This window comes from Corallococcus sp. CA049B (genome assembly GCF_003611685.1).
In the GTDB taxonomy this organism is placed as follows: Bacteria; Myxococcota; Myxococcia; order Myxococcales; family Myxococcaceae; genus Corallococcus; species Corallococcus coralloides.
The window spans coordinates 1-52,306 of the sequence record NZ_RAWC01000045.1; the positions used below are offsets into that span (position 1 = coordinate 1).

Sequence of the window (52,306 nt, forward strand, 5' to 3'; positions counted from 1 at the left end):
CCCCCGCCCCTGCCGCTGTCGTCGTCAGCGACGCGGACGCGCGCCGCCCCACCACCCAGGTGCCGCCGCCGGTCCCGCCGGACGACCTGATGGTGCCGCAGGAGGAGACGTCGTCCCTGCGCCGCTTCGCGCCCATCGCCGTGGGCGCGGCCGTGCTGTTCGCCGCCGTGGGCGTGGTCATCGCCACGCGCGGAGGTGGAGAGACGCCTCCGCCGGTCGTCGCCGTCGCCACTCCGCCGCCGCCCGCCCCGAAGGTGGAACCCACGCCGCCCGCGCCCGAGGTCGTCGCCGCGCCCGAGCCGGAGCCCACTCCCGCGCCTGTCGTCGAGGAGCCCCCTGCCGCGAAACCGGAGCCGGCCACCGTCAAGGCCGTGGCCGTGAAGACCGTCCGCGACGTCCCGGCGCCCAGGCGCGCGGAGTCCGCGAGCGAGTCCGCCGTGCGGGATCAGATCATGGCCGCCGTGAGTCAGGTCGAGAGCAGCCCCCTGTACGCCGACAACAAGGTCCACAAGGGACTCACCCGCCAGGCCGCGCGCAACTACCTGGACCGGCAGCTGAAGCGGCTGGAGAACGCCGACGACGCGGCGGGCCGCACGGAGATCCTCAGCGAGCTCCGCGGCTGGAAGCAGCAGTACCTCAAGTAGGCGCCACGCCATGACCGCGCCCCCAGGTCCTGCGCTGCTCGCGGTGGACCTGGGCCTGCGCTGCGGGCTCGCGGCAGTCCGGCGCTGACCGCCCGCTACTTCACCGACAGGCACGCCACCGGCTGCGCGATGGCGTTGCGCGCGCGCTCCTCGCTCACCAGCGCGTAGCCCGCTAGGTCCTGCAGCAGCAGGTCGCGGTTCTGGCGGATGAGGCTCCCGTTCTTGCAGGCCTTGATGTCGCCGTAATAGCCATACGGCGGCAGCGCCAACTGGAGCTCCGCCAGCTCCGACAGCTGGAGCTCCCCCAGCTCGCGGTGGAAGAGCTTGCGGGCCGCGTCCTCCACGCCGATGACGCCGCGCTCGAAGCGGATGATGGACAGGTCGTAGGCGACGAGCTGATCCTTCTGGAAGAAGGCATGCAGCCGGTGAGCGGCCACGGACAGCTGCAGGTCCCCTTCGATGCCCATCTCCCGCGCGATGCGCATGGCCAGGCGCCGCTCGCAGGCGCCGTCCCCGGGGGGCGCCTTGCCCAGCGTCACGCCGGCGAACAGGCGCCACGCCCACGCGCGGCCGTCCTCGCGCGGCGTCTGGAAGTAGGTGGGGCACTCCATCTGGCGGATGTAGAGCGCCACCAGGTCCTTGGGCATCCGCGAGAAGTCCGGCCGCGTGAACGTCACCGACGAGCGATCCCGGATGCCCTGGTCCATCCGGCCCGCCAGGACGCTCATCCGGTCGCCCTCGATGCGATGGCGCAGCTGGCTCTCGACGTCGAACTCGCTCTCCAGACGCGGCAGCTTGCTGGCCGTGTAGAGGTAGGTGATCGGAATCACCACGCCAGCCAGGCCGACGAGGAACATGAACAGCCAGAACACGGTCTTCACGGGCAGGACTCTAGCAGGGCAGGCACGCGCCAGGAGGACGGGTTAGAAAGTCCCCATGAGCGACTGGCACAACGCCACCGTCACCGCCCGCACCCCTTCGGCGGATGGCCTCACGGATTGGGTGCTCGACATCGGCGGGACGCCGCTCGTGGGCTCGCACGCCCACCCGGGGCAGTACGTCCAGCTGCGCCTTCCGGGTGGGCAGCCGGGCATGTTCGCCATCGCCTCGCCGCCCGCCCCCAACGGCACGCGGTGGGAGTTCCTCCTCAAGGAGGAAGGCACGCTGCCCTCCGCGCTCCTGCACCTGCCCCTGGGCGCGCACGTGGAGGTGACGCGGCCGGCGGGCCCCGGCTTCCCCATGGAGAAGGCGCGCGGCCGTGACCTGCTGCTGTTCGCCAGCGGCTCCGGCATCTCCGCCATCCGCCCCGTCATCGCCGCCGTGCGCCAGGAGCGCGGCGCGTATGGCCAGGTGACGCTGTACTTCGGCGCGCGCACGGCGAGCGGCTTCGCGTACCAGCGCGAATTGCAGCAGTGGATGTCGGACGGCGTGCGCGTGCTGTGCACCGTGAGCCGCCCCGGCGCCAGCGGCTGGCAGGGCCTCACCGGCTACGTGCAGGCCCACCTGGGCGAGGAGCGGCTGGAGCACGCCATCGCCTTCGTGTGCGGCCCCTCGGACATGGTGCAGGACGTGATGGCGCAGCTGGCCCAGCGCGGCGTTCCGCGCAGCGCCGTGTTCCTCAACTACTGAGCCGCGCGCGACTCGACGGTGGGGGACGCGTAGCGCACGCCCACCACCACCGCTGAAGGGTCGCTCTCCTGGTTGCCGGTGACCTTCGGCGGCGTCCAGGCGGCCACGCCCACCTGATGCCCCTCCGGGGAGAAGCGCACGCGCCGCACGCTCCAGCCGAACTCCAGCTCGCCCTTCGCCTCCGGCGCGCCCTCGGCGAAGAGATACACGCGCCGGTCCCATCCGCCCGACACCAGCGAGCGCCCATCCGGCGAGATGGACGCGGTGGACACCACGCCGTGGTGCAGCTCCCACTTGTGCAGCACCTGCCCGGAGGCCGCGTCCACCAGCGCGCCCGCGTTCCACGGCCCCTGGGGCTCCTGGATGCCCTTGCGCTCGCGCTCGTACACCGTGCGGTTGCGCTCCGCCTTCTGCTGGCTGAAGGCCACGCCCAGCCGCTGTCCCCGCGCGTCCACGGTGACGTCGTTGACGTGCGCCGGGAAGGTGAAGTCCCGCCGCGGCGTGAGCGCCCGCGCCGTCGTCGCGGTCGCCCCTTCCGGAGCGCCACCCTTGAGCGTGAGCACGGCCTCCGCCGTCGTCTCGTCGAAGACCGTGTCCACGCGCTCGGCGAAGGGCGCGCCCAGCACGCCCTGGCTGCCCTGCGGCACGCACGCGTCACACACCGCCACGTCCACGCCCGGCAGCGTCAGCTGCTTGAAGCGCAGCGTGCGCCCGCGCGCCAGCCGCGCCACGGTGTTGCCCAGCGCGCCCGGCACGGTGACGGTGTCCTTCAGGGACGTCGCGTCGATGCCGGACGCCGTGGCCGCCGCCGAGGTGAGCACCACCACCGGCGTGCGCGAGTCCAGCGCCAGCACCACCGGCGGCCCGCTGTCCACGCGGCCCTGCACCGCCGCGAACCCGCCGCGCCGCTCGAAGTGCGTGCGCGCCACGTCCGGCTTCAGCGCCTGCTCCGGCGTGTCCGACGCGCGCACGTGCTTGTCCCAGCCGCCCGAGTACAGCGTCCCGTCCGCCGCGAACGCCAGCGCGCTCACCGGCCCCAGGTGCAGCCGCGCCTCCGCGCCGAACGAAAGCTCCGGCACGGACAGCAGGGACACCAGGCCCTGCGCGCTGCCCACCGCCAGCCACTTGCCGTCCGGATGGAAGGCCACCGACACCAGCGGCTCCTCCGTGGCGAGCGCCCCCACCTGCGCGCCCGTCGCCGCGTCGAAGAGCTGCACCGCGCCGCCGCGGCTCACCGTGGCCACGCGCGCGCCATCCGGCGAGAAGGCCACCCCCTCCACGTCGTACTGCTGCACGTTGACCGATGGATCCGCGCGCAGCACCGGCGCGCTGGCGTCCCCGGACTTCGCCGCGGCGGGCGCCAGGTCCCAGATGGAGACGTGGTACGCATCGTCCCCCAGGCGCGTGTACGCCACGCGCTGGCCGCGCGGCGCGAAGTCCAGCGCGTAGATGAAGAACTTGCGGTCGAGCACGGTGGGCTCCCCGTCGAAGCCCTCCACCGCGCCGGAGAGGAAGCCTCCGGGCGTGGACTCCAACCGGCCCAGCGTGTCCGGCGCCAGGCCCGCGGCCGTGTGCGCGCAGCCCGTGAGCGTCAGCACGCCCGCGAGCACGAAGCCCCCGGCGCGCAAGCTCATGAACCCGACCCGCGGACGGCGGCCTTCTCCTTGTCCACGTTGATCTCGTTCACGCCCTTGTTGTCCACGGACAAGAGGAACAGCTGCTTGTCCGCTTCACGCTTGTCGTTGAACGAGGTGCGGCCGGTGGCGCCGTCGAAGTCCTTCAGCCCCGCCAGGGCCTCGCGCATCGCCGCGCGCGTGTTGGGCCGCTGCTTGTCCAGCACCTGCCGCACCATGCGCGCCGAGTCGTAGCCGATGGCCTCCAGCAGGCCCGGGTCGCGGCCCGTCTCCCTGTACGCGTCGCGGTAGCTCTTCACGAACTTCTGCGTCGCCGGCCGCTGCGAGTCCACGAAGAAGCCGTCCACGTACACCGAGCAGGTGACGAACTTGCCGCCGCGCTCCAGGAGCTCCGGCAGGCCCGAGCGGCCCTTGGGGCTGGACCACTGGTTGGTGCCGAAGAGCGTGACGGTCTTCAGGTCCTTCTTGCCCGTCGTCTTGCGGATGCGCTCCAGGTCGCGCGGGTCACACGCGTTGGTGACGATGTCCTCCACCGCGAGCGCGGGCGTCACCAGGCTCACCCGGCGCCAGTCGTCCGGGATGAAGAGGCCCTCGAAGTCGATGATGGGCTCCACGCCGCTGCGGGCCTTCTCCATGGCCTTGCGGCGGCGGTACGCGTCCGTGATCTTCTCGCCCTGCACGTCGCGCACGGCCTCCGCGTAGTCGCCGCGGTCCTCCAGGTAGTAGCGGCCCACCAGGCGCTTGGCCTCGCTGGTGAACGTCGTCTGGTCGTAGGAGTACGACTCCGCGCCGCGCACCACGCCGCCGCGCGACACCACGTCGTCCCAGAACTCGTTCGCCAGCTCCACGCCGTAGGGGATGTTCGGGTAGAGCACCGCGAAGCGCTTGTAGCCCTTCACGTTCATCGCGTAGTCCGCGATGGCGCGCGCCTGCGCGGAGTTCGTCAGCATGTTGCGGAAGACGTACGGGCCAATGTCCGTGATGCCCTCCTGACGGCTCAGCGTCAGCAGCGGCACCTGGAGTTCTTCCGCGAGCAGCGCCGCGCGCTTGGTGTCGTCCACCAGCAGCGGGCCCAGGGCCGCGATGGCGCCGTCGTCGAAGGCGAGCTGCTCCATCGCCGTGCCCGTCTTGTTGACGTCGCCCTGCGTGTCCTTCACCACCAGCTCGATGTCGCTGCCCTGCAGGCCCAGCTTCACGCCGCGCAGCACCGCCTCGCCGATGGGCTGGTAGCGGCCCGTCATGGGCAAGAGCACCGCCACGGTGCGCGGACGCACCTCCACGCGGCGGGTGGCGCGCGCGAGCAGCTCCTTGGCCTGCGGCGCGAAGGTGCTGTTGGGCGCGTCCCGCAGGAACGTCTGGAGCGTCTCCTCCAGGCGGGTCCAGTCGCGCAGGTGGTAGTAGATGCGCGCCAGCTTGAACTGGAGCACCGGCCACGCGGGGTTGGACGGGGACAGCCCCTCCTGCACGCGGGCGATGTCGAGGAAGCTGGCGCGGCCCTCCACCAGCTGCTCCACCTTCTTCACCGCGGCGGCCTTCTCCTCCTCCGTCCGGGCGTCGCCCGCCTCTTTGACAGCGGAGGACAGTGCCTGCGTGTACAGGCCCGCGCCCTCCGCGGCGCGCGCGGCCTCCCTCAGCAGCTGCTCCCTCTCCGCGCCCTCCGCGCGCTCGGCCAAGCTGGTGAGCGTCTGGTACGCGTCGCGGTAGGCGCCCACCTCCATGGCGGAGACGGCCAGCTTGTGCTTGGCGTCCTCGGCCTGGGCGTAGAGGGGGTTCTCGAAGAGCAGCTCGTTGAAGGTCTTGCGCGCGTTCGCGTAGTCCTTCGCCTCGAAGTAGAGGACGCCCGCGTTGTAGAGCGCGTCCTGGCCGGCGGTGGTGGCGGGGTACGCCTTGCGCACGGACAGGTAGGCCTCCGCGGCCTGCTTCTTGTCCGGGTTTCCTTGCGCCTGGGTGCGGGCCTGCGCGAGCGCGGCGTTCGCGGTGGCGTCCTGCTTCACCTCCACGCGCGGCCGGTTGGGCTGGGTGGAGTCGCCCCCGGAGGTGTCGTCCCGGCTGTCGGTGCGGGAAGGCGTCTTGGGGCAGGCGGTCAACGTCAGGGCCAGCGCGGCGACGAGCGCGCGGCGCGATGCGGAGAGGACTTCCATGGCGAAGTGCATAGCAGCGCGGGTGCGGCTCCGTCGACACTTGAGCGGGGGGAAGATTCCCCTGGAACGTCCGCTTCAGTGCACCGCGCATGCCCGCGTGCGTCACCGAGGGGAGCCCCTGCCCTCCCCCCGCTTCGTGCGGCCCCGGAGCCACGCCTTCACGCGGCCCCGGACGCACGCCCGGCCACCTAGCCGAAGAGCTCCTTCACCTTGTCGAAGAAGGACTTCGACTGGGGATGGGTCTCCTCGCCGGACACCTCCGCGAAGCGCTCCAGCAGCTCGCGCTGCTTGGAGGACAGCTCCGTGGGCGTTTCGATGATGACGCGCACGTGCTGATCCCCCCGCTGCTGGCTGTGCAGGTGCGGGATGCCCTTGCCGCGCAGGCGGAACACCTTGCCGGACTGGGTCCCCGCCGGGATGGTCATCTTCACCTTGCCGTCCAGCGTGGGCACGTCGATCTTCGCGCCCAGCGCCGCCTGCGTGAAGGACACCGGCACCTCGCAGAAGACCTCGTACTCCTCGCGCTGGAACAGCGGGTGCTCGCGCACGATGACCGTCACGTACAGGTCACCCGCGGGCGCGCCCCGGTCTCCCGGCTCACCCATGCCGCCCAGCCGCACGCGCGTGCCGTTGTCCACGCCGCCCGGGATGGCGACCTCGATGACCTCTTCCGACGGCGTCTTCCCGGAGCCCCGGCACTTCGCGCACGGATCCGGGATGGTGGCGCCCGAACCGCCGCAGTCACCGCACGGACGGGACACCGCGAAGAAGCCCTGCGAGTAGCGCAGCTCTCCGCTGCCGCCGCACGCCGCGCACTGCCGGGGCGCCGCGCCGCTCTTGCTGCCAGAGCCGGAGCAGGTTTCGCACTTCTTCGGACGGGGGATGGTCACCTTCGGGCGGCAGCCGAACGCCGCCTCCTCGAAGCTGATCTCCAGGTTGTAGCGCAGGTCCGCGCCCCGGCTCTGCCGCTGCCGGCCACGCCCGCCGCCACCCCCGAAGATGTCGCCGAAGATCTCCCCGAAGATGTCGTTGATGTTGACGCCCTGGAAGCCGCCGCCCGCGTCCCCGAAGGGGTTGCCCGCGTGTCCGAAGCGGTCGTACTTCGTGCGCCGGTCCGGATCGCTCAGGACCTCATAGGCCTCCGAGGCCTCCTTGAACTTCTCCTCGGCCTCGTGGTTCCCGGGGTTGCGGTCCGGGTGGTACTGCAACGCGACCTTCCGGAACGCGCTCTTCAGGTCCTGCGCCGTAACGTTCTTCTGGACGCCCAGGACCTCGTAGTAGTCGCGCTTCTGCCCTGCGGCCCCTGCCATTGAATCGAACCCCTGGAAATTACTGGCGTTTTCAAGCTGCGTAGAGAATCGGAGTCACTATAACGCAGCGAAACACGCCAGCAATCCAGGCCGGGGTCCAACCCTGTGTGAAGCAGGGGCTTCGCGCTACACGGTCCAGACGCGGTTGACCGTCAGCTCCATGCGAGCGAGCCGGCGCTTGAGGGCCGGGTCCACGGGGCCGTTCATGGACCACTTGGGGACCACGAAGTGCAGCTCCGCGTTGTAGAGCTTCGCGGCGCTCGCCAGCAGGCTCCAGCGGTTCTCCGCGGTCGGATCATCCACCATGCCCGGGGTGACGATCTCCAGGATGATGGGCGTGCGGGCGGAGTCGGACTGGCGACAGGTGAAGTCCGGCCGGTGGTCCTCGATGGTGCCGGAGAGCACGGGCGGCGGCATGAAGCCAGGGAGCCGGGCCTTGATGTCCGAGTAACCGATGGTGCGGAAGTACTCGGCCATCAGCCAGAGCAGACGGCGGCGCTCTTCGTCATCCACGACCGACTCGCAGCCGGGATTGAACAGGACTTCTTTCTCGGAGTTGGTTTCCATGGCGCATCTCAAGCTGTCCGCGTGTGTGGGATGCGGCAACGCAGGCGGGCGCGAGCGCTCCCTGACCGGCCGTGGGGCGGGCGGGCATGCACGCGCGCTTCCCACGTCCCTTTGGCTTGGACGGCACCGTCGCCTCGGTGACAGAGTGCGCCCCCTCCGTGGCCCCCCGTCCCTCCGCGCACGTCTATCGCCGGCTCCTGGGCTACCTGAGCCCGTACCGCCGGTTGCTGCTCGCGGGCACGCTGGCCTCGCTCACCGCCGCGGCCGCCACCGCCGCGTATGCCTGGATCGTCGGCCCCCTGCTGCGCGCCGTCCTCACCGGTGCCCCCGTCACCGTCGCGGGGATGACCCTGGCCCCGGAGGCCCTGCTGTCCCGGCTGCCCCTGCTGGTCGTCGCGGTCGCACTCGTGAAGGCCACGGCCCAGTTCCTCCAGGGCGGCCTGATGCAGCGGTTGGGCCAGCGTGTGATGGCCGACCTGAGGGGCTTTCTCTACGGCCGGCTGCTCGCCCAGCCGCCGGCGTTCTTCGAGCAGCGCCACTCGGGAGAACTTGTCTCCCGGTTCACCTCGGACGTGCCCCTGGTGGAGTTCTCTGTCAACCAGGCGCTGTCATCGTACGTAAGGGATGGGCTGCAGGTTTGCGCACTGCTGGCGACCTGCTTCCTCATCGACGCGAAACTCTTTCTCTTCACCTTCGTCGTCGTGCCCGTGACGGTGGTGCCGGTGAGCCGCTTCGCGCGGTCGCTCAAGAAGGTGGCCACCCGCTCGCAGGCCAACCTGGGCGCGCTCAGCGCCATCACCGCCGAGCAGTTGCAGAACCTCCCCGTGGTGCAGGCCTACGGCACGGTCCCCCGCGCGCTGGAGTCCTTCGACGCGGAGGCCGAGGCGTACCTCACGGAGATGCGCCGCTCGCTCTTCATCCGCGGCGCCTTCAGCCCCACGGTGGAGCTGTTGGGCATCGTCGGCGTGGCGGTGGCGGTGGCGTGGGGCGCCCGCGCGGTGTCCATGGATCCGACGCTGGCCGGGCGGCTGTTGTCCTTCATGGCGGCGGCGCTCCTGCTCTACCAGCCGGTGAAGTCGCTGAGCGGCACGCTGTCCCAGGTGCTCACGGGGCTGGCGGCGGCGGAGCGCCTGTTCGCGCTCGCGGACTCGCCGGTGCCGCCGGACGTGGGCGCGGAGGCCCCTCCCCTGTCGCGCGCCCTGGAGCTGTCCGGCGTGCGCGCCACCTACTCGGACGGACGCGAGGCCCTGAAGGGCGTGGACCTGACCATTCCCGCGGGCGCGCGCGTGGCGCTGGTGGGCCCGTCCGGCGCGGGCAAGACGACGTTGTTCTCCGTGCTGCTGGGCTTCCTGCCGCCGAGCGGTGGCGAGGTGAAGTGGGACGGCGTGCCGCTGTCCTCGCTCAAGGCGTCCAGCGTGCGCGCGCAGCTGGCGTGGGTGCCGCAGGAGCCGGTGCTCTTCTCCGGCACCGTGCGCCACAACCTGCGCCTGGGCCAGCCGGACGCGACGGACGACGCGCTGTGGGAAGCGCTGCGGCTGGCGCACGCGGAGGACTTCGTGCGGGCGCTGCCCGGCGGCCTGGATGAACCCGTGGGCGAGCGGGGCAGCCGCCTGTCCGGGGGACAACGCCAGCGGCTGGCCCTGGCGCGCGCCTTCCTGCGCCGCCCGTCCCTGCTGCTGTTGGATGAGCCCACGAGCGCCCTGGACGCCACCAGCGAGGCCGCGGTGGGCGCGGGGCTCCAGGCGCTGATGAAGGGCCGCACGGTGCTGGTCATCGCGCACCGGCTCAGCACCGTGCGCGACGCGGACCTCATCGCCGTGGTGGAGGGCGGCCAGGTGGTGGAGGCGGGCACGCACGAGCAGTTGCTCGCGCTGCGGGGCCGCTACGCACGCCTGTTGGGTGAAGGCGCCGTCGCCGCCTGAACGCCGCCCCGCGGGGCCATGGCCTTCGCTCGCGAAGGGGTGTTCATGGGGCCCCGTGCCCATCCACTCCACGCCATTGCCGGCCTTGCGCGACCGGGCACGCCCTGCGAGCCTTCCGCCCTGGCCCATGCCTCAGACGCCGCCCCGCGAACGAGAGCCGCTGTCGCTCAACGCGCTCCTGCTGGTGCCCGCCCTGCTGCTGGCCGCGGGCGCGTGCGTCGCGGTGGCCGCCCGGCACTTCGCGCTGGCCGCCGCGTTCACCGGCACGCTGGTGTTCGTCCCGCTCGTCTTCCGGCTGTGGACGCGGCCCTGGTACCGGGGGCTCGTGCTGCGCGGCCTGGGCCTGTTCATCGCCGGCATGCACCTGCCCATGCTCGCGGGCGGCGTGCTCGCCTACGGGCGCATCGGCTGCGAGGGCGCGGACTGCGGACAGACGCTGCTCTGGAGCATCGTGCTGGCGCCCGTGGCCGGCGCCGTCTGCTCTGTCGTGTACTGGCTCGTGGGCCGTCCCCCCGTCTGAATTACAAGGAATCACGGACCCCCTATCCTCACTGGAAATGCTTGTTCCAGTCAGACCTCACGTCGCGCCCGGGCCGTTCATCGTGGCGTTGGCCGTCCCCACCATGGTGTGCGTGCTGGGGGGCACGCTGCCGGTGCTCCTGGGCAGTCCCGCCGGACTGGTGAGCGTGGTGAGCTCCGCGGGGCCCTTCGCGGCGTTGCTGGTGCTGACGCTGGTGGTGGAGGTGCCCCTGCTCATGCTGGCGACGGGCTCCACGCTGCTGGGCCGCACGGTGCCGCTGGCGGTGATGGTAGGCATGGCGACGGTGCCGTGGACGCTGGGGCTGCTGGGCACGGAGGTGGCGCTGGAGCGGATGCAGGCGGCGCTGCCCATGGTGTCCGCCACGGACGCGGGCATCGTGTTGACGGCGGGGCTGGGCAAGGCGATGGCCCCGCGGCTGCTGGGGGCCTGGACGAGCGCGGTGCTGCTGGGCGCGCTGTCGGTGGCGCTGGGCATGGCGCGCTACAACACCGCGCGGGCGGTGCGGGACCACACGCGCCGCAGCCTGCTCCTGGGCAGCCTGGTGTCCGCGGCGCTGGCGGGCATGGCGGTGGTGGGCACGCTGGAGGCGCACCAGCTCTTCACGCTGCTGTCCAAGCTGTCGCGGGCCCCCGGCGAGCTCCGTCCGGACCTGATGGCGGAGGGCATGGCGCAGGCGGCGCGGCTGCGCACGGTGCGCTGGAGCTGCTTCTCCTGCCTGCTGGCGCTGGGCTTCGCCTGGCTGATGACGTACCGCGCGGCGGAGGCCCGGCGGACGCGCGCGCTGGAGTGGGTGGGCGGCCTGGTGCTCACCGCCGCGGTGGCCGTGCTGCTGGTGCTGGACGCGCACCCGCTGCACACCACGCTGGGCCCGGAGCGCGTCACCACCGGCCGCAGGACGTCCGGCCCCGTTCCCACCGACGCGGATGTGACACACCTGATGGGCGAGCGCTCGCCCGTGCGGCTCAGCTTCCCCGAGACAGCACGAACAGCATGATGAGCCCCACCACGACGGCGAAGCCGAAGACGGCCACCATCACCAGCCCCTCCGACTTGCGCACCACCGGGGGCAGGACCTCGTTGGGCAGCGGCTGACCGTGCCGCAGCAGCACGGGCTCCGGCTCCGGGGCCACGTGCGGCTCGGGCGCTGAGGCGGCGGCCGCGGCTTCGGGCGGAGGCGGCGCCACCGGCGTGAAGGTCACGGTCCGGGTGGCGACGGTGTCCCGCGTACCGGGGTTGCGGCCCGGCGGCTCCGACAGGGGATCTGGCGACGTGACGCTGGACATCTCCAGCCCCTCGCGCGCCAGCGCCAGCACGCGCTGCATGTGCAGGATGTAACGGTCCTGGCCTTCGTAGGTGGCGAGCGCCTGCGCGGCGCGCACCAGCCGCTGCGGCACCAGCTCCGGGTCCGCGCGAACCTCCGTGGACACGGGCCGCGCCTCGCCCGCCTCCACCCGGCCGGTGCGCACGCCCTGGCCGCTGGCCCAGATGCAGTGTTCATCCAGGAGCGTGAGTTCCTGGCGGCGCACCCGGCCGTCCCCGTCCACCAGCGACATCAACTCCGCGCCCTGGGGAGACAGGTGCCAGACGGTGCGCAGGCCGTTCTCCCCCAGCGGGCCTTCCACCGCGCGAGCGCGGTAGAGCTCCTGCATCGCGGACTTCAAGGGGTCGGACGAAGTTTCCACGGCCATGACTGCCGCACAGTAGGGGCGCCGCGCCCGAAACGGAAGCGACGGCCGCCTCCGCGTGATTGCCCCGTGCGCGGATGCCCGCCTTGTGCCTACCGTCCATTCCACGATGAGCCGCTCCAAGAACCGAGCCCCCGACTTCGTCCGCCAGTTCGAGGGTGCACAGACGCTCGACGGACTGCTGGAGCTGTCTGGCAGTCCCTGCGACACCGCCGACGTGCTCGAGCGCATGCGCGAGGCGCGCGCGGAAGGCGCCGATGCCAGCCAGGTGATTCCCACCCTCTTCGACGGGGAGCCCCGCTTCCAGGACCCGGAGCTGGCGCGCCGCCTGTACCAGAACCTGCTGGGCCTCTGGGACCTGGTGCTGGAGGGGAAGGCGGTGCGGCTGGAGGACGGCCCCCGCCCACCGCGTCCGAAGAAGGAGCGGCTGCAGCCGCCAGCGCCCTTCCATCCAGACGAGCCCACCGGCGAATTCGTGGAGGCCGCCTGGCGTTACCTGGAGGACGACGACAAGGCGCGCACGCGGCTGATGCATGCCTTCGAGAACCGGCAGGACGGCCTGCTGGGTGCGCTTGACGCCGCTGGCCTCACGGACGAAGGTTATGGAGTCGCCCGCCACCTGCTCTTCGAGCTGCACGCCATGCTGGAGCTGGGCTGGGCGCCGGGGCTCTCGGCCGTGGATGCCAGGGCCCTGGACAGGGAACCGGATGCGCCGCCCGCGCCGGATGCCCTCCAGGAATACGTGACGGAAGCGCTGTTCGAGGCGGAGCAGGACGAGGAGCACCCCCTCGCCCCCGAGGAGCTGGCGCAGGTGCGCACCCTCGTCCGGCGGGGACTGGCCGCGCTGTGGCGCGCCCGCAAGGGGAGATGAAGATGGCCCGAGACGACAACGACGGTGGTGGCTTCACCGGCAAGCGCAACAAGTCCTACCGCGAGCTGGACGCGCAGCGCGGCAAGAGCAAGTACCACTCGCGCCAGGACGACCCGGCGCAGCAGAAGCTGGAGCGCAGCGCCAGCTACCAGAAATACAAGACGGCCGCGGACGCCCTCTTCACCGGCGGCGAGCTGCCGGAGGGGCTCGCGAAGACGTTCGACCCCGAAGGCAAGCGCAAGGCCCAGAAGGACGCCCTGCGCAAGGTGCAGGAGTCGGAGACGCGCGCGGACTGGGTGAAGGGCGTGGTGGACTACCTGGAGAAGTATCCGGACCTGCCCGAGGACGCGTACTTCCTCGACAGCCTCCTGGACCACCCGCGCGAGCGCATCGTGGACAAGGCGCTGGCGAAGCTGGAGTCGCTCCAGGAGGCGGGCACGCTCCAGAAGAAGCTGCCCAAGAGCCTGGACCAGCGGCTGAAGTCCATCGAGCTCACCGGCCTGGACCCCGACATGCAGGGCCGCGCCAAGGCGCTGCGAGAGAAGCTGCGCGCCTGATCAGCGCGCGCGCTGTTGCCCGCGCGTGTCAGCGCGCACGCTGCTGATGGATGAGCACCACGCCGCGCTGGCCATCCTTGTCGGGTTGGTGCGTGAGCCGCAGCTCCGCGCCGGGCCGCGAGTACAGGCCGGGCTCGTCGCCGCGCTTCCACCCGGCCTTCGCCAGGGCGTCTTCGTAGAAGGCGTCCACCTGCGGCCCCGTGAGCGGGACCTGGAAGGTGAGCGTGCGCGAGCCCTCCGCGTTGACGCGCAGCACGCCGTTCGCCCGCGGCGGCAGCGGCGCGAAGTCCCCGGCCGCGTCCTGCGGGCGCGCCAGCGCGTGGTTGGCTTCCCCCAGGTACAGCGTGGTGGTGCCATCCGCCTGCGGCATCATCACCACGGTGTAGGTGATGCGCCGCTTCGGATCCAACGCGGTGAGCATGGCCGCGTTGTTCGCGTACTGCGCCTGCTCCTTGCCGGGCGGCACGTAGAGGCCGCCGTCACGGAACGCGTCCGCGAAGCGCTGCACCAGGTCCCGGATGTTCTCCTTCACGTGCACCGCGCGCAGCGCCACCGGGATGCCGCCCGCCTCCACGATGTCGCTGGACTCCACGTGCGCGATGACCTGGAGCCGGGGCCACGCGAAGCGCGGCGCGGCCTGCTGCACGCCCGCGTCCGGCACGCCCGCGTCGGGGGCCGCCTGTGCGGACAGGCCCGATAGCAGCGAGAGCACCGCGCCCGCCACGCGCCCTGCCCGCGTCAATGCGGCACGCCTCCCAGCCATTTGTTGCGCCGGCCGTCGTTCCGGTAGGTGGGGGAGAGGTTGTCCGCCACGAAGGGGGTCGTCTCCCAGACGGTCTGGTTGCCCGCGTGCGAGCCGCCGATGCTCTGCTCGTAGTTGCTCTCCGCGCCGCGGAAGCTCATGAAGAACTGGTCTTCATTCACGCCGCCCGTCGCGCCCACGCCCGCCATCAGCGCGCTGCCCGCGCCGCCGCCGCCGCCGTTCTCCTGGTACACGCTCTGGGCCCACCCGTAGTAGTCCACGTTCGCGCAGGTGCCCCCGCTGTCAATCATGAGCGGGCACTCCCGGCCCTCCGCCACGGAGGACAGGCCCCAGTCGTCCAGCAGCATGAAGAAGCGCCCGTTGCAGCGTCCGCCAGACGCGCGCCCGGCGGCGCACACGCGGAACGGGTCGGTGGCCCGCCGGTGCGACACCTTGAAGAACTCCGGCTCCATGAAGTTGCCCAGCCGCTCCGCGCGCAGGGTGGTGAACGCCGTGCAGGACATGCCCTCGGACTGGATGTCCATGGCCTGCGCCAGCGCCCCCGTTTCAGCGGTCGACGCGTCCTGCGGACGGGTGCCCAGGATGTTGACGGGGCTGCCCGCGGGCCGCGTCGGCTCGCAGTCCACCTGGATGCGCGTGGCGCGGGCGAGCGCCTGCTGGAAGGTCATCGCGCCGCTGTTCTGACCGGAGCGTCCGTCGAAGTCCTGGTAGCGCCCGGCGGCCTCCGACGCCCCCAGGGCCTCCGCGTTGGAGCGCTGGAAGACGCCGCTCTGCGGGTTGTGCATCACGTGCCCGGTGGCCTCCCACAGCGCGAAGTTGGCGGCCTCCTGCACCTTGAGCGACAGCGCGCCCACCTCCGCGAAGTAGATGCCGAAGAGGAGGATGGTGACGAACACCATGGAGCCCAGGGCCGTCTCGACGAGCGCCTGCCCCCGGCGCGACGTGAAAGCGCGCGCGCGCATCAGTACTTCCCTCCCGTGCTGCTGCCGCCCCGGTAGCCGGCGTTGTCCAGCCGGCGCAGCGCGTCCGCGTGCTCGGAGAAGCCCGCCTGCTCCAGGCTGCGCGCGGGCTTGTCGTCGCGGGCGCCCTCGGTGCTCACCAGCGTGGCGCGCCAGAAGGGGTTGAGGAAGTTGGGCGGTTCCTCCCAGCCGCCGCCCACCGCCGCCGGCCGGGGCCGGTGGTAGTAGGCGAGCCCCGCGGCCAATGCCACCTGGTTGCGCTGCACGTCCTCGCGGCCGGTGGGCTGGATGCGGCCCAGCGGCGCGGCGTTGTCGAACTCCGTCTCCTGGTTGGCGAACTTGAAGGTGAACACCAGGTTCCACGGGTCCGGCCGGGCGCGGCGCGAGTCGCTGGCGTAGTCGCGCCGGAGCATGGCGTACAGCTTGGGCTGGCCGTAGTCGTTCTCGTCGGCGTTGCCGTGCAGGAGCCCCGCGTTGAAGCCCACGGAATAGGGCCAGATGCCGGGGCACACCACGCAGGCGCCCAGCGTGTGGCGTTCATCCACGGTGGTGTTGTTCTCCGCGCCCTGGCCGGGCGGCGCCTTCGCGCCGTAGACGTGCTGGTCCTCGTGGGACTGGCGCTCGTCGGACATCACCCACGCGTCCGTCGCCGCGGCGGTGTAGGGGGTGCCGTCCGGGCAGGTGCCCGTCACCGCGCGGCCGTGGTCGTGCGCCCACGAGTTGCGGCCGGAGATGGTCTGGTAGGTGGAGGAGTCCATCGCCCCCGCGCTGGCGTAGAACCGGAAGCCGGGGTTGTGCGCGGCGGCGCCCGAACCGAAGCCCGCGCTGCCGGTCTCCCGGTTGTGCACCCACGTCCACCCCAGGCTGCCCATGGTGGCGTTGCGCATGGCATCCCCCTGGCCTCCACCGGTGGTCATCACCGCGCCCGCGGTGTCCGGCACGGTGCCGGTCTTCACCTGCTGCATCAGGTCGTCGTAGCTGGTGCCGGAGGACGCGCCGCCGGACACCTCCGCCAGGGACTTGGCGTCGCCCTCGTCCGGGGCGGTGAGCTCCGGGTTGACCTCCCTGGCGATGAGCCTGGTGAGGCCCTGTTGCGCCAGGTGCGTGCCGATGAGCCGGTTGTACATGGCCAGCTCCGCGCGGAACATGCTGCCCGCGCGCCCCTGGAGCGTGATCACCTGCTGGCCCGCCGCTTCGTCCAGGGCGGACCAGTCATTGCCGGGCATGGCACACGGGGACAGCTGCCGCGCGGCGTACTGCTGGCTGCCGTAGCTGATCATCGACTGCGTGCCCGCCATGGCCACCATGTGGGCAATCTGGGCGCGGTTCATCACCGCGATGGCGTTGAACGTGCGCGCCGTGGACACCGCCTGGCTGTAGGCCGCCGCGTCCGCCGCCATCTGGATTTCGACGCGCTCCTTGGCGCGCATGCCGAAGCCCAGCGTGCCCAGCACCATCAACGTCAACAGGAGGAACGTCAGCGAGAACAGCACCAGCGCCTGGCCGCGCGGGCCGGACTTCAGAAGCCGTGCAGGCTGCATCCGGCACCTCCATTGAAGTTCGCCGCCCTCACCGGGGTCATCATCTTCATGGCCGCGTGCACCTGGATGGGGAACAGGTAGTGCCCCTGCGCGTTCCAGCGCACCATCCGGTCCCCCAGGTCCCCGCCGGGCCAGTCATCCGGCCCCAGCTCCACGTCCGTATCCGCCCACCAGTCGGTCTTCTTCTGCGCCGGGCTGAGCGGGTTCGCGTCCGTGTAGTTCTTGAGGTGGAACTGGGCCAGGAACATGCGGCTCATCACCCAGTCCGCGAACGGGATGCGCATGTAGTACCAGGCCACCATGCGGATCTCGAGCGTGCGCTGGCGCATCAGCGCCGGGTCGTCCGTGGGCACATCGAAGAGCAGGTCCTCGTCCCCATGGCCGCGCACCCACGCGACGCTCGGAGACTCGCGGACGATCTCCACCATGGGCCCTTCGGTGAAGAGCGTCCCCTTGGAGCCGCGCACGCGCAGGTAGTTGCGCTTGCGCGCGTCGAAGGCGTTGGCCAGCTGCGCGGGCGTGCGCGTGTGCTCCACCGTGGGCAGCATCGTCACCAGCGCCGCGTGCGTCATCGCCTCGCAGCTGCCGTGGTTCAAGCTGCCCGCGCGCACCGCGCGGTACACCGCCACCTGCGCCAGGATGCGGCCCTGCAGCAGCATGAAGAGCTGCAGCGTGCCCAGCACCATGAACACCACGAGCGGCATGCACAGCGCCGCTTCCACGGCGGCCTGACCGGACTCGTGCTTCCGACGCTGGGATTGGGGGAAGGCCATATCGGGGGAGGCTGCCTTCCTCCTAGATTCTCGATGATTGGGGAATCGGTCAAATGGCCGGAACGCCGCCAGGAGCGATTCCATTGTGACACAACTGTTTACTCAACGATTGAGGGTGAAGCCGCAGGCGGCGTCCAGGACCACCTTCGCCCCCGAGAGCGCCTGGAGCAGGCGCTCGTAGTGATAGCGCTCCGCGTCAACCTGGGCCTCCACCGCCTCCGGGGCCAGGCCCTGGTGGGAGAGGGAGAGGCGCAGGCGGGCGGCGGCGGCGTCGCGTTCGGCCTCGATGGCGGCCCGGGCCTTCTTCGCGGACCGGCCGAGCTCCGCCTCGGCGGCGGCCTGGGCCACGGGCAGCGCGGCGTCCACGAAGGCGCCGAAGCCGGGGAAGGCCTGGTGGACCTCATCCCCCTTCAGGGCCTTGCCGTCGGCTTCCAGTGCGGCCAGTACGGAAGTGTCGGCCACGGGGCCCTGGGGGCCCTCCACCACGGCCACGGGCAGGAGGGTGCGCGTGAGGAAGCGGGCCAGCTGACGGCTGGGCACGCGGGCGCCGGGGGTCGTGTCCTGGGGCTCTGGCAGCTGGACGTGGAAGAGCAGCTCCAGGCCGCGCGCGGGCTTCTTCACGGAGCGCTTCTCGATGTGGCGGAAGCCGCTGCGGCCGTAGGGGCCGTCCTTGAGGAAGCCGAACAGCGCCTCCACCAGCGGGTGGCCGGTGGCGAAGTACTCCAGCTCCTCCGCCTCCACGGCGGTGTCGCGCCAGAAGGTGCCCAGCACGGTGCGGTCCTGCATCACGTCGATGCCGGGCAGGCCTTCGACGTTGAGCGCGTGGCCGAACTGGAAGGCCACCTGGAAGGCCTCCACCTGTTCGTCGGTGTCCACGCCAATGCCCACGCGGCGCGCCAGCTCCGTGACGGTCTCCTCCAGGCGCTCGTCCAGGTCGCGCGCAACGCTCCACAGCCCGTCCTCCAGCGGCGGGGCCTCGTCCTCGGAGTCCTCGTCTCCCGGCTCCGGGGCCTCTTCACCCATGCGCTCCTGCGCGCGCGCCACCAGCCGGGCCACGGCGGGCTTGTCGAAGCTGCGCACGTCCAAGAGCGGGTCGTACGCGCGCTTCACCTGCTCACGCGCCGCCTCCACGCGGGCCTTCAGCTCCGCGGCGTACTCCACGCGCGCCTCGCGGGGCAGCAGGGCCAGGTCCGCGATGCGGTCCTCCACCTCCTCCAGCACCGCGTCCAGGCCGCCCACCGTCTCACCGAAGACGCCCACGGCATCCGCCAGCAGCATCAGCACGTCCGACGCGAGCGTGCCCGCGGGGTCGAAGACGTGGATCTCCACCGGGTGCGCCTGCCCGATGCGGTCCAGGCGGCCGATCCGCTGCTCCACCGTGGAGGGGCTCCAGGGCAGGTCGTAGTGCACCAGGTGGTGCGCGAACTGGAAGTTGCGGCCCTCGCCGCCCACCTCCGTGCACAGGAGCACCTGGGGCCCTTCCGGGTCGCGGAAGCGCGCCACCTGCCGGTCGCGCTCCACGAGCGGCAGGTCGCCGTGGTAGCCCAGCGCCTCCACGCCCTCGCGCGACAGCTCCGACTGGAGCGAGTCCAGCGTGTCGCGGCTCTCCGTGAACACGAGCACCTTCGCGCGCGGCTCCGCCTTCCAGATGCCGCGCAGCACGCCCACGAACGCGATGAGCTTCGCGTCCCGGCCGGTCAGCTTGAGGTCCGCGCCCTTGAGCGCCGGGTTGGACCTCACCGCGCCCGCGAACGCCGCGGGGCTGGACTCCAGCCGGCGCAGGACGTTGGCCAGCGGCGCGCCGCGCAGCGTGCCCTTCGCCAGCGTGGCCAGGGCCGTGTCGCGCGCCGTCAGTTCTTCCGGCGTGAGCCGCACCGGGTGCCGGTGGAGCCTGCGCGTGCTGAAGCCGCCCACCACCGCGCGCCGGTTGCGCACCAGCCGGTCGGACAGGCTGTACGTCTCCGCCAGGTGCGCGAGCAGCGCCTCCTTCTCCTTCAGCGTCTGGAGGCGCGCGTCCTCCGGGAAGCGCTTCGCCAGCGAGGCCACGGCGGCCTTCGCGTCCTTGCCGTCGTCCTTGCCGCTCATGAGCGCGCGCACCGCGGTGGACAGCTCCTCCTGGCGCTGGAGCCGCGCCTCGAAGCCCTTCACGGACGGCGCCGTCGCCGCGTCGATGAGGGTGAGCAGGCCGTGGTACTCCGCAGGGTCCAGCTGCATGGGCGTGGCGGTGAGCAGGAGCAGTCCCCACGAGTTCGCGGCCAGCCCCTTCGCGGCGGCGAAGGCCTTCTCGCCCTTGAGGTGGTGCGCCTCGTCGATGATGACCAGGTCCCAGAAGGCGTCTTCCGCGGCCACCTCTTCGCGGTGCTCGCGGGTGCGGCTGAGCAGCTCCAGGCTCGTCACCACCAGCGGGAAGCGCGCCCACGGAGAGACGTCCGGCGCCTCCTTCAGCGACTGCTCGTAGCGGTCCGAGTCCATCAGCGTGAAGAGCTGGTTGAACTTGTGGAACAGCTCCACCAGCCACTGCACGGTGAGGTGGCTGGGCGCCACGACGAGGCACCGCCGCGCCAGGCCCACCAGCCGCAGCGCGCTGAACACCATGCCCGCTTCAATCGTCTTGCCCAGGCCCACTTCGTCCGCCAGCACGAAGCGCGGCCGGCGCGCGGACAGCACGCGCTGCACCACGCCCACCTGGTGCGGCTTCACCATCACCCGGCTGGCCAGAAGCGCGCCCAGCGCGTCACCCCGGCGCTCGTCGTCCAGCACCAGCGCCTGCTTGCGCAGCATGAACGCCTTCGCGTCCCCCACCCGTCCGTCGCGCAGCGTGGACAGCAGGTCGGAGCGCGGCGCCAGCGCGCGGACCTCGGACTCCGGCAGCTCGTCCTCCTCGCCCGTGTCCTCGAAGCGCACCACGTAGCGGCGCAGCCCGCGCGCACCCGGCTCCTCGCCCAGGATGGTGGCCTTGCGTCCCTTCGGCGTCTGGATGGGCTCGCCCCTGGGCAGCTGGTACGGCACCAGCGCACCGCCGCGCGTGGACACCAGCACCGGCGCGTCCTCGCGGGACGGGAAGGCGATGAGGGCCTTGGCCCCCTGCTCCTGCAGCGACACCAGATGCCCCACGCCCCATTCGGGCTGCGGGAGGTAGCGGACCTTCAGACCTTCGACGAGAGACGCCATATGCCGTGCAACACCCGGGTGACGAGGAGGGGGCGCTCCATAACGTCCCAGCGCCCGGAAGGCCATTTCGCAGGCGCTTCCATCCCCTCCAACCCCTTGATTCCAGGCCCGAGTTCCCAGGAAGGCGCCGGTCACCGTCCACCATCCGACAGCCCCGCCGCGTCCTGCCCGCCAGGAATTTCCCATCCCTGGGGGTAGGGTCCATGATTTCATGACAAACAGGTAAAAACAGGGTTATAGGATACCCTGCCCGACAGTGCGATGTCGCTCACCCCACCTTTTCGGTGATGTTGAGCGTCCTTCTGCACAGAAGCGCTCGGTGCCGTCGGGGGGGAGTGCCACATGCTGCGACGTTGGACCTTCGCTCAGCGGGTCGGGGCAGGTCTGTCCGTATGCCTTCTGGCCGGACTCATCCTGCTTGCCACCCTTGTGTTCACGGCCCACACGCTGACGGTGGACGACGGGGCCGTCCTCCATCACGCCTCCGACATCCTCTCCGGCCTGCTGGGCCTGGGCGCCCTGGTCGCGCTGGTGATGGTGCTGCGCAACGCGCTGGGCCCCATGCACGCGGAAGCCGTGCAGAGTGAGCAGCGGCTGCACCTGTTCATGGATGGCGTGAGCGACTACGCGCTGTGCTTCCTGGAGCCGGATGGCACGGTGTCCTGCTGGAGCACGGGCGCGGAGCGGCTCACCGGGTGGACGTCCTGCGACATCGTGGGCCAGCGCGTGGAGGTGCTGCACGTGCCGGATGCCGTCACGCACGGGCTGCCCGCCTCCCACCGCGAGCGGGCCGCGCGCGAGCGGCGCCTGCAGTCGGAGGGCTGGCGGATGCGCAAGGACGGCTCGCGCTTCTGGGCGGAGACGCTGCTCACCGCGCTCTACGCGGAGGGCGGCACGCTGCAGGGCTTCGCGGAGGTGACGCGCGACATCACCGAGCGCAAGCGCACCGAGCGCATGCAGGCGCTGCTCGCGGAGGCCGGGCGCGTGCTGCAGCCGCAGGCCGGCGCCAAGGAGCTGGGCAACGCGCTCACCCGCCTGTGCGTGCCGGAGGTCGCGGACGCGTGCGTGCTCTACCTGCCGGACGGCCCGGGCGGCGTGCGCCCCGGCGCGGTGGCGTGCGCGGACGCGGCCACCCAGGCGCGGCTGTGGGAGCCGCTGATGCGCAGGCCGTCGTTGGACGAGCCCGGCCCCGCGCGCGTCATGCACACCGGCCGCGCCGAGCGCTTCGCGGAGGTGGACCCCGACCGGCTGCCCTCCTCCGTCAGCGACAGCACCTGCGCGGAGCTGTGGCGCGCGCTGGGCGTGCGCTCCGCGCTGAGCGTGCCGCTCGTCGTGGACAACCGGGTGCTGGGCACGCTGTGCCTCTTGTCCACGCGGCCCCACCGCCACTACGGCGCGGTGGACCAGGCCTTCCTGGAGGAGCTGTCCGCGCGCGCCGCGCTGGCGCTGGACAACGCCCGCCTGCTGGCGGCGACGCAGAACGCGCTGGAGCTCATTGGCGTGGCGGCGCACGACCTGGGCACCCCGCTGAGCTCCCTGCAGCTGCGCCTGCGCCGCGTGCGCCTGCAGTGCGCGCCCGCGCACGCGGAGGATCCGCGCCTGCGCGAGGGGCTGCTGCTGGCCGAGGACGAGACGAAGCGGCTGGGACAGCTGGTGCACAACCTGCTGGACCTGTCGCGCCTGTCCGGCGGCCGGCTGGTGCTGGAGTCCCGGCCCATGGACCTGGCGGAGCTGGCGCACGAGGTGGCCGCCCGCCACGAGGACCAGGCCGCCGCCGCCGGCTGCGCCCTCACCGTCCACGCCCGGAACGCGGCCCGCGGCCGCTGGGACCGCCAGCGCCTGGACCGCGTCCTCACCAACCTGGTCAGCAACGCCCTCAAGTTCGGCCGGGGTCAGCCGGTGGAGGTGCATGTGAACGTGGATGAGGACTCACACCGGATCCAGATGTCGGTGCGGGACCACGGCGCCGGCATCCCCGCGGAGGCCCAGCAGCGCCTGTTCACCCGCTTCGAGCGGGTCACGACAGACAGCCGCGCGCCGGGCTTTGGCCTGGGCCTCTACATCGTCCGCCAGCTCGTCGAAGCCCACGGCGGCACCATCCGCGTCCACTCGCGGCTCGGCGAGGGCTCGGAGTTCACTGTCGAACTCCCGTTCACCCCGGAAGCACAGGAGGAAGTGGGAAACACGATTCGAGTATGACCCTCCCGGGTGGGTTGCGCCCCAGAGGCCCTTCTCATCCAGTCACGAACAGTCCGAGTTCGACTCTGACTAGAATTATTCTCAGAAGTTGAATCGCTCTGTTGATTGTGGATATTCTCCGTGTGGCTAGAACTACTCGTTTCCGGCAAAAGCCGGATTTGAGAGTGACCCTCCGCCAGCGTCCCCCCGACGCAAGGGCACCCGGGTCCACTGGCCGCGACGCTGCCCCGGCAGCCGTCCGCACATACGCGTTCGGAGGAGTCCCCTCATGGCTGGAACTGTCACGATTCGGGAGCGGTGTTCTCGCACTTCCCCCCGCCTGTTCACGGCGGGCCGCGCGAGCCTGCTGGCGACCCTCGCCAGCCTGACGGTGGCGTGCGGTGGTCCGGAGTCCACGGAGCTGGAGCCCTCCGCCCTCGTGGAGTCCGGTGCCGAGCCCCAGCTCGCGGCGCAGGGCCAGGACCTGTCGCTGGGCGACATCCTGGGTGGCGGCAACCGCGAGCCGGCCGTGGGCCTGGCGCTGGAGGTGGACAACGGCAAGGGCGTGCCCATCAAGGTGAAGGCCGGCCAGACCTTCTGGGTGAACCAGATTGACCTGCGCGCCTCCATGACCGCGTCGAAGGACGAGGGCGTGGACGGCCTGCGCCAGAACAGCGACTTCCTGGCCATCGGGTGGGCGGGTGTGCGCCTGGCGGACCAGGAGTTCGTGGGCCTGTCGAACCCGGACGGCACCTTCACCCGCCGCCGCTTCTACCGTGACGCCGCGTGGATGAAGGCGACCAGCCTCTTCACGGTGGAGCCGGTGGACGCGCGCGGCGTGCTGACGGGCGCCCCGGTGCTCCTGAACATCGGCAGCGACGACACCCGCCGCACGGAGCGTGACGACTTCTTCATCCGCCGCATGCGCGCCATCCAGTGGACGCGCGACTGCCGCTCGCTCACGGACTGCGACGGCGCCACGGCCTATGAGGAGGAGGCGCTGGTGGAGCTGCGCAACGCGTACGGCCACGCGAAGAAGCAGACCCTCACCTTCAACTCCCGCACGGCCGGTCTGCGCCTGCGCTGGAGCCTGCGCCCGTTCGCCCCCTACTACATCCCCGTCACGCAGGTGTCCCAGCCGGAGTTCAGCTACGGGTTCGGCATCGACATCAAGCCCCTGACGGCGCCCCGCAAGGACGGCACGTATGCCCCCGGGTCGCAGGTCACCTTCCAGATGACCCTGAAGGACGGCAAGGGCAAGCGCCTGCACCCGGCCGGGCGCCTCCCAACCTACAATGAGGTCGCACCTCCGGGCGCTCCCGGCAGCCCGGCGGGGATCCAGTACTATCAGGCGTTCTTCAACCCCACGACGACCTACTATCGCCGCAAGCACCAGGAACGGATGATGATGACCCAGCTCATCGGGCCGGCGCAGGACATCCAGCCCATCCGGACCATCGTCGACCTGGAGGCCTTCCTGGACGACTCGCAGGACGTGCAGACCATCGCCACCCCGGCGCGCGACGGCGTCTATGCGCAGTTCATGACCTTCCCCCCGTCCAACAAGCTGTTCGGCGGCGCCTTCTTCCCCAATGACGGCCGCTGGGACGCCCCCGTGAGCGACACCTGGACCTACACCCTGCCCGCGGACGTGAAGCCCGGCACCTACCTGGTGACCGCCAAGGCGCGCCGCAATTACCTGGGTGAGGACGTGCCGGCGTCGCGCACCATCGAAATCCAGGTGGGGACGAAGACGCACACCAGCGCGGCTCTGACCACGGGTCCGTGCAACACCTGCCACAGCAAGGGCGGCGACCTGGGTGAAGTCCTGCATGCGAACGACAACCGCGCCGCGTGCGCGTCGTGCCATGCTCCGCTGGGCTTCGAACTGGAAGGTCCCATCTTCGTGCGCACGCACTTCATCCACTCGCGCTCCAACCGCTTCGACGCGCCCCTGGAGAAGTGCTCGTCCTGCCACCTGAAGCAGGAGACCACGCAGCGCACCAGCAAGGCCGCCTGCCTGTCGTGCCACAAGAGCTACCCTGAGAGCCACGTGGCGAAGTTCGGCCCCATCGAGAGCATGTACGTCGGCGGGGGCCGCGAGTCGTTCCAGCAGTGCACCGGCAGTTGTCACAAGACACACCCCGGCGCCGGCTTCTAGCCGCCGCCGGTTCGCACGGAGGTCCTCATGGCGCACGTGAAGATGCAGACGGCTCGTTCCACCCTCACGGATCCGGTCGCCGTCGCCGAGGACCTCCTGCGCCAGCTGCACGGCCCGCCGCCGAAGCTGGTGACGCTGTTCGCGGCCCGCCAGCGTGACCAGCGCGCGCTCAACCGCGCGCTGCGCGAGCGGCTGCCCAAGGACACCCGGCTGGTGGGCGCCACCACCGCCGGGGAGCTGGACAACAACGGCATCCACGAGAACAGCGTGGTGCTGGGCGCGCTCTCCGGCGACTTCGAGGTGGGCCTGGGCCTGGGGAGCGGCCTCACCGGGGACGCCATCGCCGCGGGCGCGCAGGCCATCAAGCGCGCGTGCGAGGAGCTGGGGGTGCGCCAGCAGGACCTGGACGCGCGCCGGTACGTGGGCCTCGTGATTGACGACGGCTTCCGTTACAAGAAGGAAGAGCTGCTGCTGGGCATCCTGGAGAAGAACCAGACCCTGGTGCTCGTGGGCGGCGGCGCCAGCGATGCGGAGACGGACCCCGCGCGCCAGTCCGCCCTCATCCACGTGGACGGAGAGGTCGCCGGCGACGGCGTGCTGGTGGCCCTGTTCAAGACGAACGCGCCCTGGGCGGCGCTGCGCTCGCACTGGTACGTGCCCACCGGCGAGCGCATGACCATCACCAAGGTGGATGAGACGCACACGCGCGCCCTGGAGATCGACGGCCAGCCCGCCGCCCGGCGCTACGCGGACATCCTGGGCGTGGAGAACATCGCGGACCTGGAGTTCGGCCGGCCGGGTGGCTTCGCGCTGCGCCCCACCGCGCTCAAGGTGGGCCGCGAGTACTTCATCCGCGCCGCGTGGCGCCCCCTGGAGGACGGCTCCATCCTGTTCGCCAACCTCCTGGAGGAGGGCAGCGAGCTGGACCTGATGAAGGCCGGCGACCTGGCGGGCATGACGCGGGACTTCTTCCAGGAGGAGCTGCCCAGGCGGGTACAGAACCCCCAGGCCGCCCTCCTGTTCCACTGCAGCGGACGCCTGTGGTACGCGCAGGCCCAGGGTCAGCTGCCGAAGCTCTCCGAATCCCTGAAGCTTGCACCCTCCGCCGCGGGGATGAACGTGCAATTCGAGATCTACTCGGGCTTCCACATCAACACCACGCTGACCGTGCTCGCGTTCGGCTCCAACTGAGTCCCCAGACCATGGCCCAGCACCCGTTCGACGCGGCCCACGCCGAGGCGCCTCTTGGTTACACCCTGTCGCTGCTCCTGGTGGGCAGCGAGCGTGAGACGCGCGCCATGCGCGACGCGCTGGAGAAGGAGGACATCCTCTCCATGCTCACGCTGGAGCCCGTTGGTACGCGGGAAGCCCTGGAGCAGGCGCTGGAGCGCCCCTGGGCCCTGGTGCTGGTGGGGTCCGAGCTGCCGGGCATGAGCTGGGAGGACGTCCAGGCCGCGTGGGTGAAGCGCGGCCGGGAGACGGCCTTCGTGGTGAGCGCGCCCACCTGGAGCGCGGACACGCTGGCCGCCGTCATGCGCGCCGGCGCGCGCGACTACGTCAGCGAGGACCGCTACGGCCACCTGCCCTTCGTGGTGGCGCGCGAGCTGCGCCTGCACGCCGAGCGCGCCCAGCACCAGATGACGGGCGTGGAGCTCAAGCGCACCAACTACCTGCTCAGCAACATCATCGACGCGCTGCCCTTCGTGCTGTTCGTGAAGGACGCGGAGACGCGCCGGCTGGTGGTGGTGAACAAGACGTTCGCGGACGCCTTCAAGGTCACCAAGGAGTGGCTGCTGGGGAAGCTGGACCACGACTACTTCCCCAAGGAACAGGCGGACTCGTTCATCGCCATCGACACGGAGATCCTCGAGACGCGCAAGATGAAGACGTTCGAGGAGGTGGCCCGCGCAGACGGCGTGGACCGCATCTTCGCCACGCGCAAGATTCCGCTCCTGGATGACCAGAACGTCGCGCGCTTCGTGATGGGCGTCACGGAGGACATCTCCGACCGCAAGCAGAACGAGGAGGCCCTGCGCGCCTCCCGCGATGAGCTGGAGGCCGCCAACAAGCAGCTGGCCGCCAGCCTGGAGGAGATCAAGAAGACGCGCGCGGTGTCCGCCCGCTCCCTGGCGAGCTACCAGCAGCGCGCGCTCCAGATGGAGATCATCCGCCAGCAGAACGAGGACCTGGACCGGCTGGCCCAGGAGCTCTCCGTGGCCAAGCGCAATGAAGAAGAGCGCGCCCGCGAGGCGGAAGGCGCCGTGCGCCTCAAGAGCGAGTTCCTGGCGAACTTCAGCCACGAAATCCGCACGCCGCTCAACGGCATCATCGGCTACTGCGACCTGCTGATGCGCGAGGAGGGCAGCCGCCTGACGCCGCACGGCCGGCGCGACCTCAACGTGGTAAAGACGAACGCCAAGACGCTCCTGGCGCTCATCAACGACATCCTGGACCTGTCCAAGATCGAAGCGGGCCGCGTGGAGGTCGTCACCGAGCCGGTGGACGTGCAGGAGCTGGCCGACGAGTGCATGGCCACCGTGAAGGAGTACCTCAAGGGCAAGGACGTGGCCCTCACGGTGAACGTGGACGACGACGCGAAGGAGATCCGCACCGACGCGCTGAAGCTGCGGCAGATCATGCTCAACCTCTTGAGCAACGCGGCCAAGTTCACGGACACGGGCGAGGTGGCGCTCACGGTGGTGCCCGCGGGCAGCGGCGAGCTCTTGATGACGGTGGAGGACACCGGCGTGGGCATCCCGTCGGATCAGCTCCCCTTCATCTTCGAGAAGTTCCGCCAGGTGGACGGCACCACCACGCGCAAGGTGGGCGGCACGGGGCTGGGGCTCGCCATCGTGCGCGAGCTCACCCGCGTGCTGGGCGGCACGGTGGACGTGAAGAGCACGCTGGGCCGCGGCTCCACCTTCACGGTGCGGCTGCCGGACGTGCTGGCGACCACGGTGGGCGCGGACAGCCCGCACGCCACGGAGCGCCTGGTCCCCTTCCACGACGTGGCCCAGAAGCTGGCGCCCATGGCGCGGCCGGGCAGCACGGTGATGGTGGTGGATGACGACGTGCTCATCCAGCAGCTCGTCACCGGCCAGCTGGAGCCCGCGGGCTTCCGGGTGGTGACGGCCAATGACGGCATCGCCGCGCTGAAGCTGGCCCGCGAGGTGAAGCCGCAGGCCATCCTGCTGGACATCCACCTGCCGCGCATGGACGGCTGGTCCGTGCTGAGCCAGCTGAAGAGCGACCCGGCGCTGGCGGCCATCCCGGTCATCTTGGTATCGGTGGAGGAGCAGCGCGCCCGCGGCTTCAGCCTGGGGGCGTGCGAGTACCTGGTGAAGCCGGTGGAGCCGGAGCGCCTGGTGGACGTGGTGCAGAAGAGCCTGGCGTCCGCGGGCGCCTCCGCCGCCACGGGCGACGTGCTGGTGGTGGACGACGACGCGGCCACGCGCGAGCTGGTCAGCCGCAACCTGCGCCGCGCGGGCTTCTCCACCAACGAGGCGCGCAACGGCGAGGACGCGCTGCTCAAGGCGCGCGTGTCGCCGCCGTCGCTGGTGGTGCTGGACCTGATGATGCCGAACCTGGACGGCTTCGAGGTGCTGCGCCGGCTGCGCGCGGAGAAGCTGTCCGTGCCGGTGGTGGTGCTCACCGGCAAGACGCTGTCCAACGAGGAAGAGGCGCTCCTGCGCGACGGCTTCGCGGGCTTCGTGCGCAAGGGCGGCCACGCGCTGGAGGACGTCATCGCGCAGGCCAAGGGCCTCTTGATGACCCAGCGGGCGGCGTCCGCGGGGAAGCTGCCTCGCGTGCTGTACGTGGAGGACAGCGAGCAGAACCGCGACATCGTCCGCAGATACCTGGGCGGACTGTATGACCTCATCGAGGCGGAGGACGGCGAGCAGGGGCTGGAGCGGGCCCGCAACGACGCGCCGGACCTCATCCTCATGGACCTGTCCCTGCCGCGGCTCGACGGCTGGGAAGTCACCCGCAGGCTCCGCGCGTTGCCGGATGGGCAGAACGTGCCCGTCATCGCCGTGACGGCGCACGCGGGTCGCGAGTACCAGGACAAGGCGCAGGCGGCCGGCTGCACGGCCTATATGACCAAGCCCCTGGACCGCGATCAGCTCATCGAGACGATTCGTCAGTACCTAGGGAGAAGCCATGGCTGAAGCAAAACCGCGCGTCCTCGTCGTGGACGACGATCCGGACCTGCTCGACCTCGTGCAGCGCTCGCTGAGCGCGTACGGGTTCGATGTGCAGACCCACACGTCCGCGCTGGGCGTGTCCAACATCGTGCGCGCCTCCGAGCCGGACTTCGTGCTCATCGACGTCAACTTCCCCGCCCTCAAGGGGGACAAGGTGGTGGGCCTGGCGCGCCAGTACGCGCCCCCCGGCACCCGCTTCATCCTCTACTCCGCCTCGGATGAGGCCAAGCTGCGCTCGCTGGCCATCGCCTCCGGCGCGGACGGCTACATCTCCAAGAGCGTCCAGGGCGCGGAATTGGCGCAGAAGCTCAACGCCATGCGCCTCAAGCCTCGCCCGGCGTCGCCCAACCGGAATCCCTCACCGGTTGAGAGCTGACCCACCCCCTGGGTGAGCCCGACCCCTCGGGCCACCCCGTACTCCGGACGGATGGGAATCTCAAAAATCGATAACCCGCATGCCCTGTATGACTTGAAGTTCACTAAAAGGGCTGTAAGGTAGTCGCTTCTAGAGATTTACGCGCTCACTGTTCCTCCTGACTGGGGCGCGCCTCACCCACCATGTACTGCCTGCGTCCCCCCGGAGGCACCTTGCATACGTCGACTGATTACAGCCACGCAGAAAAGCTGAAGCAGGAGCTGACTCAACCCCTGTTCAACGTGATGTTGAAGAAGTGGGTGGGCAAGGGCGAGCTGGACTACGAGCGCTACCTGCACACGGACACCCTGCTGTCGCTGCAGTCGCCGGAAGGGGAGCTGGTCTCGCATGACGAGCTGATGTTCCAGATCGTCCACCAGTCCCAGGAGCTGTACCTGAAGCTGGCGTCGCGGGAGATGGTGGAGGTGGTGGCGGAGATGGACCGCGACGCGCTGTGGGCGGTGGTGGCCCGGCTGGCGCGCGTGCAGAAGATCATCGCCGGCATCAGCGCGGAGATGGCCATCCTGGAGACGATGACCCCGGCCGAGTACCAGGTCATCCGCCGCAGCCTGGGCAACGGCAGCGGCCAGGAGTCGCCGGGCTACAACACCTTGCGCCACGCGGCGGACGGGCTGGAGTCCGCCATGGAGCGCATGCTGGCGCGTCGCGGGCTGACGCTGTTCCAGGTCTATTCGGCTGGGGGGCCGAAGGACCTGCAGCACGTCTGCGAGCAGCTGGTGACGGTGGATGAGAGCTTCCAGGGGTGGCTGTACGCGCACTACCAGCTGGTGCGCCGGACGATTGGCATCGACCGCACGGTGAAGGCGCTGGACGGGCTGCCGTCGCAGGTGCTGCAGGCGCGCATGACGCTGCCGCTGTTCCGCGCGCTGTGGGACGTGCGCGTGGAGCTGACCGCGGGCTGGAAGCGCGAGGGTGGCTACACGCCGGGTGAGTCGCGCACCGGCGGCGGCTGCCCGATGGCCGCCATCAACGCGATGAAGGACACGGCGGTGCACGCGCCGGTGGCCCAGGCGCAGGCGGTGCACGCGCCGGTGGCCCAGGCGGCGCACGCGCATGTGGCGGCGCACGCGGCCCCGGCCCATGCGCATGAGGCGCGCACTGGCGGCGGCTGCCCGATGCACGCGCAGCACTCGGCGGCGGTCCACGCGCCGGTGGCCCATGCTCCGGCCTCACACGCTCCGCACGCGGTGGCCCATGCTCCGGCCGCCCACGCCCAGCCGGCTCCGGTTTCACACGCTCCGCACGCGGTGGCCCATGCTCCGCACGCGCCGGTGGCCCACGCTCCGCCCGCGCCCCATGCGGCGGCCCATGCTCCGCACGCGCCGGTGGCCCACGCTCCGCACGCGCCCGCGCCCCACGCGGCGGCCCATGCTCCGCACGCGGTGCACACGCCGGTGGCCCACGCTCCGCACGCGCCCCATGCGGCGGCGGCTCCCGCGCCGGTGGCGCACGGGCCGCATGCGGCACCTCACGGGCCTCACGCGCATTCGCACGCCGCCCATGTCTCGGCGTACGCCCACGCACAGGAGCTGCGGAGCCAGTCGTGACCGTGGCGGCACTCCCGGGAGCCCTGCGCGCGGAGTACCCGCTGCTCCAGACCTGCACGTACCTCAACAGCAACTCCACCGGGGCGCTGCCCCGGGCCGTGGAGGGCGTGCTGGCGCAGTACTGGAACACGATGCGCGCGTGGCGCGATGACACCTGGGACACCTGGCTGTCCCAGATGCAGGCGTACGCTGACGGGGTGGCGGAGCTCATCGGCGCGCCGGCCGGCTCCGTCGCGCTGGACATCAACCTGAGCGCGCACCTGTCGCGCCTGGCCTCGTGCCTGGAGTTCACCGGAGAGCGCCGCCGCGTCGTCATCACCGACCTGGAGTTCCCCACCGTGCCCTTCATCTGGAAGGGCTTCGCGCGCTACGGGGCGGAGCTGGTCGTCGTCCCGTCGAAGGACGGCCGCGTGGACGAAGCCGCGCTGGAGGCGGCCATCGACGAGCGCACGCGCATCGTCTGCGTCGCGCACGGCGCCTTCGCCACCGGCGCCGTGCTGGACGTCGCGCGCATCGCCAGGGCGGCGCACGCGGCCGGGGCGCTCATCGCCACGGACGCGTACCAGACCGTGGGCACCGTCCCCGTGGACGTGCGAGCGCTGGACGTGGACTTCCTCATGGGCGGCGCGCACAAGTGGCTGGGCGGCTCCGAGGCCGCCTTCCTGTACGTGCGCCCGGGGCTGCTGCCCACGCTCCGGCCGGCGGTCACCGGCTGGCTGGCCGGCGCGTCCCCGCTCGGCTTCCAGCAGACGACGGACTACGCGCCGGACGCGCGCCGGATGATGGGCGGCACGCCCGCGCCCCTCATGGTGCTGCTGTCCCGGCCCGGCCTGGAGCTGCTCAAGGGCGTGGGCATCCAGACCGTGCGCGAGCACTCGCTGAAGCTCACCGGCCGGCTGATGGCCCGCGCGGACGCCGCGGGCCTGCGCGTGGTGACGCCGCGCGAGCCGCACCAGCGCGGCGGCGTGGTGGCGCTGAGCTTCCCCGGCGACGCCCGGGTGACAGCGCGGCTGGTGGCGCGCGGCTTCATCTGCAGCCACCGGGGCTTCCTGCGCGCTGCTCCGCACTTCTACAACACGCCCGAGGAAGTGGACGCCTTCATGGACGCGCTCCTCGAAGAGCAGCGCAAGGAAGTCGCATGAGCATGCCTCCCTTCACCCGCGAGGCGCCGTCGCCGCGCGCCCTCCTGCACCTGCTGTTCAACGGCGCCCGCGCGCTGGACGTCGTGGAGACGGCCCTGAGCCTGGGCCTGCTGGACGCGCTGGAGCCCGGCCCGGTGACGCTGGGAGAGCTTTCCGCGGAACACGGCCTCGTCCCCAAGCGGCTCTACAAGTTCCTCGACTGCCTGGAGAGCCTGGGCCTGGTGCAGCGCGAGCAGCCCAGCGACGCGCTGGAGGCGGCGCGATACCGCGGCGTCCCCGGCCTGCGCGCCGCGGCCGAGGCCGTGCTGGGGCCGAAGTCACTGGAGCGCGACCGGGAGAAGTACGACTGGAAGGCGCTGCACGGCCGGCTGCCGGAGACGCTGCGCGGCCAGCACTCCATGTCCGCCACGTCGTTCGACTGGCCTCCGCGCACGCCCGAACAGGTGGAGGGCTTCGAGGCCAGCATGGCCGCGGGCCTGGGCCCCATCCTGGAGACGTTCCGCGCGCACGCGGGCACCCTGTGGCCTTCCGAGTCCCGGCTGCTCGACGTGGGCGGCGGAGACGGCACGCTCGCGGAAGCCCTGCTGCGTCAGCACCCGTCGCTCGCCGTGGACGTCTACAACCTGCCCGCCACGGAGGCCCTCGTCGCGCGCACGCGCGAGCGCGCGGGCCTGTCCGACAAGCGGCTGGGCTTCGTGGGCGGCGACTTCCTGAAGGAGCCGCTGCCCCGGGGCTACGACGCGCTGTCGTTCGTGCGCGTGCTGCATGACTGGCCCGCGGAGGTGGCGCGGTCGCTGATGCAGGCCGCCTTCGCCGCCCTGCCCTCCGGCGGACGCGTGCTCATCTGCGAGGAGTTCCGCACCCCGGAGCGGCTGGCGGCCCAGTTCTTCTGGTCCTACTTCCTCATCGGCGTGGACACGTGCGTGAGCCGGCTGCGCGAGGTGGAGTTCTACCTGGAGGCGCTCACCGCCGCGGGCTTCACGCACGCGCACGTGCTCCCCGGCCCCTTCGAGCTGGTGGTGGCCACGAAACCTTGAGGCCCTGAAGCCGCCTCCCCACCCATCCGGGGAGGCATGCGAAGGAGGGCGCCCTCCCCGGGGCGTCCTCGCATGTCCCGCGGGCCCTGTCCTACGCTGGACATCTGGCCCCCTCCGGCAGGTCACAACGGGAGGGGCCATGGTCAGACTGTGTCTCAGCCAGACGCGGTAACCAGCCACACGCAGACGGGAGGAGCCTGTATGACAGGTCCCCGGTCACGAACGGGGTTGAATGCGGTAGGGCAGCACCACGGGTGGGAAGAAGCGCGGGAGTCAGAGGCGCGACGTGGTGGCAGACCGGCGGCGCGCACGCATCTGGAGCGCGAGGTGATGGTGCCGGTGGATGACGCCGTCCTCGTCCGGGGGCGGCTGGCGGTGCCCTCGGGGGCCCGGGGCGTGGTGGTGCTGGCGCGCGGCAGCGACAGCAGCCTCCAGAGTCCACGGCTCGCGCAGACCGCGCGCCTGTTCCAGGCGATGGGGCTGGGCACCTTGTTGATGGACCTGCTCACCCGCGAGGAGATGGAGGAGCGCAGGACGCGGCAGCTGCGCTTCAACGTGGGCCTGCTGGGCATGCGCATGGCGGGCGCGGCCCGTTGGCTCCGGCGCGAGGGCCCCACCGCGGGCCTGAACGTGGGCTACTTCGGCGCGCACACCGGCGCGGGCGCGGCGCTGTCGGCCGCGGCCTTCCGGCCTGATCAGGTGGAGGCCGTCGTGTCGCGTGGCGGCCGTCCGGACCTGGCCGGCGCGGTGCTGCCCAAGGTGCAGGCCCCCACCCTGCTGCTGGTGGGCGGCGCGGACACGCTGGGCCTGGACATCAACCGCCGGGCCTACGAGGCGCTCCGCGCCGACAAGCGCATGGACATCATCCCGGGCGCCACCCACCACTTCCAGGAGGACTCGGAGCTGGAGCAGGTGGCCGAGCTCGCCGGGGAGTGGTTCCTCCAGCACCTGGGCGACCCCCGGGAGGCGCTGGAAGACGGCGCGGAGGAAGCCGCGCCGCCTTGAGGCGAGGGCCTCAGGCCAGCACGGGACGGGTCACGCCCAGCTCGCACGCCAGCACCGCGAGCTGGGCGCGGTTCTCCGGCCCCAGCTTGCGGTAGATGCTCGTCAGGTGGGCCTTCACCGTGCGCTCGGTGATGCCCAGGTGCGCGGCGATCTTCAGGTTGTCCGCGCCGGCCGCCACGTAGCCCAGCACCTCGCGCTCGCGCAGCGTCAGCCGCGACAGCGCGGAGGCCGGCATCTCCAGGTCGTCCAGGTGCATGGAGCTGGCCTGGAGCATCTCCACGGGCAGCAGCCGCTCGCCCCGGGCCACGCGGCCCACGGCCCGCACCACGTCATCGACGCCCACGTTCAGCTTGCACAGGTAGCCCGCCGCTCCCGCCTGGAAGCAGCGCTCCACCACGTCCGGCTCCCGGTGCCCGGACAGCACCAGCGCGCGCACCTGCGGATGGAAGTCATGCAGGTACTTCAGCGCGTTCAATCCGTCCTCCGCGCCCTCGCGGCCCACGTGCTCCAACCGCAGGTCCACCACCGCCACGTCCGGCGCGGCCGCGCGCACGTTGGACAGGAACGAGCTCGTTTCCGCGCACCGGGCCACCACCTTCATGCCCGCGCTTTCGAGCAGGGCCACCAGGCTCTCGCGGAACACCTGCTGATCTTCCAGCAGTGCGACGCGGATCTCCCGCCCCGTTGAGTTCAATTCCATGGATGACACCCTCGCCTTCCCATCGTCTGGTCATCACCCCCTGGGAAGGGTCATCCACCCTATGTCATCCCGCCGCCCCCTGTGAAACCACTCCCCGCATGAGGGTGGCGAAGAAGAGGGCCAGCGAACGCTTTGTCGTCAGAGACCCGGACGACGAGTATGGCCGACAGTGTTTCTCCGAGAGAGGGATACCGGTCTTGCCCGTTTCACCTCCGCTGGGTTACGTCCTGTCGCATGGCGACCAAGCCTCCACGAGACAGCGAGCTCGAAGCCATCCTGGAGAAGGTCCGGCAGGTGCGGAATTTCGACTTCCGCAATTACAAGCGAGCCACGCTGCAACGGCGCATCGAGCGGCGGATGCAGGCCACGCGCTGCCGGAGCCGGACGGCCTACCTGTCGCTGCTGGAGCGGGACCCCACCGAGGTGAGCACGCTGGTCTCCTCCATGCTCATCAAGCTCACGAGCTTCTTCCGGGACCGGGAGGTCTGGCAGGCGCTGGAGAAGTGCGTGGAGGAGCTCGTGCGCCAGCGTCCGGACACGGAGCTGCGCATCTGGAGCGCGGGCTGCGCCACCGGCGAGGAGGCGTACTCGCTGGCCATCATCGCCGCGGAGGCGATGGGGCCGGGCTACCCCGGCGCGGAGCTGAAGGTGTTCGGCACGGACGTGGACGAGGACGCCATCGCCACCGCGCGCCGGGGCATCTATTCGCCGGAGCAGCTGGAGAATGTCTCACCGGAGCGGCTGGCGCGCTTCTTCGTGCGCACCGGCAACAGCTTCACGGTGCGCAAGGAGATCCGCCGCGCGGTGGTGTTCGGCGTGAACAACCTGGTGTCGGACGCGCCGGTGTCGCGCATCGACATCATCCTGTGCCGCAACGTCTTCATCTACCTGGACTCGGAGCTGCAGAAGCGGGTGCTGGCGCGCTTCCAGTTCGCGCTGCGCCGCAACGGCCTGATGGTGCTGGGCCGCTCGGAGCTCATCCCCTTCGCGGCCCGGCTCTTCCGGCCCATCGACCTGGCCCGGCGCATCTACCGCAAGGACGGCCAGGCGGAGGTGACCAGCACGACGCAGGACCGGCTGCCACCGGAGCCCTCGTCGCTGCCGCGCATCCTCGAAACCGGCCTGGACTCCGAGAGGTCCTTCCTGCGCAACCTCCTGGACTCGCATCCCTGTCCGCACATCGCCACGGACACCGACGGCACGGTGACGCTGTGGAGCCGCGCGGCGGCCCGGCTGTGGAACCGCAACGAGGGTGAGATGCTGGGCAAGAAGCTGGCCGCGCTGGGCCTGCCCGGCCTCAGCGGCGACCTGCTCGTCGAACAGAGCCAGCGCGTGCGCTCCGGCAACTCCGAGCGGGAGGTGGCCGACGGGCTGATGGAGGTCACCAACGCAGACCCCATCGCCCTGCGCGTCCAGGTGGTGCCCCTGCGCGAGGCGGCGGGAGGCCGGCAGGGCCTGCTGTACATCGTCCACGACATCTCCCACCTGCGCGGCGTGGAGCAGGACCTGCGCGCGGCCCAGGAGGAGCTGCAGGCCATGCAGCTGCGCATGCAGTCCTCCACGGAGGAGCTGCGCGCGTCCAACGAGGAGCTGGAGACCACCAACGAGGAGCTCCAGTCCGCGAACGAGGAGCTGCAGACGACCAACGAGGAGCTCCAGTCCACCAACGAGGAGCTGGAGACGACCAACGAGGAGCTCCAGTCCGCCAACTCGGAGCTGGACGCCACCAACCGCGAGCTGGCGCACCGCACGCTGGAGATGGACGCGCTCACCTTCTGCCAGCGCACCATCATCCGCACCCTGTCCGCCGCGGTGCTGGTGCTGGACGGCGACGGCCGCATCACCACCTGGAACCTGGCCGCGGAGCGGCTGCTGGGCCTCACCGAGCGCGAAACGGTGGGCCAGCTCCTGTGGTCCCTGCACGTGCCCGCGCTCAAGCGCGCGCTGCTGCTCAAGCTGCGCCGGCACCTGCAGGAGAAGCGCTCGCTGCGCCTGGAGAGCATCCCCTACCAGTTGCCGCACGGGGGCAAGGGCAGCGCCACCCTGGTGGCCACGCCGCTCATCACCGACACGCACGTGCTGGGCTCCATCATCCTCTTCGAGGACACCACCCGGGCCACCGCGCTCCTGGAGGAGAACCGGAGCCTGCAGGAGAAGCTCAAGGCATGAGCCCGAGCCGCGAGCCCCCGCCCTCCGCCGTCCCGGGTCCCAGCGTCCGGGAGTCCCAGGGGCTCTTGCGCAAGTACCGCGAGCTCATGAAGAAGCACACCGCCCTGGTGCGCAAGCTGGGGGAGCACACCCGGCGCCAGGTCATCACCTTCAAGCTGTCGCGCTGGGCGTTGGAGACCAACGACAGCGCGCTCGCGGTGATGAAGGCCACCGGCGTGGTGCTGGCCAACAGCCGCTGGCACGTGATGGGGCGGCTGCGCGGCCCCTGGCGGCGCGAGGAGGATGGCGCGGAGCGGATGGCCCTGCGCGACGTGGGCCAGGCGGAGGCCGCGGCGGTGCTCGCGCTCACCGAAGGCGCGCGCATCACCCGCTACCGGCAGGTGCGCGAGTCCCAGCCCCGGGTGCTGGAGGTGCGCGCCGAGCGCGTCACCGGCCACATGCAGGGGCAGGTGCTGGTGCTCGCGCGCGACATCACCGAACAGGCGCGCACCGAGGAGGAGCTGGCGAACGCGCGCGCCACCCTGCTGGAGCGCGAGAAGGTGCGCGCCCTGGGGGAGCTGGCGGCGGGCATCGCGCATGACCTGCGCGCCACGCTGGACGCCATGCGGCTGCGGCTGGAGCTGCTCCAGCGCGACGTGGACCCCGCCGGCCAGGGCCAGCAGCACCTGGACGCGCTCACGCGCGTCGTGTCCGACGCGGAGGCGCGCGTGGACCGGCTCCAGGACTTCTCCCGCCGCAAGCCCGGCACCGTGCTGGAGCGCGTCCAGCTGATGGACGTGGTCCGCGACGCGGTGGACATCGTCCGGGGCGGCATCGAGCACCATGCGCGCCAGGGCGGCCAGCCCCTGCGCCTGGACGTGGAGCTGCCCGAAGGGCTTCCCCACGTGTGCGGTTCGGCCATGGAGCTGCGCTACGTCATCATCAACCTGATCATCAACGCGCGCGACGCCATGCCCCGGGGCGGCGCCATCCGCGTGAAGGCCTTCCGGTTCGCCAGGGCGGTGCGGCTCACGGTGGAGGACGAGGGCACCGGCATCCCGGAGGAGCACCTGCTGAACATCTTCAAGCCCTTCTTCACCACCAAGGGCGACAAGGGCACCGGCCTGGGGCTGTCCATGGCCTACGGCGTGGTGACGAAAGCGGGCGGCACGCTCACCGCGGCCAACCGCCCGGAAGGGGGCGCGGTGTTCACGCTCACCTTCCCCGCGCTGAAGGCCGCGCCCACCCCGGCGCGCGGCGGAGCGCGCTGACCCCGGCGGCTTCAGCCCGTCTGCTCCGTCTCGTCGGAGACGTTGGCCTCCAGGGACGCGGCGCCGGGCGGGGACGCCGCGAGCACCGCCTGGCGCAGCAGCGACACCTGGGCCTCGGCCGTGCGGGCGCGCTCCTCGAAGCGCAGCGCGGAGCGGTGATGGCTGCGCTCCCGGGCCTGCGCGGCCAGCCGGCGTGACAGGGACGCGTTCTCCTCCAGCGCGCGCAGCGCGGCCCACATCGCGCCATCCAGCTGGTTCTGCTGCGAACCGGACAACGCCTCCGCCGTGTACGCATGGCCCGTGCGGCAGCGGAAGCGCAGCAGGCCGTCCTCCTCCAACTCGAAGAGCACGCCGCCGCAGTCGGGGCAGCCGTAATACGACGGCTTCGCGTACTCCACGGGCGAGGGCGGGTCGTCCATGGAAGGGATGTCCACCTTCATCGCCTTCACCTCCGTCTCCATCTGCCGCGACCGCTTGCGCGAGCGCGGCGCGACGGGCGTGGTCACCAGCCGCGTCAGCAGCGCGCCCATCGCCTCCAGGGGCACGCAGTGGTCCACCGCCACGAGCTCCAGCGCGCTCCGGGGCATGTCCGGACAGAGCGCGTCGCGCGGGTCCTGCACCACCGCCAGCCCGCCCTCCCGCTTCACCGCCATGAGTCCACTGGTGCCGCAGTCCAGCGCGCCGGTCAGCACCACGCCCACCACGCGCGAGCCGTAGGTGCTCGCGGCCGAGCGGAACAGCGGATCCACCGCCGGGCGGTGCCCGTTCTCCTTGGGGCCCTTCAGCACCCTCACGCGCTCCGGCTCCACCAGCAGGTGTCTGTCATTGGGCGCCACGTAGATGCGGCCCTGGGACAGCGGCTCTCCATCCTTGGGATGGTGGGCCGGCAGCGGACCGGAGCGGGAGAGGATTTCTGGCAGGTAGCTGCGGTGCTGGGCCGGCACGTGCAGCACCAGCAGCACGCAGGCGGCCAGGTCCCGGGGCAGCTGACGCGCGAGCGCGGTCAGTGCCTCCACGCCCCCCATGGATGCGCCGATGACGATGATGTCGTGACGTTGCACGTGGCCCGTCTCCCTGTCGGCGCGCCAGGGGAGTCGGGCGCGTCTGTCTCAAGCTAGGCAGGGCCCCGGTCCCGCGCAGACCCGGGGACGGGACGCGACAGCGCCGCCTGGCCAGCGCTCAGGCGCCCTCCTCTCCTGGCGGCGGGGTGGCGGGCCCCTCGATGGGGGGCAGGTGCGCCTTCTGCCAGGACACCTGCGCCTCCGCTTCCGCCCGGCCCGCCTCGGCCTCCGCCCGGCGGGCCTGCGTCGCGTGGAGCGAGGCCTCGCGCTCCATCAACTCCGCGTGGGTCTCCGCCCTTTGGCCGTCGTGCCAGGCCCAGCTCCGCTCGTATTCGCTCCCGCCCAGCCTGGCCACGGACTGATCCGCCAGGAACACGGCCTTCAGCGCCTGGGCCCGCCGCACACAGGCCCGGGAGAGCGCGTCGTAGGCCTCCGCCTGCGCCCGCGCCGCCAGGGACTCCAGCCGCCGGGCCTCCGCGCGGACCTCCAGGGCGTGCGTCCTGGAGTCCAGCGCCTCCGCCTTCCTCTGGGATGTCATCGGATTCCTCCAGGTCGGGCGGACACCCACCTGCCGCGTCACGTGTTCACTCCAAGGCTAGGGACGCGCCTCCGGGCCGCCCACCCGCCAGGACGAGGCGTGTGGTTCCAATTGGAAATTTCCAGAAAATTCCAGGGAGGCTGGCCAGAAGGGAGGGGGGTGGGTCATACTCGGGATGTGCCTGGGTCTACTGTCTTCCTTGGGGCGGCATCCTGCCGACCGGGGCACCCAACTGTCGGTTCCAGGGGGAGCCACCATGTCGGAGACCAAGATTCGCGTCCTCATCGTGGACGATGACCCGGACCAGCTCGCGCTGACGGAGCGCTCGTTGTCCTCGTACAACTTCGAGGTGCGCACCCACCGCTCGTCCCTGGGGGTGTCCAACCTGGTGCGCACCACGGCGCCGGACCTGGTGCTCCTGGACGTGAACATCCCCGCGCTGAGCGGCGACAAGGTGCTCGCGCTGGCCCGGCAGCAGGCGCCGGAGAACACCCGCTTCGTCCTCTACTCCGCCTCCGACGAGTCGAAGCTGCGCGCGCTGGCGCTGGCGGCGGGCGCGGACGGCTACCTGTCCAAGAGCACGCAGGGCGCGGACCTGGCGCGCAAGCTGGAGCGGCTGCACAAGCGCCCGCGCGCCGCCGCCGGCACGTAGCGCCCCCTGGCTCACACGGGGCTCACTCGCCCACGAGCGCGCCGACCTCCAGGAACACCTGCCGGAAGTCGCCCTGCGCGCCCACGAGGCGCAGGTTCTGGGCGAGCCCCCCGGTGGCGCGGAAGAACATCATCGCCTCCGGGGGCGGCCGGATGCGCATCATGCGCGCGGCGTTGCGCGTGAAGTGGTTGCGCATGTCGCGGTTGATGTCGCAGGTGCCGTAGTCATACGGCGCCGTGCGCATGGGCCGCCCGGCGATGTGGAGCACCTCACGCAGCAGCAGCTCCGCCTCCGCCTCCGGCAGCTCCACGGAGAAGCCCACCTCGCGGCACAGGCCCAGCACGTCCAGCGTCTCCAGCCGCAGCGCCTGCTGGAACATGCGGCGGTTGGCCGCGACGAAGCCCGGGCTGAAGCGCTTGATGGAGCCGAAGTCCAACAGGCCCATGCGCCCGTCCGGCATCACCATGAAGTTGCCGGGGTGCGGGTCGGCGTGGATTTCGCCCGCGTCCAGGAAGGGCCCGTAGGTGGCGCGGATGAGCTGGCGCGCGACGCGGAAGCGCGCGGCGTCATCCGGCGACGTCGTCACCCAGTCCTTGAGCGTCTGGCCTTCCAAGAGCTCCAGCGTGAGCACGCGGTGGGCGCTGCGCTCCTCGATGACCTGGGGCACGTACAGGTCCGGCAGCCGCGCCACGCTCTTCGCGAAGCCCCGCGCGAGCTTCGCCTCGCGGCGGTAGTCCAATTCCAGCATGAGCTCGTCGCGGAGCTCCTGGAAGTAGGCGGTGCCGTCCATCATCCGCGACGTCTTGGACACCGTCTTCACGACGAGGCCCAGGTTGTCCATGTCGTGGCCCATGGACACGTCGATGCCGGGGTACTGCACCTTCACGGCGACGGGGCGGCCGTCGTGCAGCACCGCGCGGTGCACCTGGCCCAGAGAAGCGGCGGCGAGCGCGTCCGGGGAGAACTCCTTGAACAGCGCCTCCGGCGGCGCGCCCAGCTCCTCCTGCACCACGCGCGACACCTGCGCGTAGGACATGGCGGGGGCCTGGTTCTGCAGCCGGGCCATCATCTGCCGCACCTCCGGCGTGAGCAGGTCCGGGTCCATGGAGAGGGCCTGGCCCAGCTTCATGGCCGCGCCCTTCATCTCCCCCAGCGTGGCCACCAGCTTCTCCGCGGTGCCCAGACTGAGCAGCTCCGTGGGGCTGGTCCCGGAGAGCTTCCTGGCGCCCGTCTTGAGCACCTCCGAGCCCACGTGCATGGAGAGGCCCGCCAGCTTGCGCAGGCGGTTGAAGCGCCCCTGGGGCGGCAGCTTGTCGTCGGGTTCGGAAGGCATGGGAGAGCAGAGGATTAACGAAGACTCCTCTCCCATACGCAAGACGCCCCCAGGGTGGATGCGAGCCCGGCTCCCCTACCGGGGAGCGGCCGAGCCCCGCACCCGGGCCCGGAGGAAGCGCCAGCGCTTGAGCCCCTCCAGGTCCAGCGGGTCCGCGCGGACCGCCAGCTCATAGGCGGCGAGCGCCTCCTCCAGCCGGCCCACGGACGCGAGCGCGTCTCCGGACAGGCGGTGGACGGCGGCGCGGCCCTCGCGGCCGGTGTTGCCCGCGAGGAAGCGGCGGCGGCACTGCTCCAGCATGGTGGCGGTGAGGCCCGCGGCGAGGCACCGCTCGATGCCCTCCACGTTGCCCAGCGTGGCGTCGTACTCCACGCGCCGCTCCACGTGGCCCAGCGTGTGGAGCGCCCCGGCCACGCGCTCCAGCGCGCGGTCCACCTGGGCGCGCTGGCTGTCCGACAGCGGGCGGGCCTTGAGCAGCTCCAGCGCCCCGCGAGCGCGCTGGGCCGCGGTGCGTACGGACTCCAGCGTGGCGTCGCGCGGCAGCTCCAGCACGGCGTACGGGTCCCCGGCGAGCCGCCGGCGGAACCCCTGGAGGACCCCTTCCGCCTGCGCGTCCTCGGGCGTGGGGATGGCGGCGCTCTGCGCGGACGTCGCGCGCGCGGCGTTGCGAAGCTGGGCCAGCTGGGCCTGGAAGGCGGGGCTGGCGTCGCGCAGCTGCACGCCGAAGCCCGGGGACATGTTCCACGCCTGGGCCTGCTCGGCGGTGACGTGGCGCACCACCTGCGCGGTGCACGGCAGCTCGCCGCCGGGCAGCCGCAGCACCAGCGACACCTCCGACAGGAGCGCGGGAGGCGGGGTGGCCAGCTGGAAGAAGAGGCCGGAGCGGCCCACCCACTCGCCCTTGAGCTCCACGGGGGCCTGCGTGCCCTGGCCGCGCAGGAGCGCGGTGAGCGGCGGGGCGGTGGGCGCGGGCGGCGGCGCGAGCGACGCCTCCAGGGCCGCCCTCAGCTCCGCGGCGGAGGCGAAGCGGTGCTCGGGCCGCTTGGCCAGCGCGCGCAGGAGCACGCGCGACAGGGCCTCCGGCACGGCGGGGTTCAATTCGTGCGGCGGGACGGGCTCCTTCTGCAGGTGGCCCACCAGGATTTCGGCGGCGGTGCGGCCGTAGAAGGGCACCTGGCCGGTGAGCAGCAGGTACGCGAGCACGCCGGCCGCGTAGAGGTCGCTGCGCGCGTCCACGATGCCGTCGCCGCACTGCTCGGGGGCCATGAACTCCGGCGTGCCCAGGAGGACGCCCACCTCGGTGGTCATCTCCCCGGCGGGGCGGGACAGCAGCTTGGCGATGCCGAAGTCGAGCAGCTTCACGCGCTGCTTGCCGCTGGGGCTGGGGACGAGGAAGACGTTGGCGGGCTTCAGGTCGCGGTGGACGATGCCGTGCGAGTGCGCGGCGCCCAGGGCGTCACACACCTGGGCCATCAGCTCCACCACCAGCGCCGGGGCCATGGGGCCGCGGGCGAAGTTGGCCAGGCTGTCACCCTCCAGGTACTCCATGACGAGGTACGGGCGCCCGTCGCGCGAGTCCAGGTCGTAGAGGGTGACGACGTTCTCGTGCTGCACGAGCGTGAGCGTGCGGGCTTCGGAGAGGAAGCGCGCGACGAGATCCGGGGCCTGGGCCAGGTGCGCGTGGAGCACCTTGATGGCCACTCGCTTCTGGATGAGCGTGTGCTCCGCGAGGAACACGGTGCCCATGCCGCCGCGGCCCAGCTCGCGCACGACGCGGAAGCGGCCGAACTCCTGGCCCACGAGGGAAGGCACCACGGGCGTGGGAGACGACATGGGCGTGGGCGGAGCGGGCAGCGACGCCGCGGGTCCCGGCGGCGGCGTGCCGGCGTAGAGAATCGTGCCGCCGTTGAGGTCCAGCCCGCGCATCAGCGTGGGACACGCCTCCGCGTCCGAGTGGGGCTGACCGCAGGAACAGATGAGTGGCGACGGGGCGAGCACGAGGGACCGGTAACCAGGGGAAGGCGAAGTGGGGTTGCGGACAGCGTCAGCGGCCGATGCGAGCGGTGTGCCAGGAACCGGGGTTTTCCGGTTCGCGCGGTCGGGTGCGCCAACCGGTTGATCCGCTTCGCTTTTGCGACACTCGGATGCGACCTGGGTCCCAGTTCATCGGCAGACACCCCTCGGTTTCGGGGAGTTTTTACAGCCCCGGGACGGAACAGTTTTCCGCCCAGCACATCCCAATACGTTCGGCCCGCAAGACCTTGGACGACTTCCGCTCCGCCATCCCCTCAACCGCCCTGCCGCACCGCGAAAGTCCCTTCAAGATGACAGCACGCCGTGCGGGTTTCCAGTGCGCAGCGACACGAACACCCATGTTGGAAAACATCTCGTTCAGTCTCGAAGTAAGCCGTGATTGCGCGGCTGGCTGAGGGAGCCTGGAAGGCCCTGTAGCGCGAGAGGAACGTACGGATCCGATGGTGTCCGGAGCCCGACAAACCGGCCTGGGATGAAGTGTCCTGCGAGGATAACGGGGGTTTCCGGGCTTCTGGCGGGACGCGGCTGCGTGCGGTGGGGACGCGGGGTCCGTCACCCGTCCTGCATCAGCTTCTTCAGCCAGAACCAGCGGCCGTTGGAGCGGAGCGCGCCCGCCAGGAACTCGGAGAAGGAGCTGGCGATCCGGGGGCACAGCGCCGGATCCGGGAAGCCTTCGCGGAAGCCGTCGCGCAGGGGATAGCGGCCGTCGTGCTGCTGGCTCACGTCGAGCAGGACGTAGTTCCCATCGCGGACCTCGCAGAGGGCGTACCAGGACGCGGGCCCTGACCGGTCCGAGTCGTCCTGGCTCATGACGATCCGCGCGCGGCGGAGTTCGGACAGTGGGGCGAAGGAGAACGCGGGGTCGACGCGGTCGAACAGGTCCGCGCCGTCGCAGTGCAGGTAGAAGGCGCGGAGGTCCGGGTCCAGGCGCCAGCCGACGCGTTGCTCGAAGGCATCGAGCTGCGCGGGCGTCGCGGGAGGGCGCGCGTGGTGGAGGCGCGAGACCTCTTCGAGCAGGGCACTCATCGACATGGGGTCATTCGCCATAGGGATAGCTCGGGCCCACGCCGGTCCACGGGGGCTGGTTCGCGTAGCACTGGGCATACAGCCCGTTCAGCGTCTGATGGATGTCCTTGGGGAACGGGAGGATGTTGTCCCAGTCCGTGGGATTGCCACCATGGCTGAGGTCCCGGATGTGGTGGCCCTGGTAGGGCTTCCCGTTGGCCTCGGTGGGCCATGCACCGAAGCGTTCGGCCCAGCGGCCTCGGAATCCGTCGCGGATGTTGTCCCAACGGTCGCGGGCCGCGGCGTTCTGGGCCACGGAGAGCGTGCCGTAGTTGCAGCAGCAGTGCGTCATGCCGAACCGGCTTCCCGCTCGCACGATTGACCCCTCGAAGTCCATCTTCACATCCGCGAGCCACATGCAGCCCTGAAGGACATGGCCGGTGCCAGAGCACCTCTCCCGGCAGTAGTCCATGAGTTGAGCGCTGCACTGCTAGGGGCCGTAGTGGATGACGGTGCGGAACTGGCCTCCACCAGGGACGTTCACCAACGGGCCCATCCACTTTTGGGCATTGGGGGTGGGAGTGGGTGTCGGACCTTCGGCGCATGAGGTGAGGAGCAATACACTCGCCAGCACCGTGAACTGCCACCGAGTTTCAACCCACGCTCCGCTCCGAAGAGCGGAGCGACCGGGACGTTGCAGGGCGGGCGCGCGGAGGCGGAGCGCCTGGGGCGGCGCCTTGCCGATGCCGTCCGCAAGGTGATGCGCGAGGAGATGGCCCCCGGGGGCATGACGTACACGTTCGTCCGGGGGAGGTAGGCGGGAGGCGCCGCAACCATACCCGTCAAGGTGGGTGAGCAGCCCAGCCTCTCACGTCGTCCTGGTTGCCGAGTTCCAGGAGGGCGTTACGCGGGTAGTTCTCCAGGTTCTCCCCCAGCCACCGCTCTCCGGGCCGGGTGAGGTGGAAGCGCAGCGTGCAGGCGTTGCTGCACCCGAGGATGGTGGTGAAGAGCTTCTCCGCTGGTAGCACGCGCTGCAGCTCCAGGGCGAGCCTGAGGCCGTAGCCCACCTGCTCCTTCAGCGGCAGCCGGCGCTCCCACGGCTCCTCGTCGAGGTTGCCCACGAAGTCGGAGACGTGCACCTTGTTCGCGAAGCACTCGTAGCCGGTGGCATCCGGGAAGGTGGGGTGGACGGCCGGGGCAGACTCCAGCGCCTTCCGCCGCCACACCCAGAGGCCATGTCTGCCGACGACACCCTCAGCAAGCAGCGCCTGCATCCTCGGGGTGAGCGGGCGCGACTGCACCGCCTGTACCTGGGCGTTTCGCAGGTACGCCTGCATCAGCACGTTCAACCTCACGGGGCCACCTCGCCCAGGTAGTACAGCCCCTTCTGGACGGACGAGGCAAACCTGGCGTCCGTCGTCAGCAACTCGTTCACCCAGTTGGGCGCGTTGGTGAAGCTGCGCGTGGTGGGGTTGTACAGGTACTTCGCCCCCGTCTGCGCATCCTGGAAGTGGAGCTGTCCGGGACGCACTCCGGGCGCCGGGTTCTCCACATCAAGGCGGACCCTCCCCTTCTGCCACAACGTCTTGCTGTCGATGCGCGTTCCGCGCGCGCCGAGCATCCGCTTCGCGGGCGCGTCGGCACCACAGCCCTCGTAGGCTCCCGGGTGTCGCTTGAGGCAACAGGACACCGTGCTATCCGACTGGTTGCACTCGGTGGCGGGGATGACGGCCGCCCCACACCCGCCCCAGAGACTGGCCAGCAGGCACACCAGCAACGCGCGCGGGTTCGACATCGGCTCCCCCTTGCCCTCGGCGTTAGTCGCAGGGCGGAGGAGAAGCGTGCGCGCTCGTCATCGCGCCGTGGCAGGGGGCCGTGCGACACCGTGTCCATTCACAGACAAGCGGCCCGCTCCGCGCCCATTGGGGGACGGAGGAGCCGTACTGCCGGGCAGGAAATCCGACTGTCCGACTCGAATCGCGCGCGGAGGGGGACGGGCCCGCGTCAAACGCTTGCATGGCGAACGCCTGCCGAAGTATTCGCGTCAACTGTTGCGACGACTGTTTGAGAGCGCTGGGCCAAGCTCAGAGCGACGCCCGCAGGCCCGTGAGAGCCTCGCTCGTCACTGGTGTTTCAACCCACGCTCCGCCCCGAAGAGCGGAGCGACCCAGCCCGCGAGCACCTTGGCCAGCCCGGCGACGTTTCAACCCACGCTCCGCTCCGAAGAGCGGAGCGACGTCGCGCAGGTACGTGCCGAAGGCGCGCGGGTCCTTGTTTCAACCCACGCTCCGCGCCTAAGAGCGGAGCGACTGGGCCTCAAAGAGGCTGCGACAGCAACAGGCGTAGTTTCAACCCACGCTCCGCCCCGAAGAGCGGAGCGACCGATGCGCTCGCCAAGCCGCTCCGCGTCCTCGCGGTTTCAACCCACGCTCCGCCCCGAAGAGCGGAGCGACGAAGACGCTCGCGGGCCGCGTCCAGGTGGCGGAGTTTCAACCCACGCTCCGCCCCGAAGAGCGGAGCGACAGGGCCGCGCCCTCGGCGGACGCCTCGTTGAAGGCGTTTCAACCCACGCTCCGCCCCGAAGAGCGGAGCGACTGACTCCCGCTCGCGTCGGCCTGTCCATCCTCGTGTTTCAACCCACGCTCCGCCCCGAAGAGCGGAGCGACCGCGGGTATTCGCCCCCGCCCACGGAGTCAGAGGTGTTTCAACCCACGCTCCGCCCCGAAGAGCGGAGCGACGACTTCCGGGTCGGTATCGCCCGGCTGGTGGGTGTTTCAACCCACGCTCCGCCCCGAAGAGCGGAGCGACTTCCACCGACTGGATGGCCCCAGCCCGCGTGCCCGTGTTTCAACCCACGCTCCGCCCCGAAGAGCGGAGCGACACCCCATCGAGTCGTGGGCCTTCGCGTTCCTCATGGTTTCAACCCACGCTCCGCCCCGAAGAGCGGAGCGACAGCCTCGCGAAGCCGCCGCGCAAGGGCGGGTGGGTGTTTCAACCCACGCTCCGCCCCGAAGAGCGGAGCGACTCCAGCAGGGCATCGAGGACCGGAACAAGCGCCAGTTTCAACCCACGCTCCGCCCCGAAGAGCGGAGCGACTGGTCCCCGCGCGCGACGTCCGGGCGGCGATGGTTTCAACCCACGCTCCGCCCCGAAGAGCGGAGCGACGACTTCCTGGCCCGGTGGATTCAGCGCGCGGACTGGTTTCAACCCACGCTCCGCCCCGAAGAGCGGAGCGACGACGACGGTCCGCACGGCGAACTTGCGGAACGCGTTTCAACCCACGCTCCGCCCCGAAGAGCGGAGCGACCCCACCGGCGCCACCGCGCCGCAGGCCCAGGGCGGGTTTCAACCCACGCTCCGCCCCGAAGAGCGGAGCGACGTGGACAGCCTGAAGCTCTCCATCAAGCCGGAGGTTTCAACCCACGCTCCGCCCCGAAGAGCGGAGCGACCCGACGCATCGGCGTCATGGCCATGGTGGGAGGGTTTCAACCCACGCTCCGCCCCGAAGAGCGGAGCGACACACGCTCACGTACCTCCAGTTCAAGACCAACGTGTTTCAACCCACGCTCCGCCCCGAAGAGCGGAGCGACGGTGGACATGGCGAGGTTTCAGATGCTGGGGATGCGGTTTCAACCCACGCTCCGCCCCGAAGAGCGGAGCGACAGCACCCACCCAAGGAGCAGGACATGATCGACGTGTTTCAACCCACGCTCCGCCCCGAAGAGCGGAGCGACATGACTTCGTGGTGTTCCATCTGGCCAAGCTCGTGTTTCAACCCACGCTCCGCCCCGAAGAGCGGAGCGACCGGCAGCGGCGTGCGGTAGGCCACGACTTCCTCGGTGTTTCAACCCACGCTCCGCCCCGAAGAGCGGAGCGACGCTACCGGTGAGCGCCGCATTCAGGCCCAGCGTGTTTCAACCCACGCTCCGCCCCGAAGAGCGGAGCGACACCGGCCACCGCACCCCGTGCAGCGCCGTTGCTTGTTTCAACCCACGCTCCGCCCCGAAGAGCGGAGCGACCTCGTCGGACAAGACGGGGAGCCGCCTCTGGACGCTGTTTCAACCCACGCTCCGCCCCGAAGAGCGGAGCGACGCTCTGCGCCCGGCGCGGCATGGCCATTCAGAAGTTTCAACCCACGCTCCGCCCCGAAGAGCGGAGCGACCGTCGCGCTCGGCGCGGGACGCCTTGGCCGTGTAGTTTCAACCCACGCTCCGCCCCGAAGAGCGGAGCGACCCTCCGGGTTCACCATCAAATCCGCGGTGGTGATGTTTCAACCCACGCTCCGCCCCGAAGAGCGGAGCGACAGCCGTGGTGAACTGCACTGGAGGCGCCCCGAGGTTTCAACCCACGCTCCGCCCCGAAGAGCGGAGCGACAGGACGTCCTGGTCCGCGACGAACACCGGTTCGGTGTTTCAACCCACGCTCCGCCCCGAAGAGCGGAGCGACCACAGACCCAGCGCGCCGCGACTTCGTGTCCAAGGTTTCAACCCACGCTCCGCCCCGAAGAGCGGAGCGACTGTCGCACTGGGGCAGCATTTACCACTACCAGGAGTTTCAACCCACGCTCCGCCCCGAAGAGCGGAGCGACGTAGACGCGAGCCGCACGGGCCGGACCGTACTCGTTTCAACCCACGCTCCGCCCCGAAGAGCGGAGCGACAATCCAACGCGTTTCCGGACACCATCCCGCCGGAGTTTCAACCCACGCTCCGCCCCGAAGAGCGGAGCGACACCGGCCACCGCACCCCGTGCAGCGCCGTTGCTTGTTTCAACCCACGCTCCGCCCCGAAGAGCGGAGCGACAGCATGGGCCCCGATGCGCTGCGTGAGCTGGACGTTTCAACCCACGCTCCGCCCCGAAGAGCGGAGCGACCGCTGCACCAGGTGCCCCTATGAGGCCCTGGCGCGTTTCAACCCACGCTCCGCCCCGAAGAGCGGAGCGACGCGGGCATCCCCGGCGCCGTCGTGAACGAGATGGTTTCAACCCACGCTCCGCCCCGAAGAGCGGAGCGACCCGCGTCGGCGGGGTGCTGGCCCGGGCCCTGGAGTTTCAACCCACGCTCCGCCCCGAAGAGCGGAGCGACGCTTCGCTCGGGCCGTGTCCGGCCAGACGCGACGTTTCAACCCACGCTCCGCCCCGAAGAGCGGAGCGACACGAGCGTGGGCGCCGCCAGCGAGCCGTCCGAGAAGTTTCAACCCACGCTCCGCCCCGAAGAGCGGAGCGACCGACGAGGGCGCCGTGCCGCTCCGTCACCCGCTCGAAGTTTCAACCCACGCTCCGCCCCGAAGAGCGGAGCGACTCCGTCCTCCGCAAGTCCAGCAGGTCAACCCACATGGGTTTCAACCCACGCTCCGCCCCGAAGAGCGGAGCGACGGGAAAGCGCTCGCCTCGGCCAGCATCTCCTGTTTCAACCCACGCTCCGCCCCGAAGAGCGGAGCGACAGGCGCGCTGGAAGGCGGAGGGCTGGGAGTCGGAGTTTCAACCCACGCTCCGCCCCGAAGAGCGGAGCGACGGATCAGGCGGCGCACGGCCTTCTGCGCCTCCGTGTTTCAACCCACGCTCCGCCCCGAAGAGCGGAGCGACGGGGGCAGGGCGGGCTACTTCGAGTGGAGTTCGATGTTTCAACCCACGCTCCGCCCCGAAGAGCGGAGCGACGCCCTGCTCCAGCCAGCCCCAGACGACGGACGCCATGTTTCAACCCACGCTCCGCCCCGAAGAGCGGAGCGACGTCCTCTCCGGACATGGCCTACCCTCGCCCCCCGGTGTTTCAACCCACGCTCCGCCCCGAAGAGCGGAGCGACCGGCCGAAGTGGGTTCTGGGTGCTGCGCTGGGTACTAGTTTCAACCCACGCTCCGCCCCGAAGAGCGGAGCGACGTCGACGCTGAGAAGCAGACGGTGACCGCCTCGTGGTTTCAACCCACGCTCCGCCCCGAAGAGAGGAGCGACCTCGCGGTCCCCGCTGGCGTCCATGGCCTCAAAGTTTCAACCCACGCTCCGCCCCGAAGAGCGGAGCGACTGGCCGGGCTGACGCGGCCCCCGCCTCGGCTGGAGTTTCAACCCACGCTCCGCCCCGAAGAGCGGAGCGACGACGGCAGCCCGCTGAAGCCGGGCCTCAACGAGGTGTTTCAACCCACGCTCCGCCCCGAAGAGCGGAGCGACCGACATCAAGCTTGTCCCGATGATCGGCAAGCTGTTTCAACCCACGCTCCGCCCCGAAGAGCGGAGCGACGGGGGCAGGCAGGGAACGCAGCGCGGCGGATTCGTGTTTCAACCCACGCTCCGCCCCGAAGAGCGGAGCGACCCTACTGGTCACAACCTATGAATTTTCCAAAGAAATCCGCCCTTTTCCGCGAACCTCCAGGTCCGGAGGTCTCCACTTGACAGAAAGAACGGCACCGTCCGTGCAACCTCCTGTCCCCGCTCGGGATTTCCCGAGCGCGAACCTCCGGCGGGCCCTCCATCGGGACAGGTTCGCGCCGCCCCTCACACGATGAGCGGCCCCGTCGGGTCGAGCGGCGGTCTCACTCCGTGGTGCTCGCACCGGGCCTCCTCGTCCGCGTGCAGGAAATAGAAGCGCAGGCTGTCCTTCGTCAGCTCCGCCTCCTCCAACAACCGCTGACGCAGGGCCACCCATTCACGCTTCCCCACGCGGCACTCGAAGAGCGAGTACTGCACCCGCACCCCGTGGTCCTTGCATGCCTCCGCGATCCGCCGCAGCCGCCGTGCCCCCGCCGCGTCATCGTTCGCCACGTCGTAGCAGACCAGCACGAGCATCCGTCACCTCACCCGGAAGGGCGGATACGCCTCCAGGTCGCCCCGGATGACCCGCGCCAGCAACAACGCCTGGAGGTGCGGCACCCGCCCCCAGGGCACCTGCTGCCCCAGGAACTCGTGCTGGACCTCCACCTGCTTCGCCTCCTGGTACGCCACCAGGAACGTGCGCCTCGCCGCGTCGCTCATCCGCCACCCGCCCGCCACGTCCTCCACGAAGTCCCTCGGCCCCACCTGCCCCCGGTTCACCAGCGACAACACCAGCCGGTCCACCACCGCCGCCCGCAGCTCCTCCATCAGGTCCAACGCCAGCGACAGCCGCCCTGGCCGCTCCTCGTGCAGATACCCCGCCGCCGCGTCCAGCCCCACCCCCGC

40 protein-coding genes, 1 pseudogene and 1 CRISPR repeat array are annotated in these 52,306 nt (G+C 70.9%); of the genes and pseudogenes, 19 read left to right on the plus strand and 22 right to left on the minus strand.

Translation table 11 applies throughout. From position 1 onward, the window contains the following. A pseudogene (locus D7W82_RS13145) lies at nt 1-644 on the plus strand (serine/threonine protein kinase); the annotation flags it as partial. A 95-nt stretch (nt 645-739) separates the two neighbouring features. Here D7W82_RS13145 and D7W82_RS13150 read toward each other — a convergent pair. Continuing rightward, nucleotides 740-1,525: a transglycosylase domain-containing protein gene (locus D7W82_RS13150; protein WP_120618681.1), complete on the minus strand. Its 786-nt coding sequence runs from the start codon at nt 1,523-1,525 to the stop codon at nt 740-742. A 55-nt stretch (nt 1,526-1,580) separates the two neighbouring features. Between D7W82_RS13150 and D7W82_RS13155 the strand changes: the two genes are divergently transcribed. Then, entirely contained in the window at nt 1,581-2,273 is a 693-nt protein-coding gene (locus D7W82_RS13155; protein ID WP_120618682.1) for an NAD-binding oxidoreductase, read from the plus strand. Here D7W82_RS13155 and D7W82_RS13160 read toward each other — a convergent pair. The 4 genes from D7W82_RS13160 to D7W82_RS13175 all read right to left on the minus strand — a co-directional run bounded on the left by D7W82_RS13160 (nt 2,267) and on the right by D7W82_RS13175 (nt 7,925). Next, on the minus strand, nt 2,267-3,907 hold the full coding sequence (locus tag D7W82_RS13160) for a WD40 repeat domain-containing protein (protein WP_120618683.1): 1,641 nt from the start codon (nt 3,905-3,907) through the stop codon (nt 2,267-2,269). The genes D7W82_RS13155 and D7W82_RS13160 overlap by 7 nt on opposite strands. Further along, nucleotides 3,904-6,048 carry an ABC transporter substrate-binding protein gene (locus D7W82_RS13165; protein WP_233587473.1) on the minus strand — a complete coding sequence of 715 codons (2,145 nt, stop codon included), beginning with the start codon at nt 6,046-6,048 and terminating at the stop codon, nt 3,904-3,906. The genes D7W82_RS13160 and D7W82_RS13165 overlap by 4 nt, the downstream gene beginning before the upstream one ends. Before the next feature lie 188 nt (nt 6,049-6,236). Beyond that, on the minus strand, nt 6,237-7,358 hold the full coding sequence (dnaJ, locus tag D7W82_RS13170; protein WP_120618685.1) for a molecular chaperone DnaJ: 1,122 nt from the start codon (nt 7,356-7,358) through the stop codon (nt 6,237-6,239). 126 nt (nt 7,359-7,484) lie between these two features. Next, the gene (locus tag D7W82_RS13175) at nt 7,485-7,925 is read right to left on the minus strand and encodes a hypothetical protein (RefSeq protein WP_014393482.1); all 441 of its coding nucleotides are present in this window, start codon (nt 7,923-7,925) and stop codon (nt 7,485-7,487) included. 158 nt (nt 7,926-8,083) lie between these two features. Between D7W82_RS13175 and D7W82_RS13180 the strand changes: the two genes are divergently transcribed. From D7W82_RS13180 to D7W82_RS13190, 3 genes are all read left to right on the plus strand, one after another. Then, the gene (locus tag D7W82_RS13180) at nt 8,084-9,847 is read left to right on the plus strand and encodes an ABC transporter ATP-binding protein (RefSeq protein WP_120618715.1); all 1,764 of its coding nucleotides are present in this window, start codon (nt 8,084-8,086) and stop codon (nt 9,845-9,847) included. 127 nt (nt 9,848-9,974) lie between these two features. Beyond that, nucleotides 9,975-10,367 (plus strand): hypothetical protein, encoded by a 393-nt coding sequence (locus D7W82_RS13185; RefSeq protein WP_120618686.1) that lies wholly within the window; start codon nt 9,975-9,977, stop codon nt 10,365-10,367. 82 nt (nt 10,368-10,449) lie between these two features. After that, the gene (locus D7W82_RS13190; protein ID WP_147439311.1) at nt 10,450-11,382 is read left to right on the plus strand and encodes a hypothetical protein; all 933 of its coding nucleotides are present in this window, start codon (nt 10,450-10,452) and stop codon (nt 11,380-11,382) included. On the opposite strand, the gene D7W82_RS13195 is transcribed toward D7W82_RS13190, so the two are convergent. Continuing rightward, on the minus strand, nt 11,351-12,076 hold the full coding sequence (locus D7W82_RS13195) for a hypothetical protein (RefSeq protein ID WP_120618688.1): 726 nt from the start codon (nt 12,074-12,076) through the stop codon (nt 11,351-11,353). The two genes, D7W82_RS13190 and D7W82_RS13195, sit on opposite strands and share 32 nt — an antisense overlap. 106 nt (nt 12,077-12,182) lie before the next feature. Between D7W82_RS13195 and D7W82_RS13200 the strand changes: the two genes are divergently transcribed. Continuing rightward, nucleotides 12,183-12,944, plus strand: coding sequence for a hypothetical protein (locus tag D7W82_RS13200; protein ID WP_120618689.1), 762 nt, complete (start codon nt 12,183-12,185; stop codon nt 12,942-12,944). A 2-nt stretch (nt 12,945-12,946) separates the two neighbouring features. Next, a complete protein-coding gene (locus D7W82_RS13205) occupies nt 12,947-13,501 on the plus strand; it encodes a hypothetical protein (RefSeq protein WP_171411874.1) in 555 nt (184 codons plus the stop codon). A gap of 28 nt (nt 13,502-13,529) precedes the next feature. Here D7W82_RS13205 and D7W82_RS13210 read toward each other — a convergent pair whose 3' ends face one another. The 5 genes from D7W82_RS13210 to D7W82_RS13230 all read right to left on the minus strand — a co-directional run bounded on the left by D7W82_RS13210 (nt 13,530) and on the right by D7W82_RS13230 (nt 20,708). Beyond that, nucleotides 13,530-14,243, minus strand: coding sequence for a hypothetical protein (locus D7W82_RS13210; RefSeq protein ID WP_233587475.1), 714 nt, complete (start codon nt 14,241-14,243; stop codon nt 13,530-13,532). After that, a complete protein-coding gene (locus D7W82_RS13215) occupies nt 14,240-15,226 on the minus strand; it encodes a hypothetical protein (RefSeq protein WP_120618692.1) in 987 nt (328 codons plus the stop codon). The genes D7W82_RS13210 and D7W82_RS13215 overlap by 4 nt, the downstream gene beginning before the upstream one ends. Next, entirely contained in the window at nt 15,226-16,764 is a 1,539-nt protein-coding gene (locus D7W82_RS13220; RefSeq protein WP_120618693.1) for a pilus assembly protein, read from the minus strand. The genes D7W82_RS13215 and D7W82_RS13220 overlap by 1 nt, the downstream gene beginning before the upstream one ends. Further along, nucleotides 16,743-17,537: a TadE/TadG family type IV pilus assembly protein gene (locus tag D7W82_RS13225; RefSeq protein ID WP_120618694.1), complete on the minus strand. Its 795-nt coding sequence runs from the start codon at nt 17,535-17,537 to the stop codon at nt 16,743-16,745. The genes D7W82_RS13220 and D7W82_RS13225 overlap by 22 nt, the downstream gene beginning before the upstream one ends. A 102-nt stretch (nt 17,538-17,639) precedes the next feature. Beyond that, nucleotides 17,640-20,708 (minus strand): helicase-related protein, encoded by a 3,069-nt coding sequence (locus D7W82_RS13230; protein WP_120618695.1) that lies wholly within the window; start codon nt 20,706-20,708, stop codon nt 17,640-17,642. A 342-nt stretch (nt 20,709-21,050) separates the two neighbouring features. On the opposite strand from D7W82_RS13230, the gene D7W82_RS13235 reads away from it, so the two are divergent. The 9 genes from D7W82_RS13235 (at nt 21,051) to D7W82_RS13275 (ending at nt 34,419) form a co-directional block, all read left to right on the plus strand. After that, nucleotides 21,051-22,907, plus strand: coding sequence for an ATP-binding protein (locus D7W82_RS13235; protein WP_120618696.1), 1,857 nt, complete (start codon nt 21,051-21,053; stop codon nt 22,905-22,907). Between the two features lie 268 nt (nt 22,908-23,175). After that, nucleotides 23,176-25,047 carry a cytochrome C gene (locus tag D7W82_RS13240; RefSeq protein WP_120618697.1) on the plus strand — a complete coding sequence of 624 codons (1,872 nt, stop codon included), beginning with the start codon at nt 23,176-23,178 and terminating at the stop codon, nt 25,045-25,047. A gap of 27 nt (nt 25,048-25,074) precedes the next feature. Further along, a complete protein-coding gene (locus D7W82_RS13245) occupies nt 25,075-26,238 on the plus strand; it encodes an FIST signal transduction protein (protein ID WP_120618698.1) in 1,164 nt (387 codons plus the stop codon). An 11-nt stretch (nt 26,239-26,249) separates the two neighbouring features. Then, on the plus strand, nt 26,250-29,216 hold the full coding sequence (locus D7W82_RS13250; protein WP_120618699.1) for a response regulator: 2,967 nt from the start codon (nt 26,250-26,252) through the stop codon (nt 29,214-29,216). After that, the gene (locus tag D7W82_RS13255; protein WP_014393466.1) at nt 29,209-29,628 is read left to right on the plus strand and encodes a response regulator; all 420 of its coding nucleotides are present in this window, start codon (nt 29,209-29,211) and stop codon (nt 29,626-29,628) included. The genes D7W82_RS13250 and D7W82_RS13255 overlap by 8 nt, the downstream gene beginning before the upstream one ends. A 212-nt stretch (nt 29,629-29,840) precedes the next feature. After that, a complete protein-coding gene (locus tag D7W82_RS40935) occupies nt 29,841-31,235 on the plus strand; it encodes a tryptophan 2,3-dioxygenase family protein (protein WP_199727743.1) in 1,395 nt (464 codons plus the stop codon). A gap of 2 nt (nt 31,236-31,237) precedes the next feature. Beyond that, on the plus strand, nt 31,238-32,377 hold the full coding sequence (locus D7W82_RS13265) for an aminotransferase class V-fold PLP-dependent enzyme (protein WP_233587481.1): 1,140 nt from the start codon (nt 31,238-31,240) through the stop codon (nt 32,375-32,377). Next, complete coding sequence (locus D7W82_RS13270) at nt 32,374-33,414, plus strand: methyltransferase (protein ID WP_120618701.1); 1,041 nt, start codon at nt 32,374-32,376, stop codon at nt 33,412-33,414. Before D7W82_RS13265 ends, D7W82_RS13270 begins: the two co-directional genes overlap by 4 nt. A gap of 330 nt (nt 33,415-33,744) precedes the next feature. Further along, nucleotides 33,745-34,419, plus strand: a complete 675-nt coding sequence (locus D7W82_RS13275) for a dienelactone hydrolase family protein (RefSeq protein ID WP_014393462.1) — start codon at nt 33,745-33,747, stop codon at nt 34,417-34,419. Nucleotides 34,420-34,429: 10 nt separating this feature from the next. Here D7W82_RS13275 and D7W82_RS13280 read toward each other — a convergent pair whose 3' ends face one another. After that, nucleotides 34,430-35,119: a response regulator transcription factor gene (locus tag D7W82_RS13280; protein WP_120618703.1), complete on the minus strand. Its 690-nt coding sequence runs from the start codon at nt 35,117-35,119 to the stop codon at nt 34,430-34,432. A 234-nt stretch (nt 35,120-35,353) separates the two neighbouring features. On the opposite strand from D7W82_RS13280, the gene D7W82_RS13285 reads away from it, so the two are divergent. Beyond that, the gene (locus D7W82_RS13285) at nt 35,354-37,288 is read left to right on the plus strand and encodes a CheR family methyltransferase (RefSeq protein WP_120618704.1); all 1,935 of its coding nucleotides are present in this window, start codon (nt 35,354-35,356) and stop codon (nt 37,286-37,288) included. Further along, nucleotides 37,285-38,538 carry a sensor histidine kinase gene (locus D7W82_RS13290; protein ID WP_120618705.1) on the plus strand — a complete coding sequence of 418 codons (1,254 nt, stop codon included), beginning with the start codon at nt 37,285-37,287 and terminating at the stop codon, nt 38,536-38,538. The genes D7W82_RS13285 and D7W82_RS13290 overlap by 4 nt, the downstream gene beginning before the upstream one ends. An 11-nt stretch (nt 38,539-38,549) precedes the next feature. Here the strand turns inward: D7W82_RS13290 and D7W82_RS13295 are convergent, their stop codons facing one another. Both D7W82_RS13295 and D7W82_RS13300 read right to left on the minus strand, forming a co-directional pair. Then, on the minus strand, nt 38,550-39,599 hold the full coding sequence (locus D7W82_RS13295; RefSeq protein ID WP_120618706.1) for a chemotaxis protein CheB: 1,050 nt from the start codon (nt 39,597-39,599) through the stop codon (nt 38,550-38,552). Nucleotides 39,600-39,717: 118 nt separating this feature from the next. After that, the gene (locus D7W82_RS13300; RefSeq protein ID WP_120618707.1) at nt 39,718-40,137 is read right to left on the minus strand and encodes a hypothetical protein; all 420 of its coding nucleotides are present in this window, start codon (nt 40,135-40,137) and stop codon (nt 39,718-39,720) included. 256 nt (nt 40,138-40,393) lie between these two features. Here D7W82_RS13300 and D7W82_RS13305 point away from each other — a divergent pair, with 256 nt between their 5' ends. Further along, a complete protein-coding gene (locus D7W82_RS13305; RefSeq protein WP_120618708.1) occupies nt 40,394-40,789 on the plus strand; it encodes a response regulator in 396 nt (131 codons plus the stop codon). 22 nt (nt 40,790-40,811) lie between these two features. Here the strand turns inward: D7W82_RS13305 and D7W82_RS13310 are convergent, their stop codons facing one another. From D7W82_RS13310 to cas1, 8 genes are all read right to left on the minus strand, one after another. Beyond that, nucleotides 40,812-42,122 carry an AarF/ABC1/UbiB kinase family protein gene (locus D7W82_RS13310; RefSeq protein WP_120618709.1) on the minus strand — a complete coding sequence of 437 codons (1,311 nt, stop codon included), beginning with the start codon at nt 42,120-42,122 and terminating at the stop codon, nt 40,812-40,814. Between the two features lie 75 nt (nt 42,123-42,197). Continuing rightward, nucleotides 42,198-44,048: a serine/threonine-protein kinase gene (locus D7W82_RS13315; RefSeq protein ID WP_233587489.1), complete on the minus strand. Its 1,851-nt coding sequence runs from the start codon at nt 44,046-44,048 to the stop codon at nt 42,198-42,200. A gap of 660 nt (nt 44,049-44,708) precedes the next feature. Beyond that, on the minus strand, nt 44,709-45,188 hold the full coding sequence (locus D7W82_RS13320) for an SMI1/KNR4 family protein (RefSeq protein WP_120618711.1): 480 nt from the start codon (nt 45,186-45,188) through the stop codon (nt 44,709-44,711). Nucleotides 45,189-45,192: 4 nt separating this feature from the next. Continuing rightward, on the minus strand, nt 45,193-45,537 hold the full coding sequence (locus D7W82_RS13325) for a hypothetical protein (protein ID WP_233587491.1): 345 nt from the start codon (nt 45,535-45,537) through the stop codon (nt 45,193-45,195). 466 nt (nt 45,538-46,003) lie between these two features. Beyond that, on the minus strand, nt 46,004-46,516 hold the full coding sequence (locus tag D7W82_RS13330; protein ID WP_147439312.1) for a hypothetical protein: 513 nt from the start codon (nt 46,514-46,516) through the stop codon (nt 46,004-46,006). Continuing rightward, on the minus strand, nt 46,513-46,956 hold the full coding sequence (locus D7W82_RS13335; RefSeq protein WP_120618713.1) for a hypothetical protein: 444 nt from the start codon (nt 46,954-46,956) through the stop codon (nt 46,513-46,515). The genes D7W82_RS13330 and D7W82_RS13335 overlap by 4 nt, the downstream gene beginning before the upstream one ends. A 335-nt stretch (nt 46,957-47,291) precedes the next feature. Further along, a CRISPR array of direct repeats spans nt 47,292-51,461; the repeat unit is 37 nt; unit sequence GTTTCAACCCACGCTCCGCCCCGAAGAGCGGAGCGAC. 182 nt (nt 51,462-51,643) lie between these two features. Further along, a complete protein-coding gene (gene cas2 / locus D7W82_RS13340; RefSeq protein WP_120618714.1) occupies nt 51,644-51,934 on the minus strand; it encodes a CRISPR-associated endonuclease Cas2 in 291 nt (96 codons plus the stop codon). Nucleotides 51,935-51,937: 3 nt separating this feature from the next. Further along, the coding region (cas1, locus tag D7W82_RS13345; protein ID WP_120618716.1) for a CRISPR-associated endonuclease Cas1 at nt 51,938-52,306 on the minus strand (369 nt) is incomplete at its 5' end.

What these genes read in the sequence shown, in the direction of transcription:
- D7W82_RS13155 (WP_120618682.1), top strand. Translation starts at nt 1,581, where the DNA reads ATGAGCGACTGGCACAACGCCACCGTCACCGCCCGCACCCCTTCGGCG.
- D7W82_RS13160 (WP_120618683.1), bottom strand. Translation starts at nt 3,907, where the DNA reads ATGAGCTTGCGCGCCGGGGGCTTCGTGCTCGCGGGCGTGCTGACGCTC.
- D7W82_RS13165 (WP_233587473.1), bottom strand. Translation starts at nt 6,048, where the DNA reads ATGGAAGTCCTCTCCGCATCGCGCCGCGCGCTCGTCGCCGCGCTGGCC.
- dnaJ (WP_120618685.1), bottom strand. Translation starts at nt 7,358, where the DNA reads ATGGCAGGGGCCGCAGGGCAGAAGCGCGACTACTACGAGGTCCTGGGC.
- D7W82_RS13175 (WP_014393482.1), bottom strand. Translation starts at nt 7,925, where the DNA reads ATGGAAACCAACTCCGAGAAAGAAGTCCTGTTCAATCCCGGCTGCGAG.
- D7W82_RS13185 (WP_120618686.1), top strand. Translation starts at nt 9,975, where the DNA reads ATGCCTCAGACGCCGCCCCGCGAACGAGAGCCGCTGTCGCTCAACGCG.
- D7W82_RS13195 (WP_120618688.1), bottom strand. Translation starts at nt 12,076, where the DNA reads ATGGCCGTGGAAACTTCGTCCGACCCCTTGAAGTCCGCGATGCAGGAG.
- D7W82_RS13200 (WP_120618689.1), top strand. Translation starts at nt 12,183, where the DNA reads ATGAGCCGCTCCAAGAACCGAGCCCCCGACTTCGTCCGCCAGTTCGAG.
- D7W82_RS13205 (WP_171411874.1), top strand. Translation starts at nt 12,947, where the DNA reads ATGGCCCGAGACGACAACGACGGTGGTGGCTTCACCGGCAAGCGCAAC.
- D7W82_RS13215 (WP_120618692.1), bottom strand. Translation starts at nt 15,226, where the DNA reads ATGCGCGCGCGCGCTTTCACGTCGCGCCGGGGGCAGGCGCTCGTCGAG.
- D7W82_RS13220 (WP_120618693.1), bottom strand. Translation starts at nt 16,764, where the DNA reads ATGCAGCCTGCACGGCTTCTGAAGTCCGGCCCGCGCGGCCAGGCGCTG.
- D7W82_RS13225 (WP_120618694.1), bottom strand. Translation starts at nt 17,537, where the DNA reads ATGGCCTTCCCCCAATCCCAGCGTCGGAAGCACGAGTCCGGTCAGGCC.
- D7W82_RS13230 (WP_120618695.1), bottom strand. Translation starts at nt 20,708, where the DNA reads ATGGCGTCTCTCGTCGAAGGTCTGAAGGTCCGCTACCTCCCGCAGCCC.
- D7W82_RS13235 (WP_120618696.1), top strand. Translation starts at nt 21,051, where the DNA reads ATGCTGCGACGTTGGACCTTCGCTCAGCGGGTCGGGGCAGGTCTGTCC.
- D7W82_RS13240 (WP_120618697.1), top strand. Translation starts at nt 23,176, where the DNA reads ATGGCTGGAACTGTCACGATTCGGGAGCGGTGTTCTCGCACTTCCCCC.
- D7W82_RS13245 (WP_120618698.1), top strand. Translation starts at nt 25,075, where the DNA reads ATGGCGCACGTGAAGATGCAGACGGCTCGTTCCACCCTCACGGATCCG.
- D7W82_RS13250 (WP_120618699.1), top strand. Translation starts at nt 26,250, where the DNA reads ATGGCCCAGCACCCGTTCGACGCGGCCCACGCCGAGGCGCCTCTTGGT.
- D7W82_RS13255 (WP_014393466.1), top strand. Translation starts at nt 29,209, where the DNA reads ATGGCTGAAGCAAAACCGCGCGTCCTCGTCGTGGACGACGATCCGGAC.
- D7W82_RS13270 (WP_120618701.1), top strand. Translation starts at nt 32,374, where the DNA reads ATGAGCATGCCTCCCTTCACCCGCGAGGCGCCGTCGCCGCGCGCCCTC.
- D7W82_RS13275 (WP_014393462.1), top strand. Translation starts at nt 33,745, where the DNA reads ATGGTGCCGGTGGATGACGCCGTCCTCGTCCGGGGGCGGCTGGCGGTG.
- D7W82_RS13280 (WP_120618703.1), bottom strand. Translation starts at nt 35,119, where the DNA reads ATGGAATTGAACTCAACGGGGCGGGAGATCCGCGTCGCACTGCTGGAA.
- D7W82_RS13285 (WP_120618704.1), top strand. Translation starts at nt 35,354, where the DNA reads ATGGCGACCAAGCCTCCACGAGACAGCGAGCTCGAAGCCATCCTGGAG.
- D7W82_RS13290 (WP_120618705.1), top strand. Translation starts at nt 37,285, where the DNA reads ATGAGCCCGAGCCGCGAGCCCCCGCCCTCCGCCGTCCCGGGTCCCAGC.
- D7W82_RS13300 (WP_120618707.1), bottom strand. Translation starts at nt 40,137, where the DNA reads ATGACATCCCAGAGGAAGGCGGAGGCGCTGGACTCCAGGACGCACGCC.
- D7W82_RS13305 (WP_120618708.1), top strand. Translation starts at nt 40,394, where the DNA reads ATGTCGGAGACCAAGATTCGCGTCCTCATCGTGGACGATGACCCGGAC.
- D7W82_RS13310 (WP_120618709.1), bottom strand. Translation starts at nt 42,122, where the DNA reads ATGCCTTCCGAACCCGACGACAAGCTGCCGCCCCAGGGGCGCTTCAAC.
- D7W82_RS13315 (WP_233587489.1), bottom strand. Translation starts at nt 44,048, where the DNA reads ATGCGCGGGCTGGACCTCAACGGCGGCACGATTCTCTACGCCGGCACG.
- D7W82_RS13320 (WP_120618711.1), bottom strand. Translation starts at nt 45,188, where the DNA reads ATGTCGATGAGTGCCCTGCTCGAAGAGGTCTCGCGCCTCCACCACGCG.
- D7W82_RS13335 (WP_120618713.1), bottom strand. Translation starts at nt 46,956, where the DNA reads ATGTCGAACCCGCGCGCGTTGCTGGTGTGCCTGCTGGCCAGTCTCTGG.
- cas2 (WP_120618714.1), bottom strand. Translation starts at nt 51,934, where the DNA reads ATGCTCGTGCTGGTCTGCTACGACGTGGCGAACGATGACGCGGCGGGG.